Consider the following 53,826-nt stretch of genomic DNA (forward strand, 5'->3'; position numbering starts at 1 on the left):
GGGGGCGCGGTGCCTGAGGGCGTGGGTCGGGCGGCGGGGGGGGGGGGGGCGGCCGGGCGGGGGCGCCGGGGGGGGCGGGGGGTCCCTCCGCTGTGGGGGGCGGGCCCCCGCCCCGAAATCGGGTCTTCACGGCCGGCAGGATCGCGCCGACATCGTCGGGCCGGACCGCGCCGGGGAGGCGAGCGATGACCGGCAACACGGGAAACACGGGAAACACGGGCAATACCGGCAACACGGGAAACACCGGGAATACCGGCAATGCCGGCCTCAACGGCGATGCCGGCGGCTGGTTCGTGCCCGACCGGGCCGACTTCCCCTTCTCTCTCGAGGTCACGCGGGACGGCACCGAGATCGGCTCCTTGCGGCGTCCGGTCTTCATCCGCGACGAGACACCGGACGGCGCCCCCGCCCGGCGGATCGCCTTCCGCAGCGCCGACGCCGAGACCGGCCGCTCCGTGGCCTTCGAGAACCGGTCCTGGGCCGCCCGCTGGTACGCCTACCGGGTGCTGCGGGAGTTCGCCGCCACAGAGTGGGACAGCGACGGCCTCAACGACGCCCTGGCGCAGATCCTCCTCGACCTGCGCGGTCCGGCGACCGGCCCGACCGGCCAGGAGATCGAGCTGGAGATGCTTCTCGTCCTGGCGCGGGACGAGCGCGCCTCGGCGCTGGGCGAGATCCTGGCCCAGGACGCCGAGTTCATCACCGCCTTCATGGAGGCCCTGTCGATGACGCCGGCCTCCCACCCGCGCACCTACCGGGTGCTGCACGTCGCGAGCCTCATCGGCTCCTTCGCGGCTCTGCGCTACAAGGAGTCCTTCGACCGGCCGCGCCCCTCCTTCGTCTGCCCGGCCCTGCTGCCGCCGGTGCCGGTGCCGGGGCACTCCTCCTTCCCGAGCGGCCACGCGACCCAGGCGCGGCTGATGGCCCTGTGCATGGCCCGTGCCCTGCGCCTCACGGGCCTGCCCTACGGTGAGCGCCGGCCGGCCAGCGAGACGCTCAAGGCGCTCGCCCGGCGCGTCGCCCGCAACCGCGAGATCGCCGGGCTGCACTATCCAAGCGACTCGGTCGCCGGCCGCCGGCTCGCGGATGCGGTGTTCGCGGTGCTGTCGCGGCATTCCGGCGACGGCCTGAGCCGGGGGCAGTACGCGCTGCCGACCTTCGGCGAGGCCGTGATCGCGGCCGCCCGTGAGTTCTACCCGGACCTGGTCCTGCCGCCGGGCGGTCCCTGAACGCTCAGAACCGGGGAGGCCGAGCGATGACGCGCGATTCCGAGGACGGCGCGAGCGGGTTCCCGGCGGGCCCGGCCCTGCGGCTTCACACTCCGCCGCCGGATTTCGACCCGGCCCGTGCCGATCCCCGCCTGGTCGCCGGCCACGGCCTGCCCGCGCCGCGTCGCGAGGACGGCCCGGCCGCCGCCGACTTCCGGCGCGCCTTCCTGGCGCCGCCGCCGGGCGGTCGCCTCCGGTTCGTGCCGGCACTGCGGCCGGAGCCGGCGCCGCGGCCGGGGCTGGCGCGCCTGGAGGCGACGACCCGCACCCATCGTGGCGTGCCGGCGCGCCGCAGCGTCAACTGGTCGGGCGGCTCGCTCGCCGCGCTCGGTGGCCGCAGCCTCGTCGGCGTGATGGCGCGCTGGCGGGTGCCGGCGGTGCTGACGCCGCCGGGCAGGGCCGGTCACGCCATGCGGGCCTCGACCTGGATCGGCCTCGACGGGCAGGGCTTCTACCGGAATGCCAGCCTGCCGCAGATCGGCACGCTGCAGGCCTGGGACGGAGTCGACGGATCGCCGGCCCGTTACGAGGCCTGGGTGCAGTGGTGGGCCCGCGACGAGGCCAACGCGCCGCTCGCCCTCGCCCTCACCATGGCGCCGGGCGACGCGGTGAGCGCGATCCTCACGGTCCTCGACCCTGCGACCGTGCGCTTCAACCTGAAGAACGAGACCACCGGCACGGTGCTCCAGCCCTTCGACCTCACGGCGCCGGGAGGCCGGCGGGTCGCCGGCGCGAGCGCCGAGTGGATCCTGGAGCGCCCGAGCCCGCTCGACGCCGACGGCTGGCACCCGTACCCGCTCGCGCCCTGCGCGCCCGTCCCGTTCACCGCCTGCCTCGCCCAGTCCCGCGGCCCCGGCGAGACGACCCTGACCGAGCACGACCTCGCCCGGGCGAGCCTGATCCGCATGATCGCCCTCGACGCACCCCCGGGCCAAGCCCGCACGATCGCCTACCCGGCGCGGGTGAAGGGGGATCCGCGCGCGCTGACGATGACCTGCGGGGCGCCGTTCTGAGGCCGCGGAGCCTCCCGGCGGACGCTCTCAGTGGTGCAAGGCAGGCCTGGACGGGCCGGAGCCGATGCACCGCGCGCCCTGCCGTCGACGCATCGACGGCAGGGCGCGCGACACGGGAAGGCTCCGCCCCCGGGAGGGCGAAGCCGGGGGCCGTCAGGCCGAGACGGCCTGGGAGAGCGCCGCGGCCGGCGCCCGCCTCCGGTCCATGACCGAGACCACGAACGCGGTCAGGAAGGCGACCGGCATCGTCACGATGGTCGGCGGGTCCAGGGGGAAGATGGGCGCGGCGTTGCCGAGCACCTTGACCCAGACCGGCGGCCCGAGGACCGTCAGGAGGACCGCGCCGACGAGGCCGGTCACGCCGCCGGCGATCGCCCCGCGGGTCGTCAGCCCGCCCCAGTACAGCGCCAGGATCAGCAGCGGCAGGGTCGAGCTGCAGCTCACCGCGTAGGCGAGGCTGATCATGTAGGCGACGTTCTGGGTCTGGAAGGCGATGCCGAGCAGGACCGACAGGACGCCGAGGCCCACGGTGGCGAGGCGCGAGATCCTGATCTCGCTGCGCTCCGTCGCGCTGCGGCGGCCGATGATGCGGGCGTAGAGATCGTGGCTGACCGCCGAGGCGCCGGTCAGCGTCAGCCCGGCGACCACTGCCAGGATCGTCGCGAAGGCCACGGCCGAGACGAGGCCCATGAGGGTGTCGCCGCCGAGCGCGTGGGACAGGTGGATGGTCGCCATGTTGCCGCCGCCCCGGATGGCGCCCTTGGCGTCGAGATAGGCGGGGTCGCCGGCGACGATGGCGAGGGCGCCGAAGCCGATGACGAAGATGAGGGCGAAGAAGCCGCTCTGGCACATCACGGCCCAGAACACCGAGACGCGGGCCGCGCGGGCGTCCGGCACGGTGAAGAAGCGCATCAGCACGTGCGGCAGGCCCGCCGTCCCGAGCATCAGCGTCATGCCGAGGGACACCGATTGCCAGACGCTGCCGGAATAGACCTGCGGCATCATGATGGCGTCGTGCTTGGGGTGCACGGCGATCGCCCGGGCGACCAGGCTGTCGTAGTTGAAGCCGAACGAGGCCAGCACGAGGAACGAGATCGCGATGCCGGCGCTGAGCAGCAGCACCGCCTTGACGATCTGCACCCAGGTCGTCGCCACCATGCCGCCGAACATCACGTAGCAGATCATCAGCGCGCCGACGAGGATCTGCGCGTAGAGATAATCGAGACCGAACAGGAGCCGGATCAGCTGGCCGGCCCCGACCATCTGGGCGATGAGGTAGAACATCACGATGACGAGCGTCGCGACCGCCGTGAAGATCCGGATCGGCGTCTCCGACAGGCGCGTCGACAGGACGTCGGCCACCGTGTAGCGCCCGAGCTTGCGCAGCCGCTCCGCCACCAGGAACACGACGAAGGGCAGGCCGGTGGCGTAGCCGACGGCGAAGATCAGGCCATCGAAGCCGGAGGCGCAGATCAGCCCGGCGAGGCCGAGCAGGGCCCCGGCCGAGATCATGTCGCCCGCGAGCGCGATGCCGTTCTGGAAGCCCGAGATCTGGCCGCCCGCGGCGTAGAACTGGTCCGCCGAGCTGGCGCGCCGCGCTGCCCACCAGGTGATGCCGAGCGTCACGAGAACGATGGCGACGAACATCGTCACCGCGGCGGGGTTCATACCCCCGGCATCGGCCGCGAGGGCCGGCGTGGCCGCCACCGCCAGGGCGAGCGCGGGAAGGAGGGATCGGTACATGGATTGCTCCTGTCAGCGCGCGGTGAGACGGTTGGCGATGAGGACGTAGAGCCCGGTCAGGACCATCGTGGACAGGATGACGAGGAGGCCGCCGACGGTCGCGACCGTGACCGCCATCCCGGACGCGACCGGTCGCGTCATCGTGGCGGGCGAGACGATGAAGGTGCCGACGAAGCTGGCGTAGATCAGCGTCTGGATCAGCGCCATGATCCAGCCGAGACGGGCTTGCGGCAGGTCGTTGTTCGGTGCGCGAAGTGTTCGGTCCGCCGACATGATCGGGTCTCCGGCTCTGGTGAAGGGGAGTGTCTGGGGAGACGGGCGGCTACTCGGCCGCCTTCGGGAAGTCGCTTGGGTCGGGACCGACCACGCGGCCGAAGCCGTTGTTGACGCGACTGCGCTGATACTTGTTCAGCCAGGTGCTGAACTGGACCGGGAGCATGTCGTAGGGCCGCTCCTCGCCGAGCACCATCGCCGCGTAGACCGGCCAGTGCGGGTTCGCGAGCATCGGCCGGCCGAGCATGACGAGGTCGACCTGGCCCTCCCGCACGATCGCATCGGCGAAGACGGGGTCGGCCAGGTTCCAGTTCGCGGCGGTGAGCACGCCCGCTTCCTCGCGGATGCGCCGCGCCGCCGGGACCATGAACCCCTCTTCGTCCCACGGCGTCTGGGCCCGGCCCGAATTTCCGCCGAACGACACGTCGACGAGGTCGAGGCCCCGCGGCGCGAGCAGGCGGGCGAGTTCGACCGACTCGTCGACCGTCTGGCCCCCGGGGGCGAACTCGGTCACGCCGAACCGCATCGAGAGCGGCAGCCGCTCGGGCCACTCCGACCGCACCGCCTCGAACACCTCGACGAGGAGCCGGCTGCGGCCTGCGAAGTCGCCGCCGTACCGGTCGGTGCGCTGGTTGGCGAGCGGCGAGAAGAAGCTCGAGAGCAGGAAGCCGTGGGCGCAGTGGATCTCCAGCCACTGGAACCCGGCCTCGCGCGCCCGGCGCGCGGCCTCGGCGTATTTCCGCACGACGTCCCGGATGTCGTCCTGCGTCATCGCGCGGGGGACCCGCGGCATGACCCCGCCGAAGGCGTTGGCGGAAGGCCCGATCACCTCCCAGGCGTCGGGATGGTCGTCGGAGAGGTGCCCGCCGCCCTTCCACGGCGGCTCGACGCACCCGCGCCGCCCGGTATGCCCGAGCTGGATGCCGGGAACCGACCCGACCGACGCGACGAAGCGGGCGATGCGCGCCAGCGCCTCGCCCTGCGCGTCGTTCCAGATGCCCGCGCACTGCGTGGACATGCGGCCTTCCGGCGACACCGCGGCCTGCTCGACCACGACGAGGGCGGCGCCGCCCGCGGCCTTCGAGCCGAGATGCGCCAGGTGCCAGTCGTTCACGAGGCCGTCCGGCGACGAGAATTGCGTCATCGGCGACACCGCGATCCGGTTGCGCAAGCGGACGTCGCGGACCCGGATTTCGCTGAAGAGAGAGGACATCGTGAGGGGGTCTCCACACCCGCCCGTCCGGCCAAGCTATTGCCGGAGAAACGTGCGGACTGCTCGAAAATCAGTCAATACAGTCGAGAAACGGGCATCCGGACGCGCTGGTCTTCTCCATCGATGACTTGTTCGGGAAGAAGACTGCGCCTACCTTGCCTGGACGTTCTTCCACAATCGCGCCGAGATCGATCAGATTCCGGCCAATGCGGAGCGAGGAGACGCCGGGAGGAGCCTGTCACCGGGATCGAGACCATGACGCTCACGACGATGCAGACGCGCGACATCGGCGCCTGGCCGAAGAACGTCGCGCTCGCCGGCAGCACGGGGCGGGGCTGGCGGAACATCCACGCCCAGCACGTCGCGGTGGAGCCGTGGACGGGCACGCTCGACCCGGTCGGCAATCCCTGCCTCGGCTACTGCGTCAACCGTCCGGCGCAGATCCGGCGGCGGATCGGGCGGGGCGGGACGACCGAGACCAGCACCCTGCGCCCGCGCCAGTTCCACCTGATCCCGGCGCACGACGAGAGCGAGTGGCAGCGGCGGGGCCGGTCCGAGATGCTGGCGATGCATCTCCGCCAGGGCCTCATCGACGACACCGCGCGCCAGATGTGGAGCGCGAGCGCCGCACGGGTCGAGCTCGACGTGCCGCTCGGGACGTCCGATCCCCTCCTCGAGCAGCTCGCGCTGGCGATCCTCGCCATCATGCGCGAGGCGCCCGATGCGTCATCGTCGCTCTACGTCGACGAGCTGGTCCACGCCATGGTGGTCCGCCTCGTGCGCAGCTACACGGCTCAGGGCCGCTCGTCGCGGGCCGGGCCGGAGGCGGACCTGCCCGACCGCGCCGACCTGGGACGGGTGCGCGACCTCATCGAGGCGCGCCTGGCCGACGACCTCTCGCTCGAGGCCATCGCCGGGGAGGTCGGCGTGTCGCCGCGGTCGCTGTCCCGGGCCTTCCACCAGCACTGGGGCACCACCGTGCACCAGTACGTGCTGTCCCGGCGGCTCGAGCGGGCGAAGACGATGCTGCTCTCGACGGATCTCAGCATCACGTCGATCGCGCTCGACACCGGGTTCTCGAGCCAGAGCCACCTGGCGACGGCGTTCCGCAAGCGGACCGGCGTGAGCCCGAGGGAGTTCCGCCTGGGCGGGACGTGAGGGCCCCCGGCCCGCACCGGTCGCGGCTCACCCCACCGCCACCGGCTGCTTGACCACCGCGGGCGTGCGCATCGTCACCAGCTCCTCGCCGGCGGTGGGGTGGACCGCGATGGTGCGGTCGAAATCGGCCTTCGTCGCCCCCATCGTCACCGCGATGCCGACCGCCTGGATGATCTCCCCGGCGTCGTGGCCCAGCACGTGGACGCCGACCACCCGGTCGCTCGACCGCTCGACGATCACCTTCATCAGGATCCGCTCGTCGCGGCCCGACAGGGTCGCCTTCATCGGCCGGAAGCGGGCCTCGTAGACGTCGATCTCGCCGCAGAGCCGGCGGGCGACCTCCTCGCCGTGGCCGACGACGCCGATCTCCGGCGTCGAGAACACCGCGGTCGGGATCAGGCCGTGGTCGACCGCCCAGGGCTTGCCCCCGAACACCGTGTCGGCGAAGGCGTGGCCCTCCCGGATCGCGATCGGCGTGAGCGCCGCGCGGTTGGTGACGTCGCCGACGGCGTAGATCGACGGCGCGGCGGTCTGGGAGAAGCGGTCGACGGGAATCGCCCCGGCGGAATCGAGGGTGATGCCGGCCGTCTCCAGGCCGAGGCCGGCGACGTTGGGGCGCCGGCCGGTCGCCACCAGCACCTGATCGACCAGGATCTCGCTGCCGTCGTTGAGGGTGGCGAGGATGCCGCCGTCGCGGCGGTCGAGGCGGTGGACGGTGGTGTTGAGGCGCAGGTCCATGCGCTTGGCATAGGCCTCGCCGAGGGCCTGGCGGATCTCGCCGTCGAAGCCGCGCAGAAGCCGGTCGCCCCGGTGCAGCAGGGTGGTGCGGCTGCCGAGACCCGCGAACACGCCGGCGAACTCGACCGCGATGTAGCCGCCCCCGACGACGAGGATCCGCTCCGGCCGGGTCTCGAGCTCGAACACCTCGTTCGACGTGATGGCGAGCTCGGCGCCCGGGATCAGCGGCTCCTTCACCGGATGGGCGCCGACGGCGACCAGGATGGTGCGGGCCCGCACCAGGGTGCCGGAGCGCTGGAGGCGCACCGCGTGCGGCCCCTCGATCACCGCCCGGTCGGCCACCACATCGACGCCGGCCCGCATCAGGTTGGTGGCGTAGATGCCCTCGAGCCGGGTCACCTCGGCGTCGCGCCGCGCCTTGAGCGTCCCCCAGTCGAAGCGCGGGGTGCCGACCTCCCAGCCGAAGCCGGCGGCGTCCTCGAACTCGTCGCTGAACCGGGCGGCATAGACCATCAGCTTCTTGGGCACGCAGCCCCGGATCACGCAGGTGCCGCCGACGCGGTATTCCTCGGCGAGCTGCACCTTCGCGCCGTAGCCGGCGGCGATGCGGGCCGCCCGCACCCCGCCGGAGCCGCCGCCGATCACGAACAGGTCGACGTCGAAGGCCTCATCCTGGGTCCCGGCGCTCTGGGTCATGGCACTCACCGCTCGTCCGTCAGGGCTTCTGAGTAATGTGGCGCAGGGTGCGCAGCCAGGCGATGGCGGCGCCGACGCCGGCCGTCCACCAGGCCTGCCAGGCGCCGTGCTCCACGAAGGCGACCACGCCTGCCGCCGCGAACAGCGCCAGGGCCGCGGCCCGGGCCGGCGCCGGCCAGGGCCCGAGGGCCCGCAGGGTCAGGACCATGACCAGGGCGGCGAGCGCCGCGCCGACGATTCCGAGCTCGGCCCAGACCTGCAGGAAGCTGTTGTGCGGGTGCCCGACCGCCAGCATCTCGCGCATCTCGGGCTCGATCCGCGCGGCCACCGGCGCCTCCTGGAAGCGCCCGCTGGTGCCGTAGCCGGCGCCGCGCCAGGGATCGGCGGCGACGGCCGCCCCGAAGCTGCGGGCGATCGCCACCCGCGCCCGGGTGCTGCTGGCGGCGAGGCGCTGGTGCAGGGCGTCCGGCATGGCCCGGGCCAGGATGTCGCCCTCGACCGGGGCGAGCACCAGGGCGCTCAGGAGCGCCGCTCCGGCGAGCCCGATCCCGGCCCGGGCCGGCAGCCAGCGCAGGGCGGCCCAGGTCAGGGCTCCGGTGGCGAGGCCGAGCACCGTCGCGCCGCTGACCGAGCGCCAGGCCGCGACCGCGCAGGCCGCCGCGGCGAGCGCCGCGAGGCCGCACCGGCCGCTCGCCGCGAGGGCGGCCGCCAGGGGCACGACCAGCAGCATCATGGTCAGGAGCGGCCGGTTGAACGCGAAGGCGGCGACGCGCTGGCCCAGGGCCTCGCGGATCACGAGGCCGGAGGCGAGGTCCGCCACCACGTAGGCGCAGGTGCCGGCCATGATCCAGGCCGCGGGCCCCGCCACCTGGGCGAGATGCGGCGGCGCGAGGCGCGCCACCAGGTAGGCGCCGGCGAGGGCCGGCAGGAACTCCGAGAGCGTGCGCAGCGACAGGGCCGGCAGCGGGCTCCAGGCCAGGCTGAGGCCGCACCAGGCGAGGAAGGCGAGGGCGGCGAGGCCCAGGGGCGTCGCGAGCGGCGCGAGGAGGAGCGCCCGCAGGGGGCGCCCCGCCGCCGCGGCGCCCGCGAGGAGGAGGAGCCCGGCGAGGCCGACCACGACCGGGCTCGAGCGGTTCGCCACGGCCATGCAGGCCGGCAGGGCCGCGACCACGACGGCGCCGAGACGGTCGAGCGTCGCGGCCGTCCCTCCGGCGGTCCGGGCGATCACTGCAGCTGGTGGCCGCGCTTGCCCATCTCGGCCCGCACCCGGACCATCATGTATTCCGAGACCTCCTGGGTCCAGGTCTGCATCGCCTGCACCATCTCGTCGAGCACCTGGGGCTGGGTCTCGACGTAGCGCTTGCCGGCGGGCGAGCGGAAGAAGGTGGCGATGTCGCGCAGCTCCGCCTCGGACAGCTTGTTGGCGTAGATGCGCGAGGCGGTGTCGATGATCCGCTGCTTCTGCAGCTCAAGCTCGGGCTGCATCTTCTCGAGCACGTCGGCGAGGTCCTTGGTCAGCTCCGGCCGGGTGACCGCCGCCTGCTTGATCTGCTCGCCGAAGGCCGGGAGGATCGAGTCGAACGAGCGCGCGATGCCGGAGGAGAGCATCACCTCCTTGGCGAGGGCGAAGTGGCTCGGGCTGATCGTGCCCGCCTGCGGCGCGGCGGGCGCGGCCGGCGCCGGGGCTGCGGGGGCGGCCTTCTGCTGGGCGAGCGCCGGGCTGCACAGGGTCGCGGCGAGGAGGCCCGCCAGGAGGACACGGGAACGGCGCGGGGACATCGAGTATGCTCCGGAAGGCGGCGCCCGCGCGGGGCGAGGCGCCGGGACGAGGATCAAGCGGGCGCGTCAGGCTGCCCCGAGGGTGACGATGCGGGGCTGGCCGTCCGCCGCCTCCGCCACGACCGCGCCGGTGGCGAGGCCGATGAACAGGCCGTGCTCGACCACGCCCGGCACGGCGACGAGGGCCCGCGCCAGCGCCTCCGGATCGGGGATGCGGTCGAGGCCGGCATCGAGGATCAGGTGGCCGCCGTCGGTGAGGAAGGGCGCGCCGTCGGCGCCGCGGCGCAGGGAGAGGGGTCCGTCGCAGCCGGCGCCGCGGATCGCCGCCGCGACCGCGCGGGTCGTGGCGCCGAGGCCGAAGGACACGACCTCGATCGGCAGGGGAAACCGCCCGAGGGTCTCGACGCGCTTGGCGCCGTCGACGATCACCACCATGCGCCGGCTCGCCGCCGCCACGATCTTCTCGCGCAGGAGCGCGCCGCCGCCGCCCTTGATCAGGCGCAGGGCCGGGTCGATCTCGTCGGCGCCGTCGACCGTCAGGTCGAGTTCCGGGGTGTCGTCCAGGGTGGTGAGCGGGATGCCCGCCGCCTCGGCGGCGCGCCGCGTGGCCTCCGAGGTCGGCACGCCGACGACGGAGAGCCCCGACCGCACCCGCTCGCCGAGCAGCTCGACGAACACGGAGGCGGTCGAGCCGGTGCCGAGGCCCAGGCGCATGCCGTCCTCGACCAGCGCCACCGCCCGGGCGGCGGCGGCGCGCTTCAGCTCGGCGGGGGTCACGCGCGGCCTCGGCGCGGGGTGCGGACGGAAGGAAGCGGCATGGCGTCTCGGCGCGGTTCGTCTCTCGGGTCGGTCCCGAGGCCGGTGGCGGATCCTCGGCGTGCGAGGCGTCCTGGCGGCCGGCCCCGCGGCAACGAGAGGCCCCTAGCACGCGGCCGGGGGAGGCGGAAGCGGACATCCGGCCCCGGCCGACCGCGGCCGGGCCGTCCGCCGGGGCGGCGCGAGAGCCCGTCCGGCTGCCGGCCTCGGGCCGTCAACGGCCCCGTCGAGGTCTCAGGGCTTGCCCGCCGGCGGCGCGGCCGCCCGGCCGGCCTCGCTGCCGGCATTGCCCTGGGGCGTGCAGACCACGGCGTCGTCGAGCACGTAGCAGATGCTCATCGCGCCGGTGCGCTGGTTGACCCGGAACACGCCGGCCTCGCGCAGGTGGCGCGAGGCCACCAGGCTGTACTCGGAGGGGGCCTGCGGCCCGGCGCCCTCGCCGGGGCCGAAGCACAGGGTCGTCCCGATCGTGTTCTCCTGCAGGCCGTACTGGCAGGAGATGACCTCGCCGGTCGCCTTGTCGACCCGGTAGACCCGGTTGAGGTCGGCCTGGGGGGCCGGCACGAACTCGTAGGACGCCCCTTGCGCCGCGCCCGCGGCCGCCGCGACCAGAAGACCCGCCGCGACCCCGGTCGCTCGGACCCGATAACCCGTTCTCCCGCGCATGGCGCGCCGCTCCTCGAAGCCGTGGTGGGGATGGGCCGCGCGACGTCGCGCGACGGCCGAATCGTCCGCGTCTCCGCGTTATAGCTCAGGCCCGCTTGTCCCGGGCTTGGGCCCGCGCCGGAGCGGCCGGGCCGTGACGCGCCGGGGGCGCCCGGGTTCCGCGCCGCGGTGCTGGGCTGTATGGGAGGCCGAACGCGGCCGTTTCCCCGTATCCCCGCCAGCAGCGAGCGCCCATGCCCACCGCCACGCCCCGTCCCGACAGCCTGCCGCCGATCGTCGTGTTCGATCTCGACGGCACCCTCGCGGAGACCGCGGGCGACCTCATCGGCACCCTGAACGTGATCCTGGAGCGGGAGGGCCTGCCCCCGGTCGCCCTGGCGCAGGCCCGGGAGCTGATCGGGGCGGGCGCGCGGGCGCTGATCCAGCGCGGCTTCGCGGCGGGCGGGCGCGAGCTGACGCCGGGCCGGCTGGACGAGCTGTTCCGGGTCTTCCTGGCCCATTACGGCCAGCACCTCTGCGACGTGTCGCACCTCTTCCCCGGCGTCGAGGCCGCCCTCGACCGGCTGGAGGCGGCGGGCTACCGGCTGGCGGTCTGCACCAACAAGCCGGAGGACCACTCGGTCCGGCTCCTCGAGCTGCTCGGCGTGGGGTCGCGCTTCGCGGCGATCTGCGGCCGGGACACCTTCCCGTACTTCAAGCCCGACCCGCGGCACCTCACCGAGACGATCGCCCGCGCCGGCGGCGACCCGGCCCGGGCCGTGATGGTGGGCGATTCCCGCACCGACGTCGCCACCGCCAAGGCGGCCGGCATCCCGGTGGTGGCGGTGCCCTTCGGCTATACCGACGTGCCCGTGGAGGAGCTGGAGCCCGACGTGGTGATCCAGCACTTCGACGCGCTCTACGACGCGGTGCGCAGGCTGGACCCCGGCGCGGCCTGAACGCTCCCTCGGCCGGTTTGACATCCACCCCATCCCGGCTCCGCGGCGCGGACCCGGGACGTTGCCCGTTCGGGCCCGGCCCACGCCGTCGAACGCATCCGGTCGACGGCGCGTCGGCATAACCCAGGCGAAGGCACAGGCCCGCCCGGTCGGGCATGCTCGCGGGATGGATCGGCGACGCCCCGCTGCCGGAAACGGCCGCCTCACCACCGCGGACCCGCGGCTCTGGGCGGTGCTGGCCCTGGCGCTGGTCTTCCTCGCCCTCGCCGGCCTCTTCCTGGCGGTGCCCTCCCTCGGCGCGCTGATCTACGGCGTGCCGGAGCCCACGGGAATCGGCCGGGCCTACCTGCGGGCGATCGGCGCCCGCGACGCCGCGCTCTCGCTCTACCTCGCCGGCCTCGCCCTGGTCGCGACCCGGCGCGCCGTCGCCCTCGTGCTCGCGGCCAGCCTCGTCATCCCGGCCTGCGACCTCGCGCTGGTCCTCGCCGCCGGCACGGCGGCCTGGTGGCAAGTGGCGTTGCACGCCGCGAGCGCCGGCGTGCTGGCGCTCACCGCCCTGTGGATGCTGGTCCCCGCACCGGGCGACGGTCACGCGGCGTAGCCGGGCTCCTCGCGGTCGAGCCGGCGACGGATCGCGGCGAGGTGGAGGCGAGCGGATTCCGGGTCGCCCGCGCGCATCTGGCGGTAGGCGGCCTCGGCGATCGCGGGATCGACCGGCAGGACCGGGCGGCCGGTCGAGAGCGCCAGCACCTGCACCTCGGCGGCCCGCTCGAGGTAGTAGAGGTCGTCCCAGGCCTCCGCGATGGTCGGGGCCAGCACCATGACGCCGTGGTTCTTCATGAACATGATGTCGGCCTCGCCGACGCTGTCGGCGATGCGGTCGCCCTCGGTCTCGTCGAGGGCGAGGCCGTTGTAGTTCCGGTCGAAGGTAGTGCGGCCGTAGAACTTCAGCGCGGTCTGCCCGGCGAAGATCAGCGGCTCGCCCTCGGTCATCGACAGGGCGGTGGCGTAGGGCATGTGGGTGTGGAACGCCACGCGCGCCCGCGGGATGCGCGCGTGCAGGCGGGCGTGGACGTAGAAGGCGGTGGCCTCCGGCTGGCCCTCGCCCGCCACGACGGTGCCGTGGAAGTCGCAGATCAGCAGCTTCGAGGCGGAGAGCTCGGCGAAGGCGTAGCCGTACGGATTGACGATGAACAGGTCGTCGTAGCCCGGCACCATCGCCGAGAAGTGGTTGCAGATGCCCTCCTCCAGGCCGAGCCGCGCCGCCATGCGGAAGCAGGCCGCCAGCTCCTCCTTCGCCCGGCGCACCTCGGGGCTGGCGAGGTCCGGCTGGTTCAGGCCGTTCGGGATCCGCTCGGCGCCCGGCGCGCCCAGTGCGTGAGCCATGGTGTCCGTCCCTCCTGAGGTCGCGGCGGATCCTGGCGCAGGCCTCCCCCGCTTGTCCATGGTCTCACGGACGGCCGCGCAGGTGCTCCAGCAGGGACGGGGAGGCGTAGCCGTCCGCGGCGAGGCCGGCCTCGATCTGGTAGCGGCGCACCGCCTCGCGCAGGCGCGGCCCCGCCCGCCCGTCGAGCGGGCCGTCGTAGAGCGAGCGGGCGGCGAGCCCGCGCTGCAGGGCGGTGAGCCCGGCCTGGTCAAGGCGCGGGCCGGTGGGCCAGGGCGCGGCGAGGGCCGGGCCGCCGGCGATCCGGTCGGACAGGTGGCCGACCGCGAGCGCGTAGGCGTCCGAGGTGTTGTAGGACCGGATCGCCTCGAAGTTGGCGGTGATCAGGAAGGCCGGCCCGCCGGCCCCGCCGGGCAGGAAGAGGCTCGCCTCGCCGCGCTGCGGCAGGGGCGCACCGTCGAGCGCCCGCACCCCGCGCCGGGTGAAGTCCGCGAACGGGCCGCGGTAGCGCGCGAGATCGAAATCCGCCGGCAGGGCGACGGCGACGCCCCAGGGCAGCTCCCGCTGCCAGCCGGCCTGGGCGAGGAAGCTCGCGATCGACGCCAGCGCGTCCGGCGCCGAGTCCCAGATGTCGCGCCGGCCGTCGCCGTCGAAATCGACCGCCGCCCGCAGGTAGGCCGAGGGCAGGAACTGCGTCTGCCCCATGGCGCCGGCCCAGGAGCCGCGCATGCGCTCGGGCGCCACGTCGTGGTGCTCCAGGATCTCCAGGGCGGCGAGGAGCTCGTCGCGAAACAGCGTGCCGCGGTGGCCCGCCTCGGCCAGGGTGGCGAGCGCCCGCACCGTCGGCACCGTGCCGGCACTGGCGCCGAAATCCGATTCGATGCCCCAGAAGGCCAGCAGCACCGGGCCGGGCACGCCGTAGGCCGCCTCGATCGCGCTCAAGGCCTTGGCGCGCCGGCCGGCCTCGGCCCGCCCGCGGGCGATGCGGCCGGACGAGACGGCCCCGGTCAGGTACTCCCAGACCGGCCGGCCGAACTCCCCCTGCCGGCGCAGGCGCGCCAGCACCGCCGGATCCGGGGTCACGCCCCGGAACGCGGCGTCGAAGGTCTCCCGCGTGACCTTCCGGCCCTGCGCCGCCGGCCACAAGCCCTCGACGAAGGCCTGGAAATCGCCGGCCAAAGCCGGCCGGGCGAGGCAGAGGCCAAGAGCCGCGAGGGAGAGGGCCGCGAGGGAGAGGGCCGCGAGGGAGAGGGCGGCGAGCGCGCGGGCGCGCATCCTCAGACCCGGTTGCGCCGGCCGAGCGCCTCCTCCCAGGCGAGCGCCTGGGTCACGATCCCCCGCAGGTCGTCGTGCTGCGGCACCCAGCCGAGCTCGGCCCGGATGCGGTCGGCCCCGGCGATGATCCGCGACGGGTCGCCCGCGCGGCGCGGCGAGAGCTTGACCGGGAAATCGACGCCGGAGACCGACTTCACCACGTCGATCACCTCGAGCACCGAGTAGCCGCGGCCGTAGCCGCAATTGAGCGTCAGGCTGTCTCCGCCGCCGCGCAGGTGGTTGAGCGCCACGAGGTGGGCCTGGGCCAGGTCCGACACCTGGATGTAGTCGCGCAGGCAGGAGCCGTCGGGCGTCGGGTAGTCGGTGCCGAACACCTCGAGCTGGCCGCGCTTGCCGAGCGCCGCCTGGGTCGCGACCTTGATCAGGTGGGTGGCGTTCGGCGTCGACTGGCCCGAGCGCCCGCGCGGATCGGCCCCCGCGACGTTGAAGTAGCGCAGGACCACGTAGCTGATGCCGTGGGCGCGGGCGGCGTCCTCCAGCATCCACTCGGTCATCAGCTTCGAGCGGCCGTAGGGGTTGATCGGGTTCGGCGTCAGGTCCTCGGGCACCGGCACCACCGCCGGCTCGCCGTAGACCGCCGCCGTCGAGGAGAAGATCACGTGGCGCACGCCCGCTCCGATCGCCGCCTCGATCAGGGCGCGGGACTTCACCGTGTTGGCGAGGTAGTAGCCGAGGGGATCGGAGACGGAATCCGGCACCACGATCTTGGCGGCGAAGTGCGCCAGCGCGTCGATCCCGTGCCGGCGGATGGTCTCGGCGACGAGCGGCTGGTCGGCGACGTCGCCGCGCACCAGCGTCACCTCGGGCGGGAGCGCCCAGTCGAACCCGGTCGAGAGGTCGTCGAGGACCACCACCTCGTCGTGCCCGGCATCGATCAGGGCGAGCACCATGTGGCTGCCGATGTATCCGGCCCCACCCGTGACAAGTACCGCCATTCCGCGCGCTCCCCGGCGTGATACGGGTTGATCCATACCCCGCAATGCTTCAGCGTCAATTAAGCTGTCCGGTGGCAAGGCTGCCCGGAGGGAGGATGTCTGCCGGGCGTGAGAGCCCGGGTGCGCCCGCTCCCGCCGGGCGGTCCGGCAGCTCCTCGGTGTTCACTGGATCACGCACGATGAAACGCATTCGCAAAGCCGTCCTTCCGGTCGCTGGCCTGGGCACCCGTTTCCTGCCGGCGACCAAGGCGGTGCCCAAGGAGATGCTGACGGTCGTCGACCGCCCGGTGGTCCAGCACGTGGTCGACGAGGCCAGGGAGGCCGGCATCGAGCACTTCATCTTCGTCACCGGCCGCGGCAAGGCGGTGATCGAGGACCACTTCGACATCTCCTACGAGCTCGACCGCACCCTGCAGGAGCGCGGCAAGACGGAGGCCTACGAGGCCCTGAAGAAGGACCTGCCGGCGGCCGGCCAGACCAGCTTCACCCGCCAGCAGGAACCGCTGGGCCTCGGCCACGCGGTCTGGTGCGCGCGCGAGATCGTCGGCGACGAGCCCTTCGCGGTGATCCTGCCCGACATGCTCAGCCGCGGCAGCATGGTGCAGATGCTCCAGGCCTACGAGAAGCACGGCGGCAACATCATCGCCGTCGAGGAGGTTGCCCCCGACCAGACCCACCAGTACGGCATCGTCAGCGTCGGCGAGGAGTTCGGCGAGACCTTCGAGATCACCGGCATGGTGGAGAAGCCGCCGAAGGGGACGGCGCCGTCGAACTTCATCATCTCGGGCCGCTACATCCTGCAGCCGGAGATCTTCTCGATCCTCGAGCGCGGCGAGCGCGGCGCCGGTGGCGAGATCCAGCTCACCGACGGCATGAAGCGCCTGGCCGAGACGCAGAAGTTCTACGGCATGCACTACCGCGGCAAGACCTACGACACCGGCTCGAAGCTCGGCTTCCTGGTCGCCAACCTGGCCTACGGCCTCGAGCGGCCCGAGCTGCGCGAGGACCTCAAGCGCGAGATCGACGCGCTGCTGCGCGGCGCCTGAGAGCCGCGACGGAGCCTGGTCGACGGGGGATCCCGTCGTTCAGGCCCTGCGCGCCGGGACGCAACCCGGCCGTCCCGGTGTCCGACCGGGACCGCCACCTCCACGACGTATCGGGACCTCCGCGGCGTCCGGCGGAGGTGATCGGCGGGCTGGCCAGTGGCTGCGCTCGGGTCCGTTGAGGGGCGTCAGATTCTCCGGAGAAGCCGTCGATGCCCTCGCGGGCCGCACGGCTGAGCGTGCCGGAGTCCGAGGAGCGCTTCACCGGCTGCCGCGGGCTGCGCACCGCGAGCCCGGCCCAGAAGGCGAAGCGGCGCTCCGGCAGCTCGCGTTCGCGTGTCGCGACGACGCCTCCGGCCATGCCGTTGTCGGAGGCATCACCGACCGAATCCATCGAAGGTCGCATACCGGTGCGCTTTCGCCAGTGCGCTCTTGCATCGACGCGTCGAGGCGAGAGCGTTCGGCGCGCCAGCGCCGGCGCCCGTTCGGGCTTAGCCAACACCTTCGAACCGGATCAGGAAGACGGGTTCGGAGCATCGCGAGCACCTCGCGACAAAGGTCTCACGTGCTCTGCGTGAGCGGGTCGACACGAATCATTGACTGTAGCGGATAGAGCAGCCCGGCATGGCTGACGCGTTCGACGTTTCAGCTCGGTGTCGCACCACTTTACAAAGACCTTACTGCAAACTAAAAGTGCATCTCAGAGTGGAGGCAGATTCTATTCCTATGAATCGGCCGCGATGACTGTCATGGCAGTCGAGGACCAGTGCCTTGTTTCGTAGCGCCGAGAGGAGTCATCCGCAACAATGCTCTAACAAAGCACTAAACTCTGCAAGCAATTCGGCGCCGCGTTTTTTAAATGAGGATGCAGGAACTGGCCTGGATAAAAGCAAATTTTCGCGGGCATCGTTCCGTTGCAAGATTCGATATTTGCAGATCGCGAAGTTTCAACCGTGCCGATCCGGCATCGACTCCAAGATCTTGCCCGCGATCGGGCGCTGTTCAATGCGCTGTCGAAGTCGAGGCGCGGCCGGATCGCGCGTCCTGTCCGTTGGCGACCGGGCGATGCGGTTCGGAATGATGTGAACACACATCGTCTTCATGTAAAAAGGGGAGAATGTCATGTTCTACACCGGCACCTACCGGGGCACGCTTCACAGCTATTGCGCCGAATTCGACTACACCGACGAGATCGAGTTCACGATCGATCGCAAGGGATTCATCAACCTGCCCTACTCGCCGCAGGGCTCGTTGCAGGATGGCAATATCGATGCCGCCGGTGCCGTTACGGGGATCGGCATGACCGTCAGATCCATGTCGGCGGGAAATATTTTCATTCCCTATGACGCGTTGAGCGACGGCATCAACTTCTCTGCTTCCGGAAGATCCTTCAACGGCATCATCAGCGTCATTGATGCGAAGGTCGTCGAGTCGACCAGAGATCCCGTCTACAACGGAGGCGAGATCACCGACGTCCTCTTCAAGCTGGGAGGGTCGCTCGTAGGCTGGCGGGTGCAGAACGGCCAGGCCCAGGCTGCCGCGAGCCTCGGCAACGCCGGCAGCTATCGGGTCGCCGGCACCGGCGATTTCAACGGCGACCGGACCACGGACGTGCTGTTTCAGCAGGGCGGCTCGGTCGTCGCCTGGCGGATGCAGAACGGCAAGGTGCAATCCTCGACCGGGCTCGGCAATGCCGGGAGCTACCAGGTCGTGGGCACCGGCGACATCAACGGCGACGGCACTTCCGACGTGCTGTTTCAGCAGGGCGGCTCGGTTGTCGCCTGGCGGATGCAGAACGGCCAGGTCCAATCCTCGACCGGGCTCGGCAATGCCGGCAACTACAAGGTCGTGGGCACGGGCGACCTGAACGGCGACGGCACCGACGACATCGTGTTCCAGGACGGTGACGCGGTGGCGGCCTGGATCATGGGCACGAACGGCCAGGTGCAGAGCGTGGCCAACCTCGGCAACGCGGGCGGCTATCGCGTGGCGGGCGTCGGCGACCTCAATCGCGACGGCCGGGCCGACCTGGTGTTCCAGAACGGCGGCACGGTGGCGGAGTGGATCATGGGTACGGGCGGCCAGGTGCAGAGCGTGGGGATCCTGGGCAACGCGGGCGGCTACACGGTGTCGGGAGTGGGCGACTACAACGGCGACGGCACGGCGGACGTTCTGTTTCAGCAGGGCGCGTCGGTGGTGGCCTGGGGGGTGAAGGACGGCCAGGTGCAGTCGCTGCTCAACCTCGGCAATGCCGGCGACTACGCCATCGTGGGATGAGCGGAGCCTCCGCGGCTGCGCGCCTCCGAGCCGCAGCCGCGTGCGCCGAGCAACACGGGTCTCCGCGTCGTTCGAGCGCCGCGGAGGCTCGGTGATCCCGCATCCCAACACGACGTTGGTCTTGCGCCCGCCGCGGGCAGGTTCGGCGTGCGCGGTCGACCAGCCCCGGCCGCACAAGCGGCGCGCACCGCCCGACCGGCGATTGCGGCCGGCTCCAAATGCAGCGCAGTGCCGGCGATAAACAGGCTGTCGTGTTCCGCCAGCGAGCGGCGAATGATCTCAGCGCGTCGCCAAGGATAGCTCCCCGCGCACCCTGCGGTCGGGGGCGCCCGACACGCGGCGAAGGGCGGCACAGGCTGGACGGAGCGGCAGCCTCGCGGTATCAAATCAGTCTTGCTCGAGACATCGAGGCGGTGACCCACCAGTCCGCTTCGGAAGGAGACAGTCGATGCCGTCCAACGATGTCGAACAGCTGCTCCTGGAACTGGTCAACGACACGCGCCTCGACCCGCTCGGCAATGCGTCGCGCTACATCTCGTCTTACTCGCCACTGCAATCGCCGCGATCGGACATCCAGTCGGCGCTCACCTATTTCAACGTGTCGGGATCGGCGCTGTACAACGCTTACGCGGCACTCACGCCGGTGCAGCCGCTCGCCTTCAATGACCAGCTGGCTGCGGCCGCAACCAAGCACAATGCGGCGATGATCGCCGCCGACACCCAGTCGCACCAGGTTTCCGGCGAGGCGGGCCTGGGCAGCCGGATCTCGGCGGAGGGGTACGTCTTCAGCGCCGTGGCCGAGAACATCTACGCCTTCGCCAACGACGCCCTCTACGCGCATGCGGGGTTCATGGTGGATTGGGGCGGGCCGGATAACGGCATGCAATCGCCGCCCGGCCACCGCAACAGCATCATGTCGTCGACCTACCGCGAGGTCGGGATCGCCGCCATCGCGGAGAACAACAATGCGACGAGTGTGGGCCCGCTCGTCGTGACGCAGGATTTTGGTCGCCGCTTCTCGACAGATCCTCTCATCCTCGGCGTCGCCTACGCGGACACGGATCGCAACGGCTTCTACTCCCTCGGCGAGGGACGGTCGGGGCTGACGGTGTCGGTAGCGGGAGCCAGCACCACCTCGGGCAGCAGCGGCGGCTACACGCTGCAGACCTCGGCCGCCGGCCAGCAGACGATCACCCTCGCGAATGGCGGGCTGGCGAGCCCGGTCTCGGTGACGACCACGCTGGCCCCGTCCCAGAACCTGAAGATCGACGTCGTCGACGGGACGACGCTCCGCATCTCCGCCTCCGCCGTCGTTACCGGCACCGTGACGGAGATCGACGGCATCGGCGTATCGGGCCTGTCGCTCACCGGTGACGACAACCCACACCGCATCATCGGCACCGTCGGGAACGACACGCTCACCGGCGGGTCCGGGGACGACACGATCCAGGGCGGGCTCGGGACGAATGTCCTCGTCGGCGGCGGCGGCAACGACACGGCGCTGTACGCGATCGCGCGCAATGCCGCGACGATCGCCACCCAGAACGGCGTCACCACCGTGACCGCCTCGGGCATCACCGACACCCTGACGGGGTTCGAGTCGATCCGGTTCACGGACGGGACCGTCAACCTCGGCGGCGCGCCGGTCTCCCGCGTCCGGACTGATCTCAACGGCGACAAGACCTCGGACGTGCTCTTCCAGCAGGGCGCCTCTGTGGTGGCTTGGCGGATGCAGAGCGGGAAGGTGCAATCTTCGACCGGCCTCGGCAACGCCGGCAGCTACCAGGTGGTCGGCACCGGCGACGTCACCGGCGACGGCACCTCGGACGTCCTGTTCCAGCAGGGCGCTTCGGTGGTCGCGTGGCGGATGGAGAACGGGCAAGTGCAGGCCGCGACTGCTCTCGGCAATGCCGGCAGCTACCAGGTCGTGGGAACCGGCGACATCAACGGCGATGGCACCTCGGACGTGCTGTTCCAGCAGGGCAGCTCGGTCGTCGCCTGGCGGATGCAGAACGGGCAGGTGCAATCCTCGAGCGGCCTCGGCAATGCCGGCAGCTACCAGGTCGTGGGCACGGGCGACCTCAACGGCGACGGCACCGACGACCTCGTGTTCCAGCAGGGCGCCTCGGTGGTGGCCTGGATCATGGGCAACGGCCAAGTGCAGAGCGTGGCCAATCTCGGCAATGCGGGCAGCTACCGGGTGGAAGGCGTCGGCGACCTGAACGGCGACGGCCGGGCCGACCTCGTGTTCCAGAATGGCGCCTCCGTGGTTGAGTGGATCATGGGCAGCAACAGTCAGGTGCAGAGTGCCAGCGGTCTGGGCAACGCGGGCGGCTACGCGGTGTCGGGGGTGGGCGACTACACCGGCGACGGCACGGCGGACGTGCTGTTCCAGCAAGGACCGTCCGTGGTGGGATGGCAGGTGCAGAACGGCCAGGTGCAGTCGCTGTTCAACCTCGGCAATGCCGGCGCCTACACCGCCATAGCCTGACCTCTGCCAGCGATTATTGATCTGAGGAACTGCCCCCGGGCCGTGCAGGTGGCCCGGACGTCTTGCGTGAGGCTGCGCCTCACGAGTGCTGACGGCTTCTCGGCAGCCAGCCGGCTCGCCATCGAGCGCGACCGTTTCGCGGTACTCGCTCCCGATGAGGCGGCCTTCGGCGGACCCGGTCCTGCTCACGACGAACGGTCGATAGCCGGCGCTGGGGGCCGCGTGAGGTCGCGTCCGAGGCCATGTCTCGAAGCTGTGGTGCCGCGTCCGCTGGCTGGCGAGCCCTTGTCCGAGGAGATTCGACGGACGCCGGCTCACGTCCTCGACCTGCTCCGCCACGGTGGGGGAGGCCCGATCATACGACACCTGTCTCAAGGGAACAGGGACGAGCCGATCGTTCGATCGCACGGGCAAGCGGGAAAGATGTGCCACGTCCCGCACGCACTGTTCCAAGGAGATGATATTCGAAAAGTTGTTGTGGAGGCAGAATGTCCTTGGAAACGCTTCAAATCGCAGTTTATGCGGATTAAAACATCATTGTTTCTGAATGTAAATGTATTTATGTTAGATTTATTATGGCATTTATGACTTAAACAGCCAAATGAGAACCTATTCCTTAAATCATGTATAGACAATCCTGTCTTGTTGCATCGCAATAAAGCGCCGTTCGGACCGATATTATTCAAAACGACTTGAATCTATACCCTAATTGAGGGATACAGGCCTGCAAGCGCAATGCTAGCGTTCGCCGCATCTTTGCCATCACCCCGGCGAGGGAGTAACCAGCATGGGCAATTATATCGGAAATCCCGGCAACGACACGCTGACCGGCACGACGGCGGACGACAACTTCTTCGGCAGCGCGGGCAACGATTCCATCGCGGGTGGCGGCGGCACGACGAACGGCGATTTTATCTTTTACGGGCCGATCAATGGTTACGCCGGTATCACCGGCCCGATCACCGTGACCTTCGGCCCGACGCTCTACACCGGGACCGTGACCAAGCCGACCGGCACCGATACCTTCACCGGGATACGCGGCGTCTCCGGGACGACCGCCGCCGACACCCTGATCGGCACGACGAACACGTCGACGAATTATCGGTTCCCTATTCAACTCACCGGCGCGGCAGGCAACGATACGATCGACGGCAAAGGACTGACCATCAATATCGCCGCCTACCAGTTCAGCCCGGCGGGGATCAACGTCAACCTGCAGACGAGCACCAGCGGTTCGGACGTCTTCGGCACGGCCCAGGACGGATATGGCACGACGGATACGCTCAAGAACGTCGTGCGTGTGCGCGGTTCGGGCTTCGACGACACGATCGTGGGCAGCAACGCGTCGGACTTCTTCGACGGCAGCCTCGGCAACGACACGTATGACGGTGTCGGCAGCCAGACGACGACGAACACGCTCGCCTATGACACGATCGATTTTCAGGGCGGCGTGAGAAGCGTGACCGTAACGGCTGGAGACCCGGTCTCCGGTCTGTTCGGCGGCCAGAGAGCCTCGGTGTCGAAGGTCTCGCTGACGGGCGGAGCCAACTACACGGACACGCTGTCGAACATCTCTCAGATCCGCGGCAGTGACGCGAACGACACGTTCATCGGCACGACGGCGGCCTATTCCATCTTCGGCTACAGGTTCAGGGGCGAGGGTGGCAACGACACGTTCAACGGCCAGAACAATACTGCCAATACCGTCGATTACACCGGCGCCGACAACGCCGTCGCGGTCGATCTCAGCGCGGGGACGGCCACCGGCGACGGCAACGACACGCTCGTCAACGTCGTCTCCGTCAGAGGGTCGTTCTTCAACGACACGCTGCTCGGCAGCGCCGCGAGCGACATCTTCTCCTGGGGCGATAGCGGGCTTCATACGGTCAACGGCCGCGGCGGGGCCAACCGCGTCGCCTTCTTCGGCAACGGCGCGGTGACCATCGATCTCGGCACGACGGCGACGACGGACGGCTTCGGCGGCTACCAGGGCTCGCTCACCAAGGCGGCCGGCACGGAGACGATCCTGAACGTCGCCAACGCCCAGGGCGGAAACGGGGACGACACGGTCTACGGCACGCCCGGCAACAACCAGCTGTCGGGTGGTCCCGGAACGAACCTCATCGACGGGCGCGACGGCTACGACACCCTCGCCTACCAGTTCATCACCGGGCTCAATCCGCCAGCCCAGGGCGCGACCGTCAACCTGGGCGACGGCGTCAACGGAACCGCAACGAACCCCTGGGGCGGGACGGACACCCTGCGCAACATCGAGGCCGTCCGGGGCTCGGTGCGCGACGACGACCTGACCGGTGCGACCCTCGCAGGGGGAGCCTACAGCCTGATCGAAGGATATGGCGGCAACGACGTCTTGCGCGCTCCGTCGACCGACGCCCACGTCACGGTGACCTACGCCAACAGCCTGTCGGGCGTGACCGTCGATCTCGGTGCCGGCGTCACGAGCGACGACGGCTGGTTCGGCGGTCACGACACCCTGGTGAACATCCGCTCCGTGACCGGCTCGGCTTTCGGCGACCGCCTGACCGGGAGCGCCGGCAACGACCTGATCTCCGGCGGGGCCGGCGACGACACCCTCGACGGCGGTGCCGGTGACGACACGATCCAGGGCGGGCTCGGCACCAACACCCTCATCGGCGGGGAGGGGACCGACACGGCGCTCTACGCCATCGCGCGCGCCGACGCGACGATCACCACCCAGAACGGCGTCACCACCGTGACCGCCTCGGGCATCACCGACACCCTGACCGGCTTCGAATCCGTCGCGTTCACGGACCAGACGGTCAGCCTCGGCGGCACGACGGCCCCGCGCGTGAGCACCGACCTGAACGGTGACAAGACCTCCGACGCGCTCTTTCAGCAGGGCGCCTCGGTGGTGGCCTGGCAGGTGCAGAACGGCCAGGTGCAATCGTCCACGGGGCTCGGCAATGCCGGTGATTACCGGGCCGTCGGCACGGGCGACCTCAACGGTGACGGCACCTCCGACGTCCTGTTCCAGCAGGGCGCTTCGGTCGTCGCCTGGCAGATGCAGAACGGCCAGGTGCAGGCGTCGAACGGGCTCGGCAATGCCGGCAGCTACCAGGTGGTCGGCACCGGCGACATCAACGGCGACGGCACCTCGGACGTGCTGTTCCAGCAGGGCGCCTCGGTCGTCGCCTGGCAGATGCAGAACGGCCAGGTCCAATCCTCGACCGGGCTCGGCAATGCCGGCGATTACCAGGTCGTGGGCACCGGCGACCTCAACGGCGACGGCACCGACGACCTCGTGTTCCAGCAGGGCGCCTCGGTGGTGGCCTGGATCATGGGCAATGGCCAGGTGCAGAGCGTCGCCGACCTCGGCAATGCCGGAGCCTACCAGGTGGCGGGCGTGGGTGACCTGAACGGCGACGGCCGGGCCGACCTCGTGTTCCAGAACGGTGCCTCCGTGGTCGACTGGATCATGGGCAGCAACGGGCAGGTGCAGAGCGCCAACGCGCTCGGCGATGCGGGCGGCTACACGGTGTCGGGGGTGGGCGACTACAACGGCGACCGCACGGCGGACGTGCTGTTCCAGCAAGGACCGTCCGTGGTGGGATGGCAGGTGCAGAACGGCCAGGTGCAGTCGCTGCTCAACCTCGGCAATGCCGGCGACTACGTCGCCGTGGCCTGACGGCCGCCGCGAGGCGGGTTCCCCCGCCTCGCGCTCAGCGGATCATCCGCGGGCCGGCTTCGCGAGCGTACCGGCCTGGCGCCCCCGCACCGTCGCATTGTTGAGCGCCAGGCGTCGCGCGAGCACGTCCCGACCGATGCCCTGTGCCAGCGCGTAGCTCTCGTCGCGGTGCTTCATCGCGGTGATCGCGCCGACCAGGTCCTCGTGCAGCGCGATCCCGAACTGCTCGGCCCAGAACGCCCCTTCGGTGGCGGAGGTCGCGAACTGACGCGCCGGCGTGAAGTCGTGCGAGTGATACACCACGGCGTCGTCGACATAGGCCTTCTCGAAGCCGAGCTTGAGCATTTCGAAGGCCCAGACCTGGTCCTCGCCCCACTCCACCTCCGGATAGGGGATCTCCTTCCACACCGCCCGCGCCATGGCGGAGTTGTTGTCGGAGTAGAAGATGAGGGTCATCCACCACGGGACGCTGCCCGGATACAGCCAGCTCGGCAGGCCGACGTCGAGGCTGGTCACCGCGGACATCAGCGCGAGCTGGTCGAAATGCTCGGCCATGTCGCGCCGCGTGAAGGGATCGTGCTCCGGATAGGCCTCGTGGCGGCCGATCACGCCTGCGACCCGCGGACCCTTCGCGAAGCCGCCGATGAGGCGCGCGAGCCAGTTCTCGTCCTTGGGACGGGCATCCTGCGTGAGAACCGCCACGTACTCGCCGTCCGTGCGCGCGATGGCGAGGTTGCGCGTCCGGCCATGCTGGAACTCGCTGTTGGCGATGGTCTCGAGCCGCGCCCCGCGGTCGGCGTAGCGCCGGACGAGGTCGCAGGTCCCGTCCCGCGAGCCGCTGTCGACCACCAGCACGTCGTAGGCGAAGTCGCAGGATTGGCGCGTCACCGCGTCGAGGACCGAACCGAACGCCTCGCCGGCGTCGTAGGTCGGGATGATGACGGAGGCCTTCCGCCGCGTGACGAGGGCGGGGGCGCGGCCGAGGACCGTTCCGGCATCGATCGGCCGGCTGCCGACCTGCTCCAGGCGCTCCAGCAGGGCGGCCTCGACCCGGCGCGCGCTCGTCTCCCAGGAGAGACCGGACACGTAGGCCAGGCCGGCCGCCACCTGGGCGGCCCGCTTCGCGGGATCCCGGGCGAGGGCCTCGATGCATGCCGCGATCTCCGACGGCCTCGGCCGGGCGAGGGAGACCTCCTCCCCCGAGAACACCGCGCGGGTGCTCGGCACGTCGAGCTCCACCACGGGGAGTCCGCAGGCCATCATCTCCAGCGGGACCAGCGAGTAGTTCGTGGCCGAGAAGACGAGGCCGATATCGGCGCCGCGATAGAGGTCGCTCAGGCCCTCGCTCGAGAGAATGCCGTGATTGATGTAAGGGAATTCGATCTCCTCGACATTGACGTCCTCCTGACCGAACAGGTGGACCTCGATGCCGGGGAGGCGGCGGGCGAGTTCGTTCAGGGCCGCGATGCCGAGGCGTACGGCCCGCCTCGGCGTGTAGCCGCGCGCGTAGAAGGCGATTTTGATCGTCCGCGGCGGGGCAGGGGGCGCGGGACGCGGGAAGTAGACGTCGTGGTCGACGGCGAGATCCCAGGCCCGCACCCAGGTTCCGCGCGCCTCCATCAGGCCCTGCAGCCAGCGCCCGGCGCACAGGCAGGCGAAGCCGAGGTCGTAGGTGAGTTCGGCGACCTCCTTGATCTCGCCGGCCGGGTGGAAGGCCGGCTCGTAATCCTGCACGAAGTAGAAGCGCTCCTGGAACGAGGACGCCGTCGCGGCCGGGAAGGCGGTCCAGCAATCCGTGGCGATGAGCACGTCGCCCGAGAGCCGCCGCGTGTCGTCGTGCAGGAAGAGGACGTTCACCCGGTCGCCGATCGGCTGATACCACTCCCGGATCAGGGCCTTGGCGTGCGCCTGGTTCTTGAAGTGCACCGCGTTCTGGAGCCAGATCGTCTGCCGGTGGCCGAAGCTCTCGAGGAAGCGGACCATCCGGAAGATCGTCATGTGGCCGCCGGCGCCCGGGCCGCCGAAGCTCGGCACGATCCAGTGGATGTTCAGGCTGCGCGGGTCATGCCGGCGGTAGCGCGGCCGGAGCGGGACCGCCTCCTCGCGCGCGACCAGCGGCGTATCCCGCGGCCAGCGCTTCGCGATCGGCGCTCCGGGATCCCGCGGCGGCGGAGACGGGAGGCGCGGCAGGCGGTGGCGGGTCCGCGTCGCGTAGCGCAGCGACCGGTATCCGTTGGCGGCGATGAACAGCCCGATGATCCGCTCCAGCGCGTGCGCGAAGGTGCCGTCGATGCGTCCCGCTTCCTCCTCGAAGGCGTCCCCGTCCCGCAGGATCGCCGCGAGGGGCCGGAGCGCGCTCGTGCGGTACCACGCCATCGAGCCGGCCGGGAAATCCTGCGGATCACTGCGGCGCCGGGCCAGCCCGTGCGCCTCCAGGAACGTGTCGATGACCCGCGCATTCTGCTCGACCGCGGTGAATTCCTTGATCCGGAAATAGTTGGTCGGGTAGATCGCGCCGATCTGGTCGTCGGCCGCGAAGGCGGACATGGCGCGCGCGACGAGCGAGGCGTCTCCCAGCAGGCTGTCGAGGAGGTAGCGCCGCCACGCGGTTCCCCAGTCGATATGCGGGCTGAGCTTGGTGTGGAGATGGCCGACGATGTCGAACCGCGACCAGATGTCGGCGCAATCCACCAGGAACGGCTTGAGATCGCGTCCGATATTGGCGACGACGCGCACCTCGTGCGACGGCCCGAGCGTCTCGCGTCGCAGCAGGTTCGCCACGTAGACCGCATCCGCCTCCGTCACTGCCGTGACGACGACGTGCGCGGACGGCGGCAGGTGGCGCAGGCCAGGCAGGAATTCCGGGAACAGCTCAGGGTAGTAGCAATGGATATGGAGGCAGAGCGAGAGCCCGCCGCCATCTCCGGCCTCGATCTCATCGAGGACGACGTGGTGGGGCGGGCACGTCGCGTGGCCGGCTTCCCGCCCGAACTTCACGTAGTGTAGCAGGGGGTTATCGTTCTCCTGCGCCTCCCGCAGGTAGCGGCGGCGGTAGAAGTGCGTGTCGAAGTCCGGCGCCGGGTCGCGATTCTCGCCGTAGCCGTGCTCCATGTAGTGCTCGAAGGGATCGAAGGCGTCCCAGTTCGCCTCTTCGTTCAAGGAGACGTAGAAGGCCTCGTCGAACAGCGCGCGGCACTGCGCGACGACCGCCGGGTCGGACCGCCACGCGGCCTGCGACGGCGGAGCAGTGAAGGCGCGGGACAGCGGGTTGTTCGGATAGCCCCCGTAGAGGCGCAGGCAGACGGCGGCGGCGTCTACGCCAGGCTCCTCAGCCTCGGGATGCGAGGCGGTGAACGCCGGCACGTCAAAATTCGGGCTCGGCTGGCGCTTCTCGGCGGCGCCGTGGCGGAGATAGTGGATGAGCGGATTGGTGTCCGCGGTCGACACGTCGCGGTAGCGGGCGCGATAGTGGCGGGTGTCGAAGTAGGGCGACGGGTTGAGGCCTGCTCTCCATCCGACCCGGCAGTAATGCTCGGCCGCGTTGACGGAAGCGTCGATGTTCGCAGCAATCCGGTAGAACGCCTCGTCGAAATAGATGCTGCGCGCGATCTCCGCGCCCTCGCGACGCAAGGCGGCGGCCCTCCTGCGCGCCGAACTCCAATGCCGGAACATGCTCAACCTCTGCGGGACTTCTTCTGTTTATTGCTTCCAAAACGGCAAGGCGGCATCCGTTCGCGCCTCGCCCTTGTCTGGGCCGCTACGCTCCCAGCAGGCCCGTCCGCGGTGCAGGCGCCCCCGCCGTGAGGGCGCGCAGCACGGAAGAGAGGTGCTGCGGATCGACGGAAAACGACTTCTGGTAGAGGCTGTGAGGATCGTTCTCGTCCGGGGTGCCGAACATCACGTGGTAGGGCTGGCCGCACATCGCCGCCTGGTCCCAGAAGAACGGCTCGTTCCAGCCGCTCGGCGCGAGGTAGAGGAGCGGCGTTCCCGGTGGACAGAACACCGTGCTCGTCATGCTCGCTCCCATGATCCCGGCGACGATCTCGGCCTGCGCGAAGGCGTCGATCTGCTCGCGCAGCGACAGGCCGTCCGTCACGAGTTCGACGAAGCCGTGCTCGCTCAGGATCGGGGACAGGTCCGCGATGTTGGTGAGGCGGCGTGGCCAATGGTCCGCCCGGTTGACGAAGAGGCGCCGCCCCGGCGTGGCGCTCGCGATTGTCCGCCTCCCGAGATCCCGCACGTAAGCGAGGGCGTCCGGGTTCTTCAGGAACGGGTGCACGGAGCAGGGCGTGACGTAGAGGAGATCCTTCACCCTGACCGGGATTTCGGGATCGACGAAGCGGCTCTCGCAGGCCCGCGACCCGGCTGCCAGGGTCACGCCCTCCTGCCTGACCCGGTCGATCGCGTCGTTGAGCCGGGAGAACAGGCAGAGCAGGGGCCGGTCCACGCGCTCGAGCGCGGCGTAGCGCGTGAAGTCGTCGACGAGCCAGTGTCCGTAGTTGAATGACCCCACCGATCCGTAGAAGATGACGGCGGCTCCGCCGCTGTCCAGTTCCTGGATGTTGGTCCTGCTCCTCAGCTTGTCGGCGACGTCTCCGCCCTTCTCCTGCCTGTCGATGATCCGGAAGTTCTCGTAGAGGGGGATCAGATCGTCGCCCGACTGGAGGAAGATCATGTTCCGCCAGACCACCGCCTCCCTGATGCGGACCAAGGAGGAGGGGCTCGAACTCGCGTAGCGGCTGTTGATGTCCGCGTAATGGCTCAGCAGGACGTCGATGTCGGCGGGCGAGGGCCCGGCGACGCTCGCGGGCATCGGCCGGGCGACCGCGTGCCGGGCGAAGACCGGCTGCAGGATCCCGAACTCCGACCTGGCAGGGTCAGACACCTCGCGGATGCGCTCGAACGTGATGTGGGGATCGTGCCATTCCTCGCGTGTGTACAGGTCTCGTGGGGCGCAGGACACGCCCTCGTGGATTTGCCGTTGCATGCGATGAGCCAACTTTTCGCGATTTTCGACCGGATGTCACGTCGCCTTGGTGCCGAGCGGCCGCGGGCGTCAGCGCTCCCGCAGCCGCGAGACAATGTCCGAGTAGTGCGAGAGGTTGAAGAGCGGCATGTTCATGACGACGTCGACGTAGGTCGCGCGGGCAATGGCCTCGACGTCCTTGAACACCGGACCCGGCAGAGCGCGGGGCGCCTGCCAGACGACGGTCTGCCCGTGGTTCTCCACGATCGTCGCGTAGCTGTACGAGGGCATGAAGTGGTGAATGAAGAAGACGAGCTTGTAGACGTCGCCCATCCATGACCCGTCGGGATTCGACGTCGCCTGCCAGAATCGGCGGCTGAGATCGAGGTCCGGAAGGGATGCCGCGTAGGAGGCTGGGATGACGTCGTCGATGACGACCACGCCCCCTGGTTTCAACGCGACCGTGGCGTTGAGGAAATCGCGCAGCGTCTGCTCGAAGGTGTGCAGCCCGTCGATGTAGATTACGTCGAAACGGTGCACCGGAGCTTCCGTTTGGAAGAATTGATCGCTCGTCACGTTGAAATAGCGACAGTTCTGGTTGTCGGCCTGCTGCCTTGCCGCATCCACGTCGAACGAAAAGGTCGGATCGACCGCGATCTTCGAGCCGGCACGCAGGCCATGGAAGGTCTCGCCCTTGTCGACGCCGACCTCAAGGTAGGCCGGAGCCTCGAACAGAGCGAGCAATCCCTGCAAGACCTGATACCGTTCCATGTCCGTCAACCTGTTCGATAGGGAAGAAGCCAGGGCCATCTCCGACGAAGCGGATCCCGGTTCGTGGCAGAAAGTGCGATACAATCAAAGGCCTGGGGCGTCGCGCGCCAGCTTGCGCCGATCCGTGCCGGCAGCGGCGAACGGTTGCGGATCCCGCGTCCGGATACCGGGGGCGGGCGCAATCGAGTTCCAGGGCCGGACGGCCCTGCGAAAGGTGCAGCCCGGGTCGCATCCTGTCGAGACCTCTGCATGCTGGATGGCGGCTCGCAGACCACCCATTTTCAGTAAACGCGGTCAAATGCAAGCTGCTGGCAATCGCGGTCCGCCCCGGCTCCATTGCGGGGCGAGCCCGGCGGTCGATGGCTGTCCTGCAACTCCGACGCGGCGCGTGCGGCCGACGTTGTGATTTCCTTAGGCCAAGCTCAGTCGGGATGCAGGGGCACCGCAGTCACGATTCTCCTGTCACAAAGGATCTCCGCGAACCCTCTCGCATCGTGCCCGGATCATCGCTCGTGGCAGCGGGGCCGTCTCCTGCCGGAGTGGGAACTGGCCGGCGCTTTGCCTCATGGATCGAATGCTCTACCAGACGTCGTCGGAGCCCCCGGGGCGTGATCGTGCAGGAGGCACGCGATGACCAAGGTACAGAACTCCCGCCTTGAAGCAGTCGTCTCGGCGGAGGCCTTCCATTGGGGTGCCGAAGTCGGCGAGCGCTACCACGGCGTCGCGGCCGAGCACATGGATGCTCAGTGGCAGCAGATGTTGAAGCCGTTCTTCGACCGCTATCCATTCGACCTCACCGAGGTGGTCGACTTCGCCGCCGGCTACGGCCGCAACACCCGCAAGCTCCTGGAGACCGGCGCACGCCACGTCACCATGGTGGATGTCAACCAGGATTGCATCGCTCATCTTCGCGAGAATTTGCAGCAAGAGAACGTCACAGCCGTTCAGAACAATGGCTTCGACCTGTCTCCGTTGCCGGATGGTCGCTACACCTTCCTGTATTCGTTCGATGCCATGGTCCATTTCGACCTCGAAATCGCCATCGCTTACCTGCCGGAATTTCAGCGCATTCTCAAATCCGAGTCGTATGCCCTGATTCATCATTCAAATTATTCTGCCAACCCGGGCGGTGATTTTACCACGAACCCACACATGCGGAATTACATGACGGCCGGGATCTTCAAGCACGTCGCGATGCGCAATGGCTTCGATGTCGTGGAGCAGTGGATCTTCTCGTGGGGCGAGCCTGACAACGACTGCATCACGGTGCTCAGGAAGCGCTGACCATCGTTCCTCGCGGCGAGGCCCGCAGGCACAGCCTGGCACCGGCGACGCGCCGCGAGCAATCGAATACTCCCGTGGGGCGCCCGCAACACAGCTTCGAATTGGAGTGACACCTCTTCTTCGGCGACTTGCCAAGGCTTCGGGCGCGCTCTCCAAATCGAGGGCAGGTCGGCACGCGAAGGCTGACGAGGCGATCGCGCCGGGGAGGGGAAGATGGCGTTTCAATACACTGTGTCCGTGAACGATCCCACGAATTCGCCGAAGGCCGGTGCACTGGGCGCTGTCGTGACCGCCGCGGCGGCGCAATGGTCGAGATGGATCCGCGGGGGCGGCACGCTCGACATCCAGGTCAACGTCGCGACAACATCGGTGGGCCGCGCCAATGGCGGCGCCGCCACATCGACCTATGTGGGCATGGATGGATCGCGGCTCGTCTACGAGAACGGCACGATCTCGGAGTTGCGCAGCGGCCGCGACCCGAACGGAGCCGCTCCGGACGTCATCATCACCGTGGATCCGAACTATCTGTCGACGCTGTGGCTGGATGCGAACAGCGTCGCGCCGGCCAACATGACCGACGGCCTCAGCGTGTTCATGCACGAGATCGGCCACGCCCTCGGGATGCAGGGATGGCGCAGTCCCACCGATGGATCCCTGCCCAACTACGAGTCCACGTGGGACCGCCTCGTGGTCGTCAACGGCGACCACACCGCGTCGTTCGTCGGAACTCACGCGGTCGCCAACTTCGGCGGCCCGGTCCCGGTCACGTCGCTGAGCAACGGCCAGCAATACAACCATCTGTTCAACAGCGAGACCGAGCGCGGCGGTCAGGATTTGATGAACGGCATCGTGTTCAGGTATGCCACGCGGTACGACATCTCGACGCTCGATCTCGCGATCATGCAGGATCTCGGGATGCGCGTGGCACTCTATCAGACGGCACTCAGCGACGTGAACGGGGACGGCACGTCCGACCTGCTTTTCCAGCAGGGCGGCTCGATCGTCTCCTGGCAGGCGCAGAACGGGCAGGTCCAGGCTGCGACCGGCCTCGGCAATGCCGGCAGCTACCAGGTGGTCGGCACGGGCGACGTCACCGGCGACGGCACCTCGGACGTCCTGTTCCAGCAGGGCGCTTCGGTCGTCGCCTGGCGGATGCAGAACGGGCAGGTGCAGGCCGCGACTAGCCTCGGCAGTGCTGGTGGCTACCAGGTGGTCGGCACGGGCGACCTCAACGGCGACGGCACCTCGGACGTGCTCTTCCAGCAGGGCAGCTCGGTCGTCGCCTGGCGGATGCAGAACGGGCAGGTGCAATCTTCGACCGGGCTCGGCAGTGCTGGTGGCTACCAGGTGGTTGGCACGGGCGACCTCAACGGCGACGGCACCGATGACATCGTGTTCCAGGACGGCGCCGCGGTGGCGGCCTGGATCATGGGCAACGGCCAAGTGCAGAGCGTGGCCAATCTCGGCAATGCGGGCAGCTACCGGGTGGAAGGCGTCGGCGACCTGAACGGCGACGGCCGGGCCGACCTCGTGTTCCAGAACGGTGCCTCCGTGGTTGAGTGGATCATGGGCAGCAACAGTCAGGTGCAGAGCGCCAGCGGCCTGGGCAACGCGGGCGGCTACGCGGTGTCGGGGGTGGGCGACTACACCGGCGACGGCACGGCGGACGTTCTGTTTCAGCAGGGCGCGTCGGTAGTGGCCTGGGGGGTGCAGAACGGCCAGGTGCAGTCGCTGCTCAACCTCGGCAATGCCGGCGCCTACACCGCCGTGAGCTGATCGCAATCCTCATCTCGCCCGGGCTCTCGACGAGCCCGGCCCCGGCTTGATCCGGTCCTGCCGGTCTCCGCGGCAGGTGCGAGCTCCCTGCCGCACCCGAAGGCCTCGCGGTCACTCAAGAGATCTCCTCGCTGCGGACGAGGCAGGTCAGATACGGCTCGCGCCTGGACATGCCAGACTGTGGGGGAGGCCCGACTGGGAAAAGAGACGACCAGTCCCTTCCGCGGACCTGCTGCTTCAGGCCGGAACAAATCGGATCATGCTCGGACCAAGCGACGGATCATGCCGCATGAAACGTCGACATCGATATTTCGGAGGATCGTGCAGTCGCTCGACTTAGTTCAGAGCAACGCAGGGATGGCGGAGACGGAGGGATTCGAACCCTCGAAGCCCCTTTCGGGGCTTGCTCATTTAGCAAACGAGTGCCTTCAGCCGCTCGGCCACGTCTCCGGCTGGCCAACGCTCTAGGGAATTGGCGGAGCGCGGTCAACCGGTTTCGTGGGGTTCAGAGCAACGCGGGGCATGCGAGGGGCGTCCCGGCTTGACCCCGGGGCTCACCCGGTTGTCAGATGCTGGGCGGGGCAGGCGGGGAGGCCGGTCGTGGCGAAAGAGATCTTCGTGTCCTACGGCGTCGACGTCGACGCGGTGGCGGGCTGGCTCGGATCCTACGGCGGCGAGGACAGCCCGTGCGACATCTCCCGGGGCGTGTTCGCCGGCAAGGTCGGGGCGCCGCGGCTGCTGCGGATGTTTTCGCGATGGGGCATCGAGACGACGTGGTTCATCCCCGGCCACTCGATCGAGACCTTTCCCGACGGGATGAAGGCCGTGGCCGCCGCCGGCCACGAGATCGGGATGCACGGCTACAGCCACGAGAATCCGATCGCGATGACGCCCGAGCAGGAGGAGGCGATCTTCGACAAGTGCGTCGGGCTCATCGCCGACCTCGCCGGCAAGCCGCCCCGGGGCTACGTCGCGCCCTGGTGGGAGTTCGGGCCGAAGACCAACGAGCTGCTGCAGAAGAAGGGCATCCGCTACGACCATTCGCTGATGCACAACGATCACCACCCCTATTACGTCCGGGTGGGGGAATCCTGGACCAAGATCGACTACGCCCAGCACCCCTCGACCTGGATGCGGCCGTTCGAGCACGGCACCGAGACCCGGCTGATCGAGATCCCCGCCTCCTGGACCCTCGACGACCTGCCGCCGATGATGTTCGTCAAGGCGGCGCCCAACAGCCACGGCTTCGTCAACCCGCGCGACATCGAGCAGATGTGGCGCGACCAGTTCGACTGGGTCTACGCCAATTACGATTACGCCGTGTTCCCGATCACCATCCACCCGGACGTCTCGGGCAAGCCGCACGTGCTGCAGATGCACGAGCGCCTGTTCCAGCACTTCAAGGCCCATGACGGCGTACGCTTCGTGACCATGGAGACGATCGCGGAGGATTTCGCCCGCCGCTTCCCGTTCGAGGGCACGGCGCGGCCGGATTCCTGAACGCCCCGATGTGCGGCCTCTGCGGGGCGTTCGGGGCGCCGGATCACTGGAGCGACGGCGTGCGGAGCGGCACGCCCCAGGCGGAGCGGCGGGCCCGGGCGGACGCCGCCAACCGGGTGCTCGGACTCTACGGCCTGCGCCTCGCCGCGTGGGCCGACCGCTACACGCTCTCGGGCCGCACCGGGCGGACCGCGATGGTCGACCATCTCGGCACCCTGTGGCCGGCGGCGGAGCGCCTGGCCGGGCGCGCCTGCGACCCCCTCGATCCGGCGGTGATCGCCGCCCTGGAGGCGCGGGGATGAGCGGGCCGACCCCCGTCACCCTGCTCACCGGCTTCCTCGGCGCCGGCAAGACCACCCTGCTCGCCCGGCTCCTCCGCTGGCCCGCCCTGCGCGACACGGCGGTGCTGATCAACGAGTTCGGCGAGGTCGGGCTCGATCACCTGCTGGTCGAGCCGCTGCAGGGCGAGGTGGCGCTCCTGCGCGGCGGCTGCGTCTGCTGCAGCATCCGCGGCGACCTGAAGGCGGCGCTCATCGACCTGCACGACCGCCGGCGGCGCGGCCTGGTGCCACCGTTTCGCCGGGTGGTGATTGAGACCACGGGCCTCGCCGATCCGGGGCCGGCCGTCGCCACCCTGGTGGCCGACCCGGTCTTGCGCCACGCCTTCACGACGGCCGCCATCGTCACGGTGGTCGACGCGGTGAACGGCGACCGCACCCTCGACGCCCACGAGGAGGCCGTGCGGCAGGTGGCCTGCGCCGACCGCCTGATCCTGTCGAAGACCGACCTTGCGACCCCGGACGCCGCCGCGTCCCTGCGGGCGCGGCTCGCCGCCCTCAACCCGGTCGCGCCGGTCACGGACCTGACCCTCGCGGACATGCCGGAGGCCGCCCTCCTCACCGACGACCCGTCGGGCGAGCGCGCCGGGCGTTGGCTCTGCGCCGCGGTGCCGGAGGCGCCCCACGGCCCGGTAGGCGCGGTGCTGATCGAGAGCGGGCCGGTGGACTGGACCCGGTTCGGGCTCTGGCTCGGGATGCTGCTCAACCGGCACGGGGCGCGGATCCTGCGCCTCAAGGGCCTGGTGGCGGTCGAGGGGGCCGCGACGCCGGTGGTGATCCAGGGCGTGCAGCACCTGGTGCACCCGCCGCGCCACCTGCCCGCCTGGCCCGACGGCCTCGCCCGCACCCGTCTGGTGCTGATCGGCCACGACCTCGACGGCGACCTGCTGCGCCGCTCTTACCGTGCGTTCACGGGCGCGCAGGTCTCGACGGGCTCCGGCCTCGTCCCCCGCCACGTCCCGGAGGCGCACGCCCCGGCAAGACCGGCGGCAGCCGATCGTTAACCTTGACGGCCCTACATCTCCGACCTGTCCGGCCGACGGGAGGGTGATGCGTGAACGCACTGGTGCCGAAGGAACTCGCCGCGAAGCTCAGCGCCCTGCCGCGCCGTCCCTGCGCGTTGGGCGAGGCCGGGCACGAGCCGCACAAGCCGGTCTTCGCCGAGATCCTCGACCGGTCGGGCCACGGCACGGGCCACTTCGTCCGCTTGCCGCAGAGCATGGTGGAGATGATCACCCGCGAGGCCCGGGGCCCGGAGCCGGTCCTCCGCGAGCCCGAGCCCGAGCCGGCGCCCGAGCCGGCCGCGAAGCCCCGGCGGAAGCCCGCCGCGAAGCGCGGACCCCGCAAGGGGGACTGAGCCGCGCGGGGCGCCGGGCGAGCGGGTCCAAGCCGGTCAGCCCCACCCCGCGAAGGAGTGCCGAGGGCGGCAGCAGGGCCGCCTGCGTCGACCGACATCGACGCGCGCTTCTCCCAAGCCGGGAATGTCGCCTACGATCCTCGCATGACGACGACACCCCGCGCGGCGTCCGCCGGTCCGATCATCCTGTTCGATGCCGAATGCGTGCTGTGTTCGGCGAACGCCCGGTTCGTTCTGGAAAGAGATCGCGAGGCGAGGTTTCGCCTCGCATCCATGCAGAGCGACGTCGGCCAGTCCCTCTCCAGACGACACGGCATGGATCCGGACGATCCGGCGAGCCTGCTCGTGGTGGAGGGCGACCGCATGCGCCGGGACAGCGACGCCGTCCTCAGCATCTACGAGAGTCTCGGCTTCCCCTGGCGGCTCGCCCGGGTTCTTCGGATCGTGCCGGCCGCCTTGCGCGATCCCCTCTACCGCTTCATTGCGCGCAACCGCTATCGCCTGTTCGGCCGGCGGGACACGTGCTGGGTGGCTCCCGATCGCTACCGGGACCGCATCCTGTGAGGGACCGGCCCTGATCCCTATCAGCGCGGACGGCCCCCGATGAGAGTTCTGGTCCTGGGCGGGTACGGGGTCTTCGGCGGGAGGCTCGTCCGGCTCCTGCAGGACGTTCACGACCTCGAACTCGTCATCTGCGGTCGCAGCCTCGACCGGGCGCGGGCCTTCTGCGCGTCGCATCACGGGGTGACGCGGGTCGAGCCGCTGGCTCTTGACCGGGCGGACATCGCGGAGGCGTTGCGCGCCCGACGGCCGGATCTGGTGGTCGATGCGTCGGGTCCGTTCCAGGATTACGGCTCCGACCCGTACCACGTGATCGAGGCTTGCATCGCGGCAGGCGTCGACTACCTCGACTTCGCCGACGCGGCGGACTTCGTCTTCGGCGTGTCCCGGTTCGACGAGCGGGCGAGGGAGGCTGGCGTCGTGGTCCTCTCCGGCGTCAGCAGCTTTCCCGTGCTGACCGCCGCCGTCCTGCGCGCGATGGCCGCGACCATGGAGATCCGGGCCGTCGAGGGCGGCATCGCGCCCTCGCCCTATGCCGGGATCGGCCTCAACGTCATGCGCGCCGTGGTGGGCTATGTCGGCGGTCCCGTGAAGCTGCTGCGCGGCGGCCGGACGGTCGATGCCCTGGGCCTGACGGAGAGCCGCCGGTTCACGGTCGCGGTGCCGGGGCATCTGCCCCTGCGGAACCTGCGCTTCTCCCTCGTCGACGTGCCGGACCTGCAGGTCCTTCCGCCCGAGCATCCCGCGATGACCGACATCTGGATGGGGGCCGGGCCGGTGCCCGAATCCCTGCATCGGGTGCTCAACCTCCTGGCCAAGGCGAGGGCGCGGTTCGGGCTGCCGGCCCTGACGCCGTTCTCGACGCTGTTCCACGCGGTGCTGAACCGGTTGCGGTTCGGCGAGCATCGCGGCGGCATGATCGTGTCCGTGCGCGGATGCTCCGGGGGGCGCGACGTCGTCCGCAGCTGGCATCTCCTGGCCGAGGGAGACGACGGCCCGCTGATCCCGTCGATGGCGATCGAGGCGCTGATCCGGAAGACGCTGCGCGGCGAACGGCCCGCACCTGGTGCCCGGTCCGCGGTCCGCGCCCTCGACCTGGACGATTACCAGGCGTTGTTCGCACGCCGCGCGATCGTCTTCGGCTTCAGGGACGACGACGGCGGCACAATCTATCGCCAGGTTCTCGGGCCGGCCTTCGATGCGCTGCCCGCCCCGGTCCGCGCCCTTCACGAGGGATCCGGCATCCGGCGCTGGACGGGTTCGGCGACCGTACGGCGGGGAACCGGGCGCGTCGCCCGCCTCCTCTGCGCGCTGGTCGGCTTCCCGGATGCGGCCCGGAGCGTGCCCGCCACGGTCACGTTCACGCCGGAGCACGGGGGCGAGAGGTGGACGAGGACCATCGGCGGGAAGACGTTCGCGTCGTTCCAGGCGGCCGGAACGGGACGGGACCGCTACCTGCTGACCGAGCGGTTCGGCATCGCGACCTTCTCGATCGCCCTCGTCCGTGACGGAAAGCGGCTCCTGTTCGTTCCCAGGCGATGGTCGATCCTCGGGCTTCCGATGCCGCAATCCCTGCTGCCGGCGGGCGAGAGCTTCGAGACCGAGATCGACGGACGCTTCGCCTTCGACGTCACCATTCGCGCGCCGCTCGTCGGACTGATCGTCGCCTATCGCGGCACGCTGGAGCCCGCAGCGACGGTGTCACCTCCGGCGGTCCGCGACCGATCAGATCACGTTTCGTGAGATCGTGCGCCGACCCGCCGCCGCCGGGCGGGGAGGGACGACGCGCGCGACCCGTCATCTGACCTCCGCGAGGGACCCCGGGGAAGCGCTCCGTCAGCGCCCGCCCTCCGGGCCGCCGAGGCTCCAGCGCTCCCGCAAGGCCTCCGCCACGAAGGCGAGCACCGTCGCGGAACTCCGCACCAGGCGGCTCATCGTCAGGATGCCGTGCGTCTGGTCGGAGAGGTGCAGGGCGGTCACCGGCACGCCCTCGCGCTCGAGGCGGTGGGCGTAGGCCCGAGCCTCCTCGCAGAGCGGATCGTGACCGCAGGTCAGCACCAGGGCGGGCGCCGTGCCGGCGAGGCTCGCGGCGCGGGCGGGCGAGGCGCGCCAGTCGCTGCGGTCGCGGGCGTCGGGCGCGTAGTGGTCGACGAAGTAGCGCATCGTTCCGGCGGTGAGGGGCTGGCCCTCGGTGATGCGCTCGAACCCTTCGCTCGTCAGGCCGAGGTCGAGGGAGGGGTAGAGCAGCACCTGCATCGTCGTCCGCGGCAGGGTGCCGTCGCGGCCCATGAGCGCCAGCACCGCCGCGAGGTTGCCGCCGGCGCTGTCGCCGCCGACCGCGAGGCGGGCCGGATCGACCCCGAGCCCCTCCGCCCGCTCGGCCACGAAGGTCAGCGCCGCGGCCGCGTCCTCGACGGCGGCCGGGAAGGGATGCTCGGGGGCGAGGCGGTAATCGACCGCGATCACGCAGGCCTGCGCCAGGTTGGCGAGGCGCCGGCAGATCCAGTCGTGCGACTCGATGTTGCCCAGCACCCAGCCGCCGCCGTGCAGGTAGAGGAGACAGGGCAGGGCCACGTCCGGCGCGGTGCCCTCGCCGCGGTAGAGCCGCAGGGGCACCGGCCCGGCGGGGGAGGGCGCCGCGAGGTCGCGCACCTGGGCGACGGGGTCCGGCGGCGGCTGCAGCGCCCGGCGCCCGGCCGAGTAGCTGCGCCGCGCCGCCTCGGGCGGCAGCGCCTCGAGGGGCTGCGCGTTGGCGGCGCGCAGCATCGCCAGCAGGGCCTGGACGTCGGGGTGAAGAGCAGGCATCGGGAACTCGAACAGGTCGCGGGGCGGAAACCTTAGCAGGTTCCCGCCCGGGTGTTTTCGCTCAGGCTTCCGCCGTCGGCCAGGCGAAGAAGCCGCGGCCTTCCGATTCGAGGTGGCGGTTCAGCACCATGCGGTGGACCTCGTCGGCCCCGTCGACGAGGCGGGCTTGGCGGGCGTAGCGGTAGATCCACTCCAGCACCGTGTCCTTGGAGTAGCCGCGGGCGCCGTTGATCTGGATGCCGATATCGGCCGCGCGGTGCAGGGTGTTGGCGACGTGGACCTTGGCCATCGAGACCTCCTTGCGGGCGAACCGGCCCTGGTCCAGCTCCCAGGCGGCGCGCATCACCAGCAGCCGGCCGATCTCGATGTCCATCGCCAGCCCGCCGAGCATCAGCTGCACGCTCTCGCGGTCGGCCAGCCGCACGCCGAAGCCCTCGCGGGTAGCGGCGTATTCCTGGGCGATCTCGACGCAGCGGCCGGCGAGGCCGAGCCAGCGCATGCAGTGGGTGAGGCGGGCGGGGCCGAGGCGGACCTGCGTCACCTTCAGGCCCTTGCCCTCGCCGCCGAGCACGTCCTCGGGCTTGATGGTCAGCCCGTCGAAGGCGAGTTCGCAATGGCCGCCATGCTCCTCCGGGCCCATGATCGGGATGCGGCGGACGATCTCCCAGCCCGGCTGGTCGCGGTGGAACAGGAAGGCGGTGAGCCCGTAGCGCGGATCGTCCGAGGTGCGGGCGATCAGGATGAAGTGGGCCGCGTCCTCGGCGCCGGTGATGTACCACTTGCGCCCGGTGATCCGCCAGGAGCCGTCCGGCTGGCGCTCGGCCCGGGTGCGGATCATCGACGGGTCGGAGCCGCCGCCGGGATGCGGCTCGGTCATCGCGAAGGCCGAGCGCACGGCGCCCGAGACGATGGGCTCGAGCCAGCGCGCCTTCTGCTCCGGCGTGCCCAGCGCCTCCAGCACCATCATGTTGCCGTCGTCGGGAGCGGCGGAGTTGAACACCACCGGCCCGAAGATCGAGCGGTTCATCTCCGTGTAGCAGGCCGCCATCCCGACCTTGCCGAGGCCCTGGCCGCCGGTCTCGGGCTTGAGCTGCAGGCACCACAGGCCCGCCGCCTTCGCCTTGGCGCGGAGTGCGGCCAGGGCCTCGGGTCCGATGTTCTCGTGCTCGTCCCAGGTGCTGCGGTCGGCCTCGACGGGCAGGATCTCGCTCTCGACGAAGGCCGCGATGCGGGCGCGATACTCCTCGATGCGCGGGGAGAGCGTGAAGTCCATCGGTGGTTCCTCCGGTATGGCACTATATTTCCCAACGCTTGCGCCGCCCGGAGGCCCGCGGTCAAGCGCTGTCCGCCCCGCTACTTGCCGCGGGGCGGCCCGGTCGGGACCAGGAGGGCGATGCGGTAGGTGCCGTTCTCCCGCCCGATCAGGAAGATGCTGGTCGGCGCGGCGTCGCCCTCCACCGGCGGCTCGTCGAACACCACCCGCAGCCGCTCCGTCACCGGCATGTTGGCCTTGAGCGTGCCCCGCGCCGTGGCCTCCGCGAGGCCGTCCTCCGGCATCGGCTCGAGGGCGGCCCGCTTGATCGGCCGGCCGAAGCCGGAGCGGATCTGGTAGAGGGTCAGCCGCCGCCGCTGCGCCCGCATGCCGGACCAGTTCACCAGGCGCTCGAAGGCCGGGAGGTCGTGGTCCCGCAAGGCGGCCGTGACGTAGGCCACGAGGTCGTCGGGCCGGGCGGGGAGGGGGGCGGCCGGGCCGGACCCGGCGGCTCCCGCTTCCGGCGCGGGTTGCGCGCCGGCCGGTCCCGCCGCCCCCGCGAGGAGGGCGGCGAGGGCCAGGGCGGCGAGGCGCGGCCCCGGCTTCACGTGACAGCCCCTCACTTGGCGGCCGCCTCCTCGCCCATGACCCGGAACACCCAGATCACCCCGCCCTGCGGCAGGACGCTGACCCGGCGCTCCTCGGGGATCAGGGCGTTGATGCCGCTCAGCATGCGCTCGGCATCGACGCCCCAGCCGGCCTGGACCGCGATGTACTGGATCCCGTCGATCATGTAGCTCGACGGCACGCCGGTGACGCCGGAATTGAGCCGGGTCTCCCACAGCACCTTGCCGGTGGTGCCGTCGAGGGCCCGGAACTTCCGGTCGCTGGTGCCGCCGGCGAAGATCAGCCCGCTGCCGGTGGTCAGCAGCGGCCCCCAGTTGGCCGAATCCTGGAAGTCGTGCTGCCAGGCCTTCTTGCCGGTCTTCGGATCCCAGGCCTGGATTGCCCCGATGGCGAAGGGCTTCGACTTGTCGACGCCGTCGCGCAGGCGCAGCGAGTTCAGCACCTCGTCGATCGGAATGCCGATATAGAGCTCGCCGGGCTTGCGCGTGCCGGCCTGGGCGCCGGCCAGCTCCGAGCACAGGTTGTCGTTGGAGGGGATGTAGAACAGCCCGGTCTTCGGGTTGTAGGCCTCCGGCGGCCAGTCCTTTCCGCCCCACAGGCCGGGGCAGAACGCGGCGCGCTTGTTGATGCCCGGGATCTTGGCCTGATCGTAGGTCGGCCGCCCGGTCTTCGGGTCGAGGGAGGCGAAGACGTTCTGGTACACGAACGGCTTGCCGTCGACGAAGCTCAGGGGCCCGTCCTTGCTGCGCTCCAGCGTCCAGAGATAGCCGTTGCGGCCGGCGTGGATCGCGGCGGGGATCTTCTTGCCGTCCCGCTCGATGTCGATCAGCACGGGGGCCGACACCTCGTCCCAGTCCCAGCCGTCGTTCCAGTGGTACTGATGGTGGCCCTTGATCTTGCCGGTGTCGAGGTCGAGGGCGACGACCGACGAGGTGTAGAGGTTGTCGCCCGGCCGCGCGTCAGGCGTCCAGGGGCCGCCGTTGCCGGTGCCGAAGTAAGCCAGGTTCGCCGCAGGATCGTAGCTGCCCTGGATCCAGACCGAGCCGCCGCCGGTCTTCCAGCTGTCGCCCTTCCAGGTATCGGCCGCCGGATCGCCGGGGCCCGCCACCGTGTAGGTCTTCCAGGCCTCGTTGCCGGTCTCGGCGTCGAGCGCCGTGATGAAGCCGCGCACGCCGTACTCGCCGCCGGAGACGCCGACCACGACCTTGCCCTTCGCCACCAGCGGCGAGAGCGTCATGTAGTAGCCGTCCTGCCAGGGGGCGACGCACTTCTCCCACTTCACCTTGCCGGTCGTGGCGCCGAGCGCGACGACGCAGGAATCGGTGGTCGTCATGTAGACGCTGTCGCCGTAGAGGCCGACGCCGCGGTTGGTCGGGTGGAGCTGGGACAGCTCCGGCGGCAGCTCCTTCTGGTAGCGCCACAGGATCTCGCCGGTGCGGGCGTTGATCGCCATCACCTGCGCCTGCGGGGTCGTCACGAACATCACGCCGTTGTTGACGATCGGCGGAGCCTGGTGGCCCTCGCTGACGCCCGTCGACAGGCTCCAGGCCGGAACGAGCTTGGTGACGTTCTTGGCGGTGATCTGGTCGAGCGGGGAGTACCCCCAGCTCTGGTAGTTGCCGCGGTACTGCAGCCAGTTCTCGGGCTCGGGATTCGCGAGGCGCTGGTCGGTGACCGGCTTGTAGTCGACCGGACCGGCTTGCACCGGCGCACCGGCGAGCGCGAGGGCCACGGCGCTGGGCGCGACCGCGGCGAGCCAGCCCCTGGCTCCGACGAGACGTGACATGCTGCTCTCCTGACCGAAGGGGCGGCCGCGGGCCGGCCCGGCATTTCCTCAGACCCTGGTGTGGCTCTTGTCCGGGCCCGCGTCGTTGATGCGCGGGTCTCGGTGATCGGCGGCACGCGGACGCGCCGCCGCACCTTGGATGGACGGCGCGCGGAGCGCGCCGCAGGAGGCCCGCTCAGGCAGGGCCGGGGCCCGGCTTCCCGATGAAGGCGCCGGCGACCATCAGGGTGCCGCCCTCGCCCCTGGCGAGAGGCAGAACCGGCAGGCGCTTGCGCGCCGGCCCCTTGGCGACCCGCCCGCCCTCGGCGGGCAGGAACTCGGAATGGTGGCAGAAGCAGCTCAGGCGCCGGCTGTCGTGGTTCCAGCCCGTGATGGTGCAGCCCTGATGGGTGCAGACGCCCGAGACCGCCACGACGCCGTCGACGGTGTGGGCGCGCTGATCCTCGGGGATCTGATCGGGCGCGACCCGTACCAGGATGATCTTGCTGAAGCGCGAGCCCTCGCGCTTGACCCCCTGCGGATCGACCGCCACCGCCTCGACGAGCTCGCCGCCGACCGGCAGGCCGTCGAGGGTGACGGGCTGGCCCGCCTTCGCGCCGTCGCCGAGCACCAGCCGGTCGCCCTTCTGCGGCAGCATGTCCTCCGGCCCCGCCCAGGCGGTGCCCGCCGCCGCACAGCAGGCGACCGCGCCCACCACCACGCTGCGCCGGTCGAGACCATGCGCGCGCTGTCCTCCCTGAGCCATCATTCCTCCGGTCAAAACGCTCTTTGTTCTTATGGTTTTCTATATGAGTAGCCGAGCGGTCGGTCGCGTCAACCCAATTCGTGCAGCACACGTTCCGCGTTTCGGGCTCGTGATCGCCGCATTTGTTGGTGCAATGCGAAGAACGACTGTGCAGTGCGGCAGGACGTCAGCGGGCGAGGGCCGCCCGGAGCGCCGCGGCCAGCGCCTCGGGCGCCACCGTGTAGGGCAGCCGCCCGAGAAGGTCGCCCGCGGGCCCGACGAGGAAGAGGTCGCTCGGATGGTCGACGGTGCCGTCATGGCGCCGGATCGGCGCCGCGTAGGCGGCGGCGAGGCCGTCGATGGTTGCCACGGGGCCGGTCACCGCCACGATGGCGGGGTGGAAGGTGTCGAGGTAGCGGGCGAGCACTGCCGGACCGTCATGCTCCGGATCGGCCGCCACCATCACCGGCACCAGCTGGGACAGCAGGGCCGGCGGCAGGTCGTCGAGGGCCTGGGTCACCGTCATCAGCGCGGTGGGGCAGAGGTCCGGGCAGCGGGTGTAGCCGAAATAGACCAGGCGCAGGCGGCCGGCGAAGCGGGCCTCGCTCACCGGGGCGCCGGTCTGGTCGACGAGGCCGCGCCCGGCCGGCCAGACCAGGGGGCCGGCGGCGGCGGAGAGAGCCGCGGCGGGACCGGACAGGGCGGCGGACAGCGCCAGGCTCAGGCCCAGGCGCCGCAACCATGACGATGCTGAACCCATGACTTCAACCTCACGCCGCGATACGATCTAAGCGTGCCCGCGGGTAGGCGCCAACGGCTCAGCCGGCTCTATTCACGAATCTCGCAGGTTTTTGACGCGCGACCGCGCACCGCATCTTCCAGGAACCCTCCCGCGCGGCGCCGTGCAGGCATCCTTAACCTTCCCGGCGTGGGCCCCGGCGTTCCGGACAATCCGACGCTTCGAGGCAGCCGTCGCTTAACGTCACCGGGGTTTGATCCCCCCATCGCCGCACGGGTCGGAGCGGCCGGTGAGAGCCGGAGCGGCCCGCGCGGGCTGCCACGAAGGGGGACGTCTTGGGGACCATCAAGCAGCTCATCACCCTGTCCGGGCCGATGCTGGCCTACCTGAGCGCCGTGCCGATGCTGCGCGCGGCCCCGTTCCTGCGCCGCTCCCCGCCGCCCCTCCTCGACGGGCCGGTGCAGCGGACCAGCGACTTCCCGGCGGTGCAGCCCCCGGCCGAGCCTTACGCGCCGCCGCGCTCGCACATCCTCTCCGGCAACCCGGTCCAGACCGCGACCTACATCTACGTGAGCCCCGACAACCTGTTCGCCGCCGGCATCTGGACCTGCGAGCCGGGCAAGTTCCGCATCGACTTCGGCCGCGCGGAATTCATCCAGATCCTCGAGGGCGTCGTCGTCGTCACCGACGCGGAAGGGTGCGCCAGGACCTACCGGGCGGGCGACGCCTTCGTGACCCCGAAGGGCTTCTCGGGCACCTGGGAGGTAATCGAGCCGATCAAGAAGCACTTCACCTGGTACGGCTCCGGCGAGTGAGGCCGGCGGCCGAGAGAGGCCGACCTTCGGTTCCGTTCTCGAATTCGCGGCAAGCTTTGATCCGATGTCGAGAATTCAAGAGGGATCGACATCGATGCGTCGGCGTCCTGGGCCGTTTGGTGTAAGAGCCTGCTTGACTTTCTGGACAGTATGAACACCCACTTCGTCGTTCCGGGCTCCGCTGCGCGGCCCCGGAATGACATGCAGGGTGTCAAATTGTCGGATCCAATCAAATAGGCTCTGACACCACTCCTGAACGTCGCCCGCGTGTCCTCGAACGAAGCGGGGCTCCGCGGCACCGCATCCGCATCGCACGGGCCCTCGTTCCGGACCCGCCGTGCAGGCGGCGGGCTGATCGCGACGAGGATCCCGCGGCGCGGCCTAGCGCAGCGCCATCGACTCCACCGCCGGCTCGCCCTCGCGCGGCAGGCTGGTCTGCCAGACTGCGCCGCTGCGGCCCTTCTGGTAGCCGTCCTCGTAGAGGCGTCGCATGTAGGCGGTGTCGAAGCCCTGGGAGGCCGGGACCTCGGGGATGCGCCGGTCGATGTAGGTCAGGTTGAAGCCCATGCCGTTGCGGCGCGCGAACGCGTAGGTGCTGGCCAGGGTCGCGCGGGAACGGGCGCGCCCGACGGTGGAGAGCGAGCGGACGGCGATCGGCAGGGTCCCGTTCTGCACCACGTCGAAGCTCGGCTCGATGCGGCCGTTGATGACGACGTAGATGTTGGGCTTGCCGCGGCTCGTGGCGATGCGCCCGTCCTGGGTCAGGAAGGCCTCGGGCAGGGTGAAGACCGGGGTCACCACCGAGCCGTCGACGTGCATCTCCTGGAAGGCGTGGTTGCCGGCCTGGGCGTCGATCAGCATCGGCGGGAACACCGCCGGCACGCTGGCCGACGCCGTCAGCACGTCGCGGAACAGGGCGGCGGCGTTGGGCTGGCCGCTCGCCGCGATGGCGCCCATGTCCCAGATCACGGCGCGCTGCGAATCGAGGTTGGTGGTGACGACGAGCAGGCGCCGGCCCTTGCGGTGCTCCTCGGCGACCGCCGCCAGCATCTCCGGCGTGACGTAGCGGCCGACGAGGTCGCGCAGCCGCGCGTCGCCGAACAGGCCGTCGCCAATCAGCACGTTCAGGGGGTTGGGCGAGCGCACCAGGCTCGAGGCCTCGCCGCTGGTGTAGATGTCGCGCAACTGCCCGTCATAGGCCGGCCCGAGGAAGGCGAAGGGCGCGATCAGCGCGCCGGTCGACACGCCCGAGACCATGGTGAAGGTCGGCCGTCGTCCGGTCTCGCTCCAGCCGTTGAGCACGCCGGCGCCGTAAGCCCCGTCGCCGCCGCCGCCCGAGAGGGCGAGATAGCTGAACGGCTCGCGCGAGGCGTTCACCCGGTCGGCGACCGCGGCGAAGCTGCGGGCCGAGCCGTCGGCCCAGTAGCGCACGTCGGGGGCCTGGCCCGGCACGGTGGCGGCAGCGGCCTCGGCCGCCGTGTAGGGTGTGCGCGGCAGCGACGCGCAGGCGGCGGCTTGAGCCCCGATCAGGGCCACGGCGAGGCCGCGCATCCAGGTCGATCGAGCAGACACGATCACTTCACCACGAGTTTCGGCACGCCGCCCTCGCCGGGGATTATCCGACGAAGACGACGAAACGGCAACGCTTATGGCAAAGCTTGAGCGGCGAAACGGTTCCGTCGGGGCCCGCCGCGCGGCCGGGCGTCCTCTCAGCCGGTCGTCTTCGGCCCGCCGCTGCGGCGGCCGAAATCCGGCTCGGCGGTCTCCTGGCCCATGGCCACGATGCCGCGGCGGATCGCCCGGGTGCGGGTGAACAGGGCGTGCAGGGCTTCGCCGTCGTCCCAGCGGATGGCGCGGGCCAGCGCCGCCAGGTCCTCGTTGAAGCGGCCCAGCATCTCCAGCACCGCCTCCTTGTTGGTGAGGAAGATGTCGCGCCACATCGTCGGGTCGGAGGCGGCGATGCGGGTGAAGTCGCGAAAGCCGCCGGCCGAGAACTTGATCACCTCGGACTGGGTCACGGTCTCGAGGTCGGCCGCGGTGCCGACGATGTTGTAGGCGATCAAGTGCGGCACGTGGCTGGTGATCGCCAGCACGAGGTCGTGGTGGGCCGGCGTCATCGTCTCGACGACCGAGCCCAGGCCTTCCCAGAACGCCCGCACCCGTGCCACCGCGGCCGGGTCCGTGCCCTCCGGCGGGGTCAGGATGCACCAGCGGCCGTGGAACAGGCTGGCGAAGCCCGCGTCCGGTCCCGAATGCTCGGTGCCGGCGACGGGGTGGGCCGGCACGAAGCTGACGCCCTCGGGCAGGTGCGGCGCCGCCGCGGCCACCACCGCGGCCTTGACCGAGCCGACGTCGGACAGGATCGCGCCCGGCGCGAGGCCGTGCGCCATCTCCGCCGCCACCGCCCCGATGGCGCCGACTGGCACGCACAGGATCACGAGGTCGGCCCCCGCCACGCCGCCGGCGAGGTCGGTGGTGGCCTCGTCGGCGAGGCCGAGGGCCGCGACGCGGGCGATCACGCCCGGATCGCGGTCGACCGCCACGATGGCGTCCGCGAGACCGGCCGCCCGGGCGCCCCGGGCGATGGAGGAGCCGATCAGCCCGAGGCCGACGAGCGCCAGGCGCCGGAACGGGGCCTCAGCCACGCGCGCCGCCCGAGAACGCATTGCCCACGAACTCGGTCAGCGCCGCCACCACGGCCTCGTTGGCCTCGGCGGTGCCGATCGTCATGCGCAAGGCGTTGGGCAGGCCGTAGGCCCCGACCCGGCGCAGGATCAGCCCGCGGGCGGTGAGATAGGCGTCCGCGTCGGCCGCGGTGCGGCCGGCCTCGTCGGGGAAGTGGATCAGCACGAAGTTGCCGACGCTCGGCGTGACGGCGAGACCCAGCCCTTCGAGCGCCTTCGTCACCTTCGGCAGCCACGCGTCGTTGTGGGCCACCGCCGCCGCGATGTGGGCATCGTCCGCCATGGCGGCGGCGCCCGCCGCGATCGCCGCGGCGCCGAGGTTGAACGGGCCGCGGATCCGGTTGACCGCGTCGGCGATCGCCGCCGGCGCCACCATCCAGCCGATGCGCAGGGCCGCGAGGCCGTACACCTTCGAGAAGGTGCGGGTCATCACGACGTTCTCGGACTCGGCCACCAGCTCGAGGCCGGCCGCGTAGTCGTTGCGCCGGACGTACTCGGCATAGGCCGCGTCGAGCACCAGGAGCACGTTCTTCGGCAGTCCGGCATGCAGGCGCCGCACCTCGTCGAAGGGCAGGTAGGTGCCGGTCGGGTTGTTGGGGTTGGCGAGGTAGACGATGCGGGTCTTGTCGGTCACCGCCGCCAGCAGGGCGTCGACGTCGGCGGTGTGGTCGCGCTCCGGCGCCACCACCGGCGTGCCGCCCGCCGCCAGGATGGCGATGCGATAGACGAGGAAGCCGTACTGCGAGTAGAGGCCCTCGTCGCCAGGGCCCATATAGGCGTAGGTCAGCAGCGAGAGCAGCTCGTCCGAGCCCGCGCCGCAGACGATGCGCTCGGGGTCGAGGCCGTATTTCTGCGCGATGGCCTGGCGGAGCTGCGTGGAGCTGCCGTCCGGATAGAGCTCGAGATGCGCTGCCGTCTCCTGCATCGCCGCGATCGCGGCGGGGCTCGGGCCCATCGGCGTCTCGTTGGAGGAGAGCTTGTGCAGCTTCACCCCGGCCGGCGCCGCGCTCTTGCCCGGCACGTAGGCCTCGATCGCGAGGACACCGGGACGCGGGACGGGGCGGAGGGCGGCGGACATGGGCGAACTCTGGGATCGTCGGGAAACCTGACGCCGTCTAGAGCAAGACGCCGCCTTGGGAAACGGCGGAGATGCGCCGGCGGGTGCGCAGGGATGCAGGGGAGCCTTGCGCCGCCGCGCTAGGCCGGCGCGGCGCGCCGTAGCGCGGGCGGCCGGGGAGCGGTACACCGGGGCAGGGCCGCCCATCCCGCGCGGCCGTGCCCCGCCGGATCATGCACCGCCAGCTTCACGCCCGTCCCACCCGAGCCTGCACCCCATGCGCCGCCTGATCGTCGAGGAGCCCGTCACCCGGGCCGCGCCCTGGGCGCTGCGGCTCGCCTGGCTCTCCCTCGCGGTGGTCGGCCTGGCGCTGCTCCTGGTGCGCGATCCGCGCGCCGAGACCGAGGCGGCCCTCGCGGCGCTCGGGTCCGGGGTCGGGCTCGCGCTGCTGGCGGTGCTGCTCGCCGTGGCGGCCTTCGTGCGGATCTGGCGCGAGGGCGCGCGCGGCCTCGGCATCGCGGTCGGAGGCCTCCTGCTCGCCGCCCTGGTGCTGGCCTACCCGGCCTTCATGACGGTGCGCGGCGCGATGCTGCCGCCTCTCACCGACGTCTCGACCGACATCGAGAATCCACCGGCCTTCTCCCGCTCCCGCGCCGCCTGGGAGGCGCGGGGCTGGCGCCAGCCGCGCGATTCCGGCCCCGCCGCCCGGGCGCTCCAGCGCGAGGCCTACCCGCAGATCGCCCCCCTGACCCTCGATCTCGGGCCGGACGAGGCCTTCGCCCTCGCCCTCAAGGCAGCCCAGAACCGCAAGTGGCAGGTGGTGGAATCCTACAAGCCCGGCGGCCGGGTCGGGAACGGCCGCATCGAGGCGGTGGTGCGCTCGCGCCTGCTCGGCCTGCCCTACGACGTCACGGTGCGGCTGCACCCGCGCGCCGACGGCACCCGCATCGACGTGCGCTCCGCCACCCGTTTCGGCGATCGCGACTTCGGCCAGAACGCCGACCATATCCGCGCCTACCTGGACGAGATCGGCAACCTGGCCCTCGCGGTGAAGTAGGCGCTTCTATCAGCAATCATTGAAAATGGCCTTTGGTCCCGTTCCCGAATTTCCGCCAAGCCTCTGGCTTGGTGTCGAAAATTCGAGTTGGATCAATGGCACGAGGCGTCAGCATCCTGAGCCATTGGCATCAGGCTACCCGGTACTCGCCGTCGAGCGCCGGCGGCCCGTCCGTCGCGGCGCGGCCGCGCTCCACCAGGTCTTCGAGATGGGCGAAGACCGAGAGCGCCGCGGCGGGCCGCAGCATCGGGTCGAGCCCGGAATAGAGCGCGGCGACGAGACCCGGGATCGTGCGCTCGCCCACTTCCAGCCGCTCCAGGATGCCGGTTTCGCGGGCGCGGCGATGGCTGAGGAGACCGCGCACGAAGCGCTGCGGCTCGCGCACCGGGCCGCCGTGGCCGGGCCAGTACACCGTCTCGGTCCGGTCGCGCAGCTTGTCGAGGGAGGCCATGTAGGGGCCCATGGCGCCGTCCGGCGGCGCCACGATGCTGGTCGACCAGGCCATGACGTGGTCGCCCGAGAACAGCGCCTGCTCCTCCGGAAACGCGAAGGCGAGGTGGTTCATGGTGTGGCCCGGCGTGGCGAGCGCCGTCAGGGTCCAGCCCGGCCCCGCGACGCTCTCGCCCTCGGCCAGCTCCCGGTCCGGCCGGTGCTCGGCATCGCCCGCCGCGTCGAGGCGGCCCTGCTCGGCGCCGCGGACCTCCCGGGCCGGCCGGTGGGGGCCGCATCCGAGGATCGGCGCGCCGGTCGCGGCCTTCAGGGGGCGGGCTCCCGGCGAGTGGTCCCGGTGGGTGTGGGTGACGAGGATCGCCTCGACTGTCTCGCCGTCGAGCGCGGCGAGCAGCGCCGCCCGGTGCTCCGGACGGTCGGGGCCGGGATCGATCACCGCCACGCGGCCGCGCCCCACCAGGTAGGTGCAGGTGCCGCTCTGGGTGAACGGGCCGGCATTCGGGCAGACCAGCCGGCGCACGAGCGGCGACACGGTCTCGATCCGACCGCTCGCCGGGGCCTCGCGCAGGAAGACGGGCGCCGCCTCGGGCGCTTCGGACTCGCTCACCGGACCGGCCTCCTGACGCCGCACGGGCATCCTTCCCGGTCTGGGCGGATCCGCCTCACCGGGGAGAATGCGCAAACACCCAATAGCTTGGCATTCATGGCCCGGAGCAGGGTCCGGCCGCACCGCGATCGGGCGTCGCTCCGGGCGACGTATCCGGGGTAGCGGCCCCGTCGCGCCCTGTCGAGGGCCCGCCGCCCTGCGCGGCGAGGGTCAGCCGGACAGCCAGGCCCAGCAGAGCAGGCCGGCGAAGAACAGGCCGGAACTCAGGAAGACGGCCGCGACTTCGCGGTACTGGAGCAGACGATTCTCGAGCGCGGGCGACATGGCTGGAAGACCGGGCGATGGGCCGGAGGGACGAGGCACCTTCGTCATGCCGGCCCGCGAATCGCAAGCGTCGCGACTGCGCAGGCCGGTGGAAGACCGCCCCTGTCTCTGGCCCGCAACAGGCCGGGCAGGGGAGGAGCGCGTCAGCGGAACGGGGAGGGCGACACGACCCGCACCGGCACGAAGCCCGCGTCGCTGACGACCTCGACGAAGCCCACCGACCGCGCGGCGTAGCGCAGGCGGCCGGTCTCGCCCCGGCCCCCGGCGGCGGCGGCGAGCGAGCGCCGGAACTCCGCCCGGGCCCGCTCCCGGCGGCTCACGTCGAGGGTGCGGTCGAGGTCGCGCCGGGCGCCGGGCGAGAGCATTGCGGCGCGGCGAAAATCCACGAAGCGCGCCTCCCCGGTGGTCGCGTGGCGGCCCGCGAAGACCGTGGCGCCGATGCCGCCCGCCACCGCGTCGCCGGGCCGGAGTGTCGCGTCGCGCGGGAGGAGCCCGGCATAGCCGCCCTCGCCGGGCCGGCACGAGCAGCTCGGCACCTGCCGGGCCCGGTAGGCGTAGGCGGAAGCGAGGCTGCGGTAGGGCCGGCCGTCCAGGCTCACCGCCCGATCGAGTTCCTGGCCCGCCCGCACCGTGTAGAGGACGGTTTCCGCCCCCGGGCACGCCGTGGCGCAGGCCTGCTCGTGCAGCGGCAGCGCGTCCCGCGCCTCGATGTTGGCGAGGGGGAACATGTAGCCGTCGCAGGTGCGCACGCAGACGCTGCGGTCGTGGCTGCCGGCGAAGGAGGCGGGCTGCCGCTGCCGTCGCGGGGCTTGAGCGGAGGACGGGCGCGGCGCCGGGGTGACCCAGCGCGGCGGCTCGACCGTGGCATGGGTCGGCCGGCTCGTCCACCGCACCCGCCGCCCGCGCAGGGAGG

At 70.7% G+C, this 53,826-nt stretch carries 44 protein-coding genes and 1 tRNA gene; 19 read left to right on the top strand and 26 right to left on the bottom strand.

Annotation, left to right across the window (positions count from 1 at the left end; translation table 11 throughout):
* Positions 1–185 precede the first annotated feature (185 nt).
* Both VQ02_RS34505 and VQ02_RS00390 read left to right on the top strand, forming a co-directional pair.
* Positions 186–1,229 (top strand): phosphatase PAP2 family protein, encoded by a 1,044-nt coding sequence (locus VQ02_RS34505; protein WP_053080072.1) that lies wholly within the window; start codon positions 186–188, stop codon positions 1,227–1,229.
* Between the two features lie 26 nt (positions 1,230–1,255).
* Complete coding sequence (locus VQ02_RS00390; RefSeq protein WP_048442170.1) at positions 1,256–2,281, top strand: G1 family glutamic endopeptidase; 1,026 nt, start codon at positions 1,256–1,258, stop codon at positions 2,279–2,281.
* 153 nt (positions 2,282–2,434) lie between these two features.
* Here the strand turns inward: VQ02_RS00390 and VQ02_RS00395 are convergent, their stop codons facing one another.
* From VQ02_RS00395 to VQ02_RS00405, 3 genes are read right to left on the bottom strand one after another with little or no spacing between them, the layout of a single operon-like run.
* A complete protein-coding gene (locus VQ02_RS00395; protein ID WP_048442171.1) occupies positions 2,435–4,024 on the bottom strand; it encodes a sodium:solute symporter family transporter in 1,590 nt (529 codons plus the stop codon).
* A 12-nt stretch (positions 4,025–4,036) separates the two neighbouring features.
* Positions 4,037–4,297 (bottom strand): DUF485 domain-containing protein, encoded by a 261-nt coding sequence (locus VQ02_RS00400; protein ID WP_048442172.1) that lies wholly within the window; start codon positions 4,295–4,297, stop codon positions 4,037–4,039.
* A gap of 49 nt (positions 4,298–4,346) precedes the next feature.
* A complete protein-coding gene (locus tag VQ02_RS00405; protein ID WP_048442173.1) occupies positions 4,347–5,510 on the bottom strand; it encodes an NADH:flavin oxidoreductase/NADH oxidase in 1,164 nt (387 codons plus the stop codon).
* Positions 5,511–5,765: 255 nt separating this feature from the next.
* Here VQ02_RS00405 and VQ02_RS00410 point away from each other — a divergent pair, with 255 nt between their 5' ends.
* Entirely contained in the window at positions 5,766–6,668 is a 903-nt protein-coding gene (locus tag VQ02_RS00410) for a helix-turn-helix domain-containing protein (protein ID WP_048442174.1), read from the top strand.
* Between the two features lie 27 nt (positions 6,669–6,695).
* On the opposite strand, the gene gor is transcribed toward VQ02_RS00410, so the two are convergent.
* The 5 genes from gor to VQ02_RS00435 form a co-directional block, all read right to left on the bottom strand.
* A complete protein-coding gene (gene gor / locus VQ02_RS00415; RefSeq protein WP_048442175.1) occupies positions 6,696–8,102 on the bottom strand; it encodes a glutathione-disulfide reductase in 1,407 nt (468 codons plus the stop codon).
* A gap of 19 nt (positions 8,103–8,121) precedes the next feature.
* The gene (locus VQ02_RS00420) at positions 8,122–9,330 is read right to left on the bottom strand and encodes an O-antigen ligase family protein (RefSeq protein ID WP_048442176.1); all 1,209 of its coding nucleotides are present in this window, start codon (positions 9,328–9,330) and stop codon (positions 8,122–8,124) included.
* A complete protein-coding gene (locus VQ02_RS00425) occupies positions 9,327–9,881 on the bottom strand; it encodes a DUF2059 domain-containing protein (protein ID WP_048442177.1) in 555 nt (184 codons plus the stop codon). The genes VQ02_RS00420 and VQ02_RS00425 overlap by 4 nt, the downstream gene beginning before the upstream one ends.
* Positions 9,882–9,947: 66 nt before the next feature.
* Positions 9,948–10,658, bottom strand: a complete 711-nt coding sequence (gene rpiA, locus VQ02_RS00430) for a ribose-5-phosphate isomerase RpiA (RefSeq protein WP_048442178.1) — start codon at positions 10,656–10,658, stop codon at positions 9,948–9,950.
* Between the two features lie 273 nt (positions 10,659–10,931).
* Positions 10,932–11,363, bottom strand: coding sequence for a hypothetical protein (locus VQ02_RS00435; protein ID WP_048442179.1), 432 nt, complete (start codon positions 11,361–11,363; stop codon positions 10,932–10,934).
* A 233-nt stretch (positions 11,364–11,596) separates the two neighbouring features.
* Between VQ02_RS00435 and gph the strand changes: the two genes are divergently transcribed.
* Positions 11,597–12,301 (top strand): phosphoglycolate phosphatase, encoded by a 705-nt coding sequence (gph, locus tag VQ02_RS00440; protein ID WP_048442180.1) that lies wholly within the window; start codon positions 11,597–11,599, stop codon positions 12,299–12,301.
* A gap of 166 nt (positions 12,302–12,467) precedes the next feature.
* A complete protein-coding gene (locus VQ02_RS00445; protein WP_048442181.1) occupies positions 12,468–12,902 on the top strand; it encodes a DUF4267 domain-containing protein in 435 nt (144 codons plus the stop codon).
* Here the strand turns inward: VQ02_RS00445 and VQ02_RS00450 are convergent.
* From VQ02_RS00450 to galE, 3 genes are all read right to left on the bottom strand, one after another.
* Entirely contained in the window at positions 12,890–13,687 is a 798-nt protein-coding gene (locus VQ02_RS00450; protein ID WP_048442182.1) for an aldolase, read from the bottom strand. The two genes, VQ02_RS00445 and VQ02_RS00450, sit on opposite strands and share 13 nt — an antisense overlap.
* Before the next feature lie 64 nt (positions 13,688–13,751).
* Positions 13,752–14,960 (bottom strand): lytic murein transglycosylase, encoded by a 1,209-nt coding sequence (locus VQ02_RS00455; protein ID WP_048442183.1) that lies wholly within the window; start codon positions 14,958–14,960, stop codon positions 13,752–13,754.
* 2 nt (positions 14,961–14,962) lie between these two features.
* The gene (galE, locus tag VQ02_RS00460; RefSeq protein ID WP_048442184.1) at positions 14,963–15,955 is read right to left on the bottom strand and encodes a UDP-glucose 4-epimerase GalE; all 993 of its coding nucleotides are present in this window, start codon (positions 15,953–15,955) and stop codon (positions 14,963–14,965) included.
* Positions 15,956–16,134: 179 nt separating this feature from the next.
* On the opposite strand from galE, the gene galU reads away from it, so the two are divergent.
* The 4 genes from galU to VQ02_RS00480 all read left to right on the top strand — a co-directional run bounded on the left by galU (position 16,135) and on the right by VQ02_RS00480 (position 25,433).
* On the top strand, positions 16,135–17,001 hold the full coding sequence (gene galU / locus VQ02_RS00465) for a UTP--glucose-1-phosphate uridylyltransferase GalU (RefSeq protein ID WP_048442185.1): 867 nt from the start codon (positions 16,135–16,137) through the stop codon (positions 16,999–17,001).
* A gap of 1,119 nt (positions 17,002–18,120) precedes the next feature.
* Positions 18,121–19,275, top strand: a complete 1,155-nt coding sequence (locus VQ02_RS00470) for an FG-GAP repeat domain-containing protein (RefSeq protein WP_048442186.1) — start codon at positions 18,121–18,123, stop codon at positions 19,273–19,275.
* Between the two features lie 448 nt (positions 19,276–19,723).
* A complete protein-coding gene (locus tag VQ02_RS00475) occupies positions 19,724–21,766 on the top strand; it encodes an FG-GAP-like repeat-containing protein (protein ID WP_048442187.1) in 2,043 nt (680 codons plus the stop codon).
* Positions 21,767–22,553: 787 nt separating this feature from the next.
* Positions 22,554–25,433 carry a beta strand repeat-containing protein gene (locus VQ02_RS00480; protein ID WP_048442188.1) on the top strand — a complete coding sequence of 960 codons (2,880 nt, stop codon included), beginning with the start codon at positions 22,554–22,556 and terminating at the stop codon, positions 25,431–25,433.
* A 42-nt stretch (positions 25,434–25,475) separates the two neighbouring features.
* On the opposite strand, the gene VQ02_RS34510 is transcribed toward VQ02_RS00480, so the two are convergent.
* From VQ02_RS34510 to VQ02_RS34515, 3 genes are all read right to left on the bottom strand, one after another.
* Positions 25,476–29,063, bottom strand: coding sequence for a rhamnosyltransferase WsaF family glycosyltransferase (locus VQ02_RS34510; RefSeq protein ID WP_053080073.1), 3,588 nt, complete (start codon positions 29,061–29,063; stop codon positions 25,476–25,478).
* A 127-nt stretch (positions 29,064–29,190) separates the two neighbouring features.
* Positions 29,191–30,420 carry a glycosyltransferase family 61 protein gene (locus tag VQ02_RS00490; protein WP_048442189.1) on the bottom strand — a complete coding sequence of 410 codons (1,230 nt, stop codon included), beginning with the start codon at positions 30,418–30,420 and terminating at the stop codon, positions 29,191–29,193.
* Between the two features lie 69 nt (positions 30,421–30,489).
* On the bottom strand, positions 30,490–31,170 hold the full coding sequence (locus VQ02_RS34515; protein WP_167350689.1) for a class I SAM-dependent methyltransferase: 681 nt from the start codon (positions 31,168–31,170) through the stop codon (positions 30,490–30,492).
* A gap of 630 nt (positions 31,171–31,800) precedes the next feature.
* Between VQ02_RS34515 and VQ02_RS00500 the strand changes: the two genes are divergently transcribed.
* Both VQ02_RS00500 and VQ02_RS00505 read left to right on the top strand, forming a co-directional pair.
* The gene (locus VQ02_RS00500; protein WP_053080077.1) at positions 31,801–32,454 is read left to right on the top strand and encodes a class I SAM-dependent methyltransferase; all 654 of its coding nucleotides are present in this window, start codon (positions 31,801–31,803) and stop codon (positions 32,452–32,454) included.
* 213 nt (positions 32,455–32,667) lie between these two features.
* Entirely contained in the window at positions 32,668–34,230 is a 1,563-nt protein-coding gene (locus VQ02_RS00505) for an FG-GAP repeat domain-containing protein (protein ID WP_048442190.1), read from the top strand.
* Between the two features lie 358 nt (positions 34,231–34,588).
* Here VQ02_RS00505 and VQ02_RS00510 read toward each other — a convergent pair.
* Positions 34,589–34,680, bottom strand: a tRNA-Ser gene (locus VQ02_RS00510).
* Between the two features lie 150 nt (positions 34,681–34,830).
* Here VQ02_RS00510 and VQ02_RS00515 point away from each other — a divergent pair.
* The 6 genes from VQ02_RS00515 (at position 34,831) to VQ02_RS00540 (ending at position 39,729) form a co-directional block, all read left to right on the top strand.
* Positions 34,831–35,730, top strand: coding sequence for a polysaccharide deacetylase family protein (locus VQ02_RS00515; protein ID WP_048442191.1), 900 nt, complete (start codon positions 34,831–34,833; stop codon positions 35,728–35,730).
* Between the two features lie 8 nt (positions 35,731–35,738).
* The gene (locus VQ02_RS00520; RefSeq protein ID WP_048442192.1) at positions 35,739–36,032 is read left to right on the top strand and encodes a hypothetical protein; all 294 of its coding nucleotides are present in this window, start codon (positions 35,739–35,741) and stop codon (positions 36,030–36,032) included.
* Complete coding sequence (locus tag VQ02_RS00525) at positions 36,029–37,072, top strand: CobW family GTP-binding protein (RefSeq protein WP_063838455.1); 1,044 nt, start codon at positions 36,029–36,031, stop codon at positions 37,070–37,072. Before VQ02_RS00520 ends, VQ02_RS00525 begins: the two co-directional genes overlap by 4 nt.
* A 50-nt stretch (positions 37,073–37,122) precedes the next feature.
* A complete protein-coding gene (locus tag VQ02_RS00530; protein WP_048442193.1) occupies positions 37,123–37,425 on the top strand; it encodes a hypothetical protein in 303 nt (100 codons plus the stop codon).
* A 144-nt stretch (positions 37,426–37,569) separates the two neighbouring features.
* Entirely contained in the window at positions 37,570–37,989 is a 420-nt protein-coding gene (locus VQ02_RS00535; protein ID WP_048442194.1) for a thiol-disulfide oxidoreductase DCC family protein, read from the top strand.
* A gap of 39 nt (positions 37,990–38,028) precedes the next feature.
* The gene (locus VQ02_RS00540) at positions 38,029–39,729 is read left to right on the top strand and encodes a saccharopine dehydrogenase family protein (RefSeq protein ID WP_048442195.1); all 1,701 of its coding nucleotides are present in this window, start codon (positions 38,029–38,031) and stop codon (positions 39,727–39,729) included.
* 93 nt (positions 39,730–39,822) lie between these two features.
* On the opposite strand, the gene VQ02_RS00545 is transcribed toward VQ02_RS00540, so the two are convergent.
* From VQ02_RS00545 to VQ02_RS00570, 6 genes are all read right to left on the bottom strand, one after another.
* Positions 39,823–40,791, bottom strand: coding sequence for an alpha/beta hydrolase (locus tag VQ02_RS00545; RefSeq protein WP_048442196.1), 969 nt, complete (start codon positions 40,789–40,791; stop codon positions 39,823–39,825).
* Positions 40,792–40,852: 61 nt separating this feature from the next.
* Positions 40,853–42,064, bottom strand: a complete 1,212-nt coding sequence (locus VQ02_RS00550) for an acyl-CoA dehydrogenase family protein (protein ID WP_048442197.1) — start codon at positions 42,062–42,064, stop codon at positions 40,853–40,855.
* 80 nt (positions 42,065–42,144) lie between these two features.
* Positions 42,145–42,666 (bottom strand): hypothetical protein, encoded by a 522-nt coding sequence (locus VQ02_RS00555; protein WP_157080429.1) that lies wholly within the window; start codon positions 42,664–42,666, stop codon positions 42,145–42,147.
* A complete protein-coding gene (locus VQ02_RS00560) occupies positions 42,663–44,456 on the bottom strand; it encodes a PQQ-dependent dehydrogenase, methanol/ethanol family (RefSeq protein WP_048442199.1) in 1,794 nt (597 codons plus the stop codon). The genes VQ02_RS00555 and VQ02_RS00560 overlap by 4 nt, the downstream gene beginning before the upstream one ends.
* 175 nt (positions 44,457–44,631) lie before the next feature.
* Complete coding sequence (locus VQ02_RS00565) at positions 44,632–45,201, bottom strand: QcrA and Rieske domain-containing protein (protein WP_063838456.1); 570 nt, start codon at positions 45,199–45,201, stop codon at positions 44,632–44,634.
* A 166-nt stretch (positions 45,202–45,367) separates the two neighbouring features.
* A complete protein-coding gene (locus VQ02_RS00570; RefSeq protein WP_048442201.1) occupies positions 45,368–45,940 on the bottom strand; it encodes an SCO family protein in 573 nt (190 codons plus the stop codon).
* A gap of 314 nt (positions 45,941–46,254) precedes the next feature.
* Between VQ02_RS00570 and VQ02_RS00575 the strand changes: the two genes are divergently transcribed.
* On the top strand, positions 46,255–46,734 hold the full coding sequence (locus VQ02_RS00575; RefSeq protein WP_245239576.1) for a cupin domain-containing protein: 480 nt from the start codon (positions 46,255–46,257) through the stop codon (positions 46,732–46,734).
* Positions 46,735–47,115: 381 nt separating this feature from the next.
* Here VQ02_RS00575 and VQ02_RS00580 read toward each other — a convergent pair whose 3' ends face one another.
* The 3 genes from VQ02_RS00580 to hisC all read right to left on the bottom strand — a co-directional run bounded on the left by VQ02_RS00580 (position 47,116) and on the right by hisC (position 50,496).
* Positions 47,116–48,285: a patatin-like phospholipase family protein gene (locus tag VQ02_RS00580; RefSeq protein ID WP_048442202.1), complete on the bottom strand. Its 1,170-nt coding sequence runs from the start codon at positions 48,283–48,285 to the stop codon at positions 47,116–47,118.
* A 158-nt stretch (positions 48,286–48,443) separates the two neighbouring features.
* Positions 48,444–49,379: a prephenate/arogenate dehydrogenase family protein gene (locus VQ02_RS00585; RefSeq protein ID WP_048442211.1), complete on the bottom strand. Its 936-nt coding sequence runs from the start codon at positions 49,377–49,379 to the stop codon at positions 48,444–48,446.
* On the bottom strand, positions 49,372–50,496 hold the full coding sequence (gene hisC / locus VQ02_RS00590) for a histidinol-phosphate transaminase (protein ID WP_048442203.1): 1,125 nt from the start codon (positions 50,494–50,496) through the stop codon (positions 49,372–49,374). Before hisC ends, VQ02_RS00585 begins: the two co-directional genes overlap by 8 nt.
* Before the next feature lie 256 nt (positions 50,497–50,752).
* Here hisC and VQ02_RS00595 point away from each other — a divergent pair, with 256 nt between their 5' ends.
* Positions 50,753–51,532 carry a DUF1499 domain-containing protein gene (locus tag VQ02_RS00595; RefSeq protein WP_048442204.1) on the top strand — a complete coding sequence of 260 codons (780 nt, stop codon included), beginning with the start codon at positions 50,753–50,755 and terminating at the stop codon, positions 51,530–51,532.
* Positions 51,533–51,662: 130 nt separating this feature from the next.
* Here VQ02_RS00595 and VQ02_RS00600 read toward each other — a convergent pair whose 3' ends face one another.
* Positions 51,663–52,589, bottom strand: coding sequence for an MBL fold metallo-hydrolase (locus tag VQ02_RS00600; protein WP_048442212.1), 927 nt, complete (start codon positions 52,587–52,589; stop codon positions 51,663–51,665).
* 467 nt (positions 52,590–53,056) lie between these two features.
* Positions 53,057–53,826 (bottom strand): DUF2865 domain-containing protein (locus VQ02_RS00605; RefSeq protein WP_157080432.1); only part of this gene is annotated, 770 nt, incomplete at its 5' end.

The organism is Methylobacterium variabile, from assembly GCF_001043975.1.
GTDB lineage: Bacteria > Pseudomonadota > Alphaproteobacteria > Rhizobiales > Beijerinckiaceae > Methylobacterium > Methylobacterium variabile.

Coding starts and splice junctions, on each gene's coding strand:
- VQ02_RS34505 (WP_053080072.1), top strand. CDS start 186: ATGACCGGCAACACGGGAAACACGGGAAACACGGGCAATACCGGCAAC.
- VQ02_RS00390 (WP_048442170.1), top strand. CDS start 1,256: ATGACGCGCGATTCCGAGGACGGCGCGAGCGGGTTCCCGGCGGGCCCG.
- VQ02_RS00395 (WP_048442171.1), bottom strand. CDS start 4,024: ATGTACCGATCCCTCCTTCCCGCGCTCGCCCTGGCGGTGGCGGCCACG.
- VQ02_RS00400 (WP_048442172.1), bottom strand. CDS start 4,297: ATGTCGGCGGACCGAACACTTCGCGCACCGAACAACGACCTGCCGCAA.
- VQ02_RS00405 (WP_048442173.1), bottom strand. CDS start 5,510: ATGTCCTCTCTCTTCAGCGAAATCCGGGTCCGCGACGTCCGCTTGCGC.
- VQ02_RS00410 (WP_048442174.1), top strand. CDS start 5,766: ATGACGCTCACGACGATGCAGACGCGCGACATCGGCGCCTGGCCGAAG.
- gor (WP_048442175.1), bottom strand. CDS start 8,102: ATGACCCAGAGCGCCGGGACCCAGGATGAGGCCTTCGACGTCGACCTG.
- VQ02_RS00425 (WP_048442177.1), bottom strand. CDS start 9,881: ATGTCCCCGCGCCGTTCCCGTGTCCTCCTGGCGGGCCTCCTCGCCGCG.
- VQ02_RS00435 (WP_048442179.1), bottom strand. CDS start 11,363: ATGCGCGGGAGAACGGGTTATCGGGTCCGAGCGACCGGGGTCGCGGCG.
- gph (WP_048442180.1), top strand. CDS start 11,597: ATGCCCACCGCCACGCCCCGTCCCGACAGCCTGCCGCCGATCGTCGTG.
- VQ02_RS00445 (WP_048442181.1), top strand. CDS start 12,468: ATGGATCGGCGACGCCCCGCTGCCGGAAACGGCCGCCTCACCACCGCG.
- VQ02_RS00450 (WP_048442182.1), bottom strand. CDS start 13,687: ATGGCTCACGCACTGGGCGCGCCGGGCGCCGAGCGGATCCCGAACGGC.
- VQ02_RS00455 (WP_048442183.1), bottom strand. CDS start 14,960: ATGCGCGCCCGCGCGCTCGCCGCCCTCTCCCTCGCGGCCCTCTCCCTC.
- galE (WP_048442184.1), bottom strand. CDS start 15,955: ATGGCGGTACTTGTCACGGGTGGGGCCGGATACATCGGCAGCCACATG.
- galU (WP_048442185.1), top strand. CDS start 16,135: ATGAAACGCATTCGCAAAGCCGTCCTTCCGGTCGCTGGCCTGGGCACC.
- VQ02_RS00470 (WP_048442186.1), top strand. CDS start 18,121: ATGTTCTACACCGGCACCTACCGGGGCACGCTTCACAGCTATTGCGCC.
- VQ02_RS00475 (WP_048442187.1), top strand. CDS start 19,724: ATGCCGTCCAACGATGTCGAACAGCTGCTCCTGGAACTGGTCAACGAC.
- VQ02_RS00480 (WP_048442188.1), top strand. CDS start 22,554: ATGGGCAATTATATCGGAAATCCCGGCAACGACACGCTGACCGGCACG.
- VQ02_RS00490 (WP_048442189.1), bottom strand. CDS start 30,420: ATGCAACGGCAAATCCACGAGGGCGTGTCCTGCGCCCCACGAGACCTG.
- VQ02_RS34515 (WP_167350689.1), bottom strand. CDS start 31,170: ATGGAACGGTATCAGGTCTTGCAGGGATTGCTCGCTCTGTTCGAGGCT.
- VQ02_RS00500 (WP_053080077.1), top strand. CDS start 31,801: ATGACCAAGGTACAGAACTCCCGCCTTGAAGCAGTCGTCTCGGCGGAG.
- VQ02_RS00505 (WP_048442190.1), top strand. CDS start 32,668: ATGGCGTTTCAATACACTGTGTCCGTGAACGATCCCACGAATTCGCCG.
- VQ02_RS00520 (WP_048442192.1), top strand. CDS start 35,739: ATGTGCGGCCTCTGCGGGGCGTTCGGGGCGCCGGATCACTGGAGCGAC.
- VQ02_RS00525 (WP_063838455.1), top strand. CDS start 36,029: ATGAGCGGGCCGACCCCCGTCACCCTGCTCACCGGCTTCCTCGGCGCC.
- VQ02_RS00535 (WP_048442194.1), top strand. CDS start 37,570: ATGACGACGACACCCCGCGCGGCGTCCGCCGGTCCGATCATCCTGTTC.
- VQ02_RS00540 (WP_048442195.1), top strand. CDS start 38,029: ATGAGAGTTCTGGTCCTGGGCGGGTACGGGGTCTTCGGCGGGAGGCTC.
- VQ02_RS00545 (WP_048442196.1), bottom strand. CDS start 40,791: ATGCCTGCTCTTCACCCCGACGTCCAGGCCCTGCTGGCGATGCTGCGC.
- VQ02_RS00550 (WP_048442197.1), bottom strand. CDS start 42,064: ATGGACTTCACGCTCTCCCCGCGCATCGAGGAGTATCGCGCCCGCATC.
- VQ02_RS00560 (WP_048442199.1), bottom strand. CDS start 44,456: ATGTCACGTCTCGTCGGAGCCAGGGGCTGGCTCGCCGCGGTCGCGCCC.
- VQ02_RS00565 (WP_063838456.1), bottom strand. CDS start 45,201: ATGGCTCAGGGAGGACAGCGCGCGCATGGTCTCGACCGGCGCAGCGTG.
- VQ02_RS00570 (WP_048442201.1), bottom strand. CDS start 45,940: ATGGGTTCAGCATCGTCATGGTTGCGGCGCCTGGGCCTGAGCCTGGCG.
- VQ02_RS00580 (WP_048442202.1), bottom strand. CDS start 48,285: ATGCGCGGCCTCGCCGTGGCCCTGATCGGGGCTCAAGCCGCCGCCTGC.
- hisC (WP_048442203.1), bottom strand. CDS start 50,496: ATGTCCGCCGCCCTCCGCCCCGTCCCGCGTCCCGGTGTCCTCGCGATC.
- VQ02_RS00595 (WP_048442204.1), top strand. CDS start 50,753: ATGCGCCGCCTGATCGTCGAGGAGCCCGTCACCCGGGCCGCGCCCTGG.